Origin of the sequence: Acinetobacter sp. Ac_3412 (assembly GCF_013072675.1) — a bacterium.
In the GTDB taxonomy this organism is placed as follows: Bacteria; Pseudomonadota; Gammaproteobacteria; order Pseudomonadales; family Moraxellaceae; genus Acinetobacter; species Acinetobacter higginsii.
The window spans coordinates 1-57,671 of the sequence record NZ_LXUJ01000001.1; the positions used below are offsets into that span (position 1 = coordinate 1).

55 protein-coding genes and 2 pseudogenes (1 of these 57 running past the window's edge) are annotated in these 57,671 nt (G+C 38.5%); 26 read left to right on the top strand and 31 right to left on the bottom strand.

Translation table 11 applies throughout. From position 1 onward, the window contains the following. From A7P54_RS00005 to dnaX, 8 genes and pseudogenes are all read right to left on the bottom strand, one after another. Positions 1-337 (bottom strand): annotated as a pseudogene (locus A7P54_RS00005) (carbamoylphosphate synthase large subunit); the annotation flags it as partial. Beyond that, a complete protein-coding gene (locus tag A7P54_RS00010; protein ID WP_171548267.1) occupies positions 334-1,863 on the bottom strand; it encodes a lipopolysaccharide kinase InaA family protein in 1,530 nt (509 codons plus the stop codon). The gene A7P54_RS00010 and the pseudogene A7P54_RS00005, both read right to left, overlap by 4 nt. Next, entirely contained in the window at positions 1,856-3,661 is a 1,806-nt protein-coding gene (locus A7P54_RS00015; protein ID WP_171548268.1) for a PP2C family serine/threonine-protein phosphatase, read from the bottom strand. Before A7P54_RS00015 ends, A7P54_RS00010 begins: the two co-directional genes overlap by 8 nt. A 21-nt stretch (positions 3,662-3,682) precedes the next feature. Beyond that, positions 3,683-4,741 (bottom strand): TerY-C metal binding domain-containing protein, encoded by a 1,059-nt coding sequence (locus A7P54_RS00020; RefSeq protein WP_171548269.1) that lies wholly within the window; start codon positions 4,739-4,741, stop codon positions 3,683-3,685. 34 nt (positions 4,742-4,775) lie between these two features. Next, positions 4,776-5,411 (bottom strand): VWA domain-containing protein, encoded by a 636-nt coding sequence (locus A7P54_RS00025; protein ID WP_005203233.1) that lies wholly within the window; start codon positions 5,409-5,411, stop codon positions 4,776-4,778. 37 nt (positions 5,412-5,448) lie between these two features. Further along, positions 5,449-6,090 carry a TerD family protein gene (locus tag A7P54_RS00030; RefSeq protein WP_171548270.1) on the bottom strand — a complete coding sequence of 214 codons (642 nt, stop codon included), beginning with the start codon at positions 6,088-6,090 and terminating at the stop codon, positions 5,449-5,451. A gap of 34 nt (positions 6,091-6,124) precedes the next feature. Continuing rightward, positions 6,125-6,763, bottom strand: coding sequence for a VWA domain-containing protein (locus A7P54_RS00035; RefSeq protein ID WP_016540376.1), 639 nt, complete (start codon positions 6,761-6,763; stop codon positions 6,125-6,127). Between the two features lie 113 nt (positions 6,764-6,876). Then, positions 6,877-8,823 (bottom strand): DNA polymerase III subunit gamma/tau, encoded by a 1,947-nt coding sequence (gene dnaX, locus A7P54_RS00040; protein WP_171548271.1) that lies wholly within the window; start codon positions 8,821-8,823, stop codon positions 6,877-6,879. 202 nt (positions 8,824-9,025) lie between these two features. Here dnaX and A7P54_RS00045 point away from each other — a divergent pair, with 202 nt between their 5' ends. From A7P54_RS00045 to A7P54_RS00090, 10 genes are all read left to right on the top strand, one after another. Continuing rightward, on the top strand, positions 9,026-10,192 hold the full coding sequence (locus A7P54_RS00045; RefSeq protein ID WP_171548272.1) for a cupin domain-containing protein: 1,167 nt from the start codon (positions 9,026-9,028) through the stop codon (positions 10,190-10,192). A 197-nt stretch (positions 10,193-10,389) separates the two neighbouring features. Further along, positions 10,390-11,445, top strand: coding sequence for a linear amide C-N hydrolase (locus tag A7P54_RS00050; RefSeq protein WP_004807638.1), 1,056 nt, complete (start codon positions 10,390-10,392; stop codon positions 11,443-11,445). 37 nt (positions 11,446-11,482) lie between these two features. Continuing rightward, positions 11,483-11,995, top strand: coding sequence for a hypothetical protein (locus A7P54_RS00055; RefSeq protein ID WP_171548273.1), 513 nt, complete (start codon positions 11,483-11,485; stop codon positions 11,993-11,995). A 476-nt stretch (positions 11,996-12,471) separates the two neighbouring features. Further along, positions 12,472-13,038 (top strand): TetR/AcrR family transcriptional regulator, encoded by a 567-nt coding sequence (locus A7P54_RS00060; protein ID WP_004807643.1) that lies wholly within the window; start codon positions 12,472-12,474, stop codon positions 13,036-13,038. A gap of 566 nt (positions 13,039-13,604) precedes the next feature. Continuing rightward, positions 13,605-13,916 carry a metalloregulator ArsR/SmtB family transcription factor gene (locus A7P54_RS00065; protein WP_004807645.1) on the top strand — a complete coding sequence of 104 codons (312 nt, stop codon included), beginning with the start codon at positions 13,605-13,607 and terminating at the stop codon, positions 13,914-13,916. A gap of 82 nt (positions 13,917-13,998) precedes the next feature. After that, positions 13,999-15,699, top strand: coding sequence for a sulfate permease (gene sulP, locus A7P54_RS00070; RefSeq protein ID WP_171548274.1), 1,701 nt, complete (start codon positions 13,999-14,001; stop codon positions 15,697-15,699). A gap of 197 nt (positions 15,700-15,896) precedes the next feature. Beyond that, positions 15,897-17,099: a serine/threonine transporter SstT gene (gene sstT / locus A7P54_RS00075; RefSeq protein WP_171548275.1), complete on the top strand. Its 1,203-nt coding sequence runs from the start codon at positions 15,897-15,899 to the stop codon at positions 17,097-17,099. Positions 17,100-17,105: 6 nt separating this feature from the next. Next, complete coding sequence (locus A7P54_RS00080) at positions 17,106-17,786, top strand: YoaK family protein (RefSeq protein ID WP_005203216.1); 681 nt, start codon at positions 17,106-17,108, stop codon at positions 17,784-17,786. Positions 17,787-17,789: 3 nt separating this feature from the next. Continuing rightward, positions 17,790-18,329: a DUF2058 domain-containing protein gene (locus A7P54_RS00085; RefSeq protein WP_171548276.1), complete on the top strand. Its 540-nt coding sequence runs from the start codon at positions 17,790-17,792 to the stop codon at positions 18,327-18,329. 120 nt (positions 18,330-18,449) lie between these two features. Further along, a complete protein-coding gene (locus A7P54_RS00090; protein WP_171548277.1) occupies positions 18,450-19,691 on the top strand; it encodes a mechanosensitive ion channel domain-containing protein in 1,242 nt (413 codons plus the stop codon). A 34-nt stretch (positions 19,692-19,725) separates the two neighbouring features. On the opposite strand, the gene A7P54_RS00095 is transcribed toward A7P54_RS00090, so the two are convergent. From A7P54_RS00095 to A7P54_RS00120, 6 genes are all read right to left on the bottom strand, one after another. After that, a complete protein-coding gene (locus A7P54_RS00095) occupies positions 19,726-19,980 on the bottom strand; it encodes a hypothetical protein (protein ID WP_171548278.1) in 255 nt (84 codons plus the stop codon). A 140-nt stretch (positions 19,981-20,120) separates the two neighbouring features. Next, positions 20,121-20,402, bottom strand: coding sequence for a hypothetical protein (locus tag A7P54_RS00100; protein ID WP_004653154.1), 282 nt, complete (start codon positions 20,400-20,402; stop codon positions 20,121-20,123). A gap of 160 nt (positions 20,403-20,562) precedes the next feature. Further along, a complete protein-coding gene (gene lptA / locus A7P54_RS00105; RefSeq protein WP_171548279.1) occupies positions 20,563-21,075 on the bottom strand; it encodes a lipopolysaccharide transport periplasmic protein LptA in 513 nt (170 codons plus the stop codon). A gap of 160 nt (positions 21,076-21,235) precedes the next feature. Beyond that, positions 21,236-21,568, bottom strand: a complete 333-nt coding sequence (locus A7P54_RS00110) for a hypothetical protein (protein WP_171548280.1) — start codon at positions 21,566-21,568, stop codon at positions 21,236-21,238. 259 nt (positions 21,569-21,827) lie between these two features. Next, entirely contained in the window at positions 21,828-23,699 is a 1,872-nt protein-coding gene (locus A7P54_RS00115; RefSeq protein WP_216077002.1) for a phage capsid protein, read from the bottom strand. Between the two features lie 184 nt (positions 23,700-23,883). Beyond that, complete coding sequence (locus tag A7P54_RS00120; protein WP_171548281.1) at positions 23,884-24,537, bottom strand: hypothetical protein; 654 nt, start codon at positions 24,535-24,537, stop codon at positions 23,884-23,886. An 860-nt stretch (positions 24,538-25,397) separates the two neighbouring features. Between A7P54_RS00120 and A7P54_RS00125 the strand changes: the two genes are divergently transcribed. Beyond that, positions 25,398-25,640: a hypothetical protein gene (locus A7P54_RS00125; protein ID WP_005203192.1), complete on the top strand. Its 243-nt coding sequence runs from the start codon at positions 25,398-25,400 to the stop codon at positions 25,638-25,640. A gap of 153 nt (positions 25,641-25,793) precedes the next feature. Here A7P54_RS00125 and A7P54_RS00130 read toward each other — a convergent pair whose 3' ends face one another. The 3 genes and pseudogenes from A7P54_RS00130 to A7P54_RS18865 form a co-directional block, all read right to left on the bottom strand. Further along, positions 25,794-26,096 carry a hypothetical protein gene (locus A7P54_RS00130; RefSeq protein ID WP_171548454.1) on the bottom strand — a complete coding sequence of 101 codons (303 nt, stop codon included), beginning with the start codon at positions 26,094-26,096 and terminating at the stop codon, positions 25,794-25,796. Between the two features lie 92 nt (positions 26,097-26,188). Next, entirely contained in the window at positions 26,189-26,383 is a 195-nt protein-coding gene (locus A7P54_RS00135) for a hypothetical protein (protein ID WP_171548282.1), read from the bottom strand. A 153-nt stretch (positions 26,384-26,536) separates the two neighbouring features. Continuing rightward, a pseudogene (locus A7P54_RS18865) lies at positions 26,537-26,759 on the bottom strand (hypothetical protein); the annotation flags it as partial. A gap of 229 nt (positions 26,760-26,988) precedes the next feature. On the opposite strand from A7P54_RS18865, the gene A7P54_RS00140 reads away from it, so the two are divergent. Next, positions 26,989-27,936 carry a metal-dependent hydrolase gene (locus tag A7P54_RS00140; RefSeq protein ID WP_171548283.1) on the top strand — a complete coding sequence of 316 codons (948 nt, stop codon included), beginning with the start codon at positions 26,989-26,991 and terminating at the stop codon, positions 27,934-27,936. Between the two features lie 125 nt (positions 27,937-28,061). Here A7P54_RS00140 and A7P54_RS00145 read toward each other — a convergent pair whose 3' ends face one another. After that, positions 28,062-28,424, bottom strand: a complete 363-nt coding sequence (locus A7P54_RS00145; protein WP_004807675.1) for a hypothetical protein — start codon at positions 28,422-28,424, stop codon at positions 28,062-28,064. A gap of 690 nt (positions 28,425-29,114) precedes the next feature. On the opposite strand from A7P54_RS00145, the gene A7P54_RS00150 reads away from it, so the two are divergent. The 4 genes from A7P54_RS00150 (at position 29,115) to gcvH (ending at position 33,011) form a co-directional block, all read left to right on the top strand. Continuing rightward, positions 29,115-30,962 (top strand): ABC transporter ATP-binding protein, encoded by a 1,848-nt coding sequence (locus tag A7P54_RS00150; protein ID WP_005316061.1) that lies wholly within the window; start codon positions 29,115-29,117, stop codon positions 30,960-30,962. After that, positions 30,962-31,402, top strand: a complete 441-nt coding sequence (locus A7P54_RS00155) for a MaoC family dehydratase (RefSeq protein ID WP_004807678.1) — start codon at positions 30,962-30,964, stop codon at positions 31,400-31,402. Before A7P54_RS00150 ends, A7P54_RS00155 begins: the two co-directional genes overlap by 1 nt. Positions 31,403-31,530: 128 nt before the next feature. Then, complete coding sequence (locus tag A7P54_RS00160) at positions 31,531-32,556, top strand: AraC family transcriptional regulator (protein WP_004807680.1); 1,026 nt, start codon at positions 31,531-31,533, stop codon at positions 32,554-32,556. A gap of 80 nt (positions 32,557-32,636) precedes the next feature. Next, a complete protein-coding gene (gcvH, locus tag A7P54_RS00165) occupies positions 32,637-33,011 on the top strand; it encodes a glycine cleavage system protein GcvH (protein WP_005189228.1) in 375 nt (124 codons plus the stop codon). Positions 33,012-33,099: 88 nt separating this feature from the next. Here the strand turns inward: gcvH and A7P54_RS00170 are convergent, their stop codons facing one another. Both A7P54_RS00170 and aspA read right to left on the bottom strand, forming a co-directional pair. Next, the gene (locus A7P54_RS00170) at positions 33,100-34,257 is read right to left on the bottom strand and encodes a lytic polysaccharide monooxygenase (RefSeq protein WP_171548284.1); all 1,158 of its coding nucleotides are present in this window, start codon (positions 34,255-34,257) and stop codon (positions 33,100-33,102) included. Between the two features lie 263 nt (positions 34,258-34,520). Beyond that, the gene (gene aspA, locus A7P54_RS00175) at positions 34,521-35,969 is read right to left on the bottom strand and encodes an aspartate ammonia-lyase (RefSeq protein WP_005203184.1); all 1,449 of its coding nucleotides are present in this window, start codon (positions 35,967-35,969) and stop codon (positions 34,521-34,523) included. Between the two features lie 473 nt (positions 35,970-36,442). Here aspA and putP point away from each other — a divergent pair, with 473 nt between their 5' ends. Further along, positions 36,443-37,939 (top strand): sodium/proline symporter PutP, encoded by a 1,497-nt coding sequence (gene putP, locus A7P54_RS00180; protein WP_004807691.1) that lies wholly within the window; start codon positions 36,443-36,445, stop codon positions 37,937-37,939. A gap of 44 nt (positions 37,940-37,983) precedes the next feature. Here putP and A7P54_RS00185 read toward each other — a convergent pair whose 3' ends face one another. Next, positions 37,984-38,475 carry an Lrp/AsnC ligand binding domain-containing protein gene (locus A7P54_RS00185; RefSeq protein WP_004807694.1) on the bottom strand — a complete coding sequence of 164 codons (492 nt, stop codon included), beginning with the start codon at positions 38,473-38,475 and terminating at the stop codon, positions 37,984-37,986. A 120-nt stretch (positions 38,476-38,595) separates the two neighbouring features. Between A7P54_RS00185 and putA the strand changes: the two genes are divergently transcribed. From putA to A7P54_RS00205, 4 genes are all read left to right on the top strand, one after another. After that, positions 38,596-42,357 (top strand): trifunctional transcriptional regulator/proline dehydrogenase/L-glutamate gamma-semialdehyde dehydrogenase, encoded by a 3,762-nt coding sequence (putA, locus tag A7P54_RS00190; RefSeq protein ID WP_171548285.1) that lies wholly within the window; start codon positions 38,596-38,598, stop codon positions 42,355-42,357. A gap of 105 nt (positions 42,358-42,462) precedes the next feature. Then, positions 42,463-42,933, top strand: coding sequence for a GrpB family protein (locus tag A7P54_RS00195; protein WP_171548286.1), 471 nt, complete (start codon positions 42,463-42,465; stop codon positions 42,931-42,933). Between the two features lie 93 nt (positions 42,934-43,026). After that, positions 43,027-44,112: a tRNA (uridine(54)-C5)-methyltransferase TrmA gene (gene trmA, locus A7P54_RS00200; RefSeq protein WP_171548287.1), complete on the top strand. Its 1,086-nt coding sequence runs from the start codon at positions 43,027-43,029 to the stop codon at positions 44,110-44,112. A gap of 249 nt (positions 44,113-44,361) precedes the next feature. Continuing rightward, positions 44,362-44,589: a hypothetical protein gene (locus tag A7P54_RS00205; protein WP_004653128.1), complete on the top strand. Its 228-nt coding sequence runs from the start codon at positions 44,362-44,364 to the stop codon at positions 44,587-44,589. Between the two features lie 50 nt (positions 44,590-44,639). On the opposite strand, the gene A7P54_RS00210 is transcribed toward A7P54_RS00205, so the two are convergent. Further along, entirely contained in the window at positions 44,640-45,377 is a 738-nt protein-coding gene (locus A7P54_RS00210; protein WP_171548288.1) for a phosphodiester glycosidase family protein, read from the bottom strand. Between the two features lie 164 nt (positions 45,378-45,541). Between A7P54_RS00210 and A7P54_RS00215 the strand changes: the two genes are divergently transcribed. From A7P54_RS00215 to A7P54_RS00225, 3 genes are all read left to right on the top strand, one after another. Beyond that, positions 45,542-46,075, top strand: a complete 534-nt coding sequence (locus A7P54_RS00215) for a lecithin retinol acyltransferase family protein (protein ID WP_004807701.1) — start codon at positions 45,542-45,544, stop codon at positions 46,073-46,075. A 233-nt stretch (positions 46,076-46,308) separates the two neighbouring features. Further along, positions 46,309-46,566, top strand: coding sequence for a YjhX family toxin (locus A7P54_RS00220; protein ID WP_005189278.1), 258 nt, complete (start codon positions 46,309-46,311; stop codon positions 46,564-46,566). Positions 46,567-46,678: 112 nt separating this feature from the next. Then, the gene (locus tag A7P54_RS00225; protein ID WP_171548289.1) at positions 46,679-47,746 is read left to right on the top strand and encodes a bifunctional HD family hydrolase/N-acetyltransferase; all 1,068 of its coding nucleotides are present in this window, start codon (positions 46,679-46,681) and stop codon (positions 47,744-47,746) included. Between the two features lie 63 nt (positions 47,747-47,809). On the opposite strand, the gene A7P54_RS00230 is transcribed toward A7P54_RS00225, so the two are convergent. The 6 genes from A7P54_RS00230 to A7P54_RS00255 all read right to left on the bottom strand — a co-directional run bounded on the left by A7P54_RS00230 (position 47,810) and on the right by A7P54_RS00255 (position 53,131). Further along, a complete protein-coding gene (locus tag A7P54_RS00230) occupies positions 47,810-48,361 on the bottom strand; it encodes a hypothetical protein (RefSeq protein WP_171548290.1) in 552 nt (183 codons plus the stop codon). Positions 48,362-48,419: 58 nt separating this feature from the next. After that, positions 48,420-48,815, bottom strand: a complete 396-nt coding sequence (locus tag A7P54_RS00235) for a hypothetical protein (protein WP_004807705.1) — start codon at positions 48,813-48,815, stop codon at positions 48,420-48,422. A 72-nt stretch (positions 48,816-48,887) separates the two neighbouring features. Continuing rightward, positions 48,888-50,561, bottom strand: a complete 1,674-nt coding sequence (locus A7P54_RS00240; RefSeq protein ID WP_171548291.1) for a hypothetical protein — start codon at positions 50,559-50,561, stop codon at positions 48,888-48,890. Between the two features lie 73 nt (positions 50,562-50,634). Beyond that, entirely contained in the window at positions 50,635-51,381 is a 747-nt protein-coding gene (locus A7P54_RS00245) for a hypothetical protein (RefSeq protein ID WP_171548292.1), read from the bottom strand. A gap of 730 nt (positions 51,382-52,111) precedes the next feature. Further along, positions 52,112-52,663: a hypothetical protein gene (locus tag A7P54_RS00250; RefSeq protein ID WP_171548293.1), complete on the bottom strand. Its 552-nt coding sequence runs from the start codon at positions 52,661-52,663 to the stop codon at positions 52,112-52,114. Positions 52,664-52,723: 60 nt separating this feature from the next. Beyond that, the gene (locus tag A7P54_RS00255; RefSeq protein WP_171548294.1) at positions 52,724-53,131 is read right to left on the bottom strand and encodes a hypothetical protein; all 408 of its coding nucleotides are present in this window, start codon (positions 53,129-53,131) and stop codon (positions 52,724-52,726) included. 134 nt (positions 53,132-53,265) lie between these two features. Here A7P54_RS00255 and A7P54_RS00260 point away from each other — a divergent pair, with 134 nt between their 5' ends. Then, positions 53,266-53,943 (top strand): XRE family transcriptional regulator, encoded by a 678-nt coding sequence (locus A7P54_RS00260; RefSeq protein ID WP_005189291.1) that lies wholly within the window; start codon positions 53,266-53,268, stop codon positions 53,941-53,943. 124 nt (positions 53,944-54,067) lie between these two features. Here the strand turns inward: A7P54_RS00260 and A7P54_RS00265 are convergent, their stop codons facing one another. Further along, positions 54,068-54,646 (bottom strand): YceI family protein, encoded by a 579-nt coding sequence (locus tag A7P54_RS00265; RefSeq protein ID WP_171548295.1) that lies wholly within the window; start codon positions 54,644-54,646, stop codon positions 54,068-54,070. A gap of 227 nt (positions 54,647-54,873) precedes the next feature. On the opposite strand from A7P54_RS00265, the gene A7P54_RS00270 reads away from it, so the two are divergent. Next, on the top strand, positions 54,874-55,284 hold the full coding sequence (locus tag A7P54_RS00270; RefSeq protein ID WP_171548296.1) for an OsmC family protein: 411 nt from the start codon (positions 54,874-54,876) through the stop codon (positions 55,282-55,284). A gap of 38 nt (positions 55,285-55,322) precedes the next feature. On the opposite strand, the gene A7P54_RS00275 is transcribed toward A7P54_RS00270, so the two are convergent. Together A7P54_RS00275 and tkt are read right to left on the bottom strand one after the other, a co-directional pair. Continuing rightward, the gene (locus A7P54_RS00275; RefSeq protein ID WP_171548297.1) at positions 55,323-55,955 is read right to left on the bottom strand and encodes a hypothetical protein; all 633 of its coding nucleotides are present in this window, start codon (positions 55,953-55,955) and stop codon (positions 55,323-55,325) included. A 140-nt stretch (positions 55,956-56,095) separates the two neighbouring features. Next, positions 56,096-57,671, bottom strand: partial view of a transketolase gene (tkt, locus tag A7P54_RS00280; RefSeq protein ID WP_171548298.1) — the 3' portion only. 413 nt of this gene lie beyond the right edge of the window; the window shows 1,576 of its 1,989 coding nt (coding positions 414-1,989); the start codon falls outside the window, past its right edge — the gene reads right to left on this strand; its stop codon occupies positions 56,096-56,098.

Below are 57,671 nucleotides of genomic sequence, written 5' to 3' on the forward strand. Positions count from 1 at the left end.
GACGGATGCCCAATTGTTCGAAGCGCTGTTTTTGCGCCAGATAAAGTTCAGCATGATGCCCAGCAATAATTAATTTGACGTTTAAGCATTGTGCCTGCTGTAAAACCCACTCGACTCGCTCTGACAAAGGCGGTTCTTGTAAAGCGATATCTGCAACAGATGTAATTTCAGGACGATCGTCTGCATGTGATGCCACCACATGAATTCGGGTATCAAACGGCGCCGTTTTTGCGGCCAAAATTAAATCACGTTGACAAGAATGCGCTTGGGTAAACCAAATCCCGATCGAATTTTCTGCAATGCCAATCTGAGCAAGATCATTCACTATTTGTGTCATACACATTCCACCATTTGCACCACCACTAAGCGACCTCCATCCTGACGTGAAAGTAAAATTTGTTTTCCATCCAGCAATTCAATTTTTTCGCCAATTGGAATGGTTGTTTTGCTTGCCACATCCATGAGATCAGGCAGATTTTCATTGACCAACCACCACTGATTTTGATGAAAAATAAAATAGCCAACACGTTTGGTTTGTTCTGCTGTTAGACGCTCATTCGGTGCAATCAAATTATTGGCATGCCACGGGTAAAGTGACTGCCCTGTCCAGACCATTAAACGGTGATTATCAGGTCTAAAACTGCCTTCTCGGCGTGCCGAATAGAGGTTCAGTACAGGTAACTTGCCTTTAAAGGCTGTACCACAAAATGGACATACTGGTTTTGTTGTATTATCAAATACATACCATTTTTGACTGCAATCGCTATTTAAGCAAGGCTGGATCAAATCTACCGTTTTAACCAAAGCGGTTTCCCAATCATTGGCAGAAGGTCGCTGCTGCGGCTGCTGTAGACCCGTCACAAAGCTTTGTAAAAACAGTTCTTTTAAATAAGGGCCTGTCACGGTGAATGGAATTTTTTCAGGATCGGCCCACGGTAAAGCACTTGGACGGACTTGACTAACTTTTACCCGATTGCTTGGGTCGGTTGGATGTTCAATAAATAAGGCATTGTCACCCATTGCCAGATTTTCATCGCGCTGCGGATCATTCACATCATGGACTTTTCCACCACGCAATGGATGCCGATACAGTAAATACATGTAGATCAAGACCGCCAAGGCATGCCGATCGGTCATGATATTTGGGAGATTTCGCTGTGGGTCATCTTTTTTTAAATGATTGGTTTTCACCACTTCAGGTGCAATAAAATCAGGCGTTCCGACCACATCAGGTGGATATTTGCCAGGCACAACCAAACCATCAACATCAATTACACAGGCACGGCCAGTTACAGGATCAATCAAAATATTCTTATAGGATAAATCTGAATGTGCCAAACCTGCTGCATGCATACGGCGCACAGCACGGGCAATTAAAATACAAATTCTTAGATAATTCGACCAATTGCCTTTTTCTTTTTCATCTAAAAAGCGATTTTGGTTATTGGCACTGGCAAACCATTTCCCTTCTTTCTCCTTACCTTTAATGCCTAAAAAATCATTATTTTTAGACCCATGTTCGAAGAAAAACTGTTTTTGGTAAGTGGGAGCTGTAATCCCCAACAAACCATTATATTCAATCAAACCATCGGGCCAGCAAAACACATTTTTCCAGTAATCCCCGCCGGCACTGTTGAAAATACCTTGCCATTTATTGCCAACAATTTCCTTTAAGCGGTCCTTCTGTCTTTCCAGCTCAGCATGTGACTGATAGAAATGGTTTTTTTCTTTGCTAAAAAAACACACCACATAAGATTTATCAGGAGAAAAATAGACATCTTTCATTGCTCCTGAGCCAATCACTTCATCAACGAATGCAACTGGCCGACCATCTAAAGTTTGACACTGGATAATCTTAGTCATGGGCAAGCCCCTCCACACTCACAGGCTTATTCCATAAAATCGCCAAAGTACGATCATCATGATGCCCTGCACTAAAGAACTTTGACCATTCCAATAAAGCCTGATCCGGGTGTGGCTGCTGTAACTGTGGTTCAATTTCTTGCCATAAGGCCTGCCATTTTTCGTGGTTCGCAAGTCCAGCATCTGTTTCAAAGCGCGGATCGGAAATACCATCTGTCATTAAAATCACAGCTTCACAATCATCGTAATAGCCAATATTGACGCGACTAGCAAACTGCTGTGCAAAACTGCGATCTAAGAAACGGGTTTGCCCAGCAAACTCGCCACCATCTGGTTTGCCCATTAAACGTACTTTATCTTTGGCATATACAGCAATCGCGCCATCGCCCATCCAAAAGGTACTAATAAAGGTTTTTTGCTCACACTGTTTAACCACAGCCACCAATAAAGTCGTGGCATAGGCCTTGGCTGCAACCTGCTTTAACTCGGCTTCCTGCTCAATGGCTTCAATGGCCACTTGGGCTGTTTTATAGAAAGTATCATGAAAATCTTTATAGATTTGCTGTGCAACAAACTTGGTCATTTCATCATCACTGCCAACTTGCCATTGCTGCAATAAGCGATCCAGATGCGGATGATGCTGTTCGAGGTAATCCGTCAGCGTTTTGGCTGCGCTTTGCACCGCAAGTAAAGAACCTTGTCGAGAGTAACTGGCACTACCAGCACCGTCTGCAACAATCAATACTGACCAATCGGTCTCTGCAACACGTGCAATCAGAAAGTCATCATCACGGAAAGTACCTGCGTGTTCATGTGAGCGCCCGCGCTGACTACAGGCAGCAAGGTTAAAATGCTCAGTCTGAATCAATTGGTGGTCACTATGTGCTTTTTGATAAGGTTCATTGCTATCAGGCTCATTGACCTGCCATAAACTACGCGGATCAGCAGTAATAATGAAGGTCACCTCACCCGAAGACCATGCTTGTGTGGCTTCGTTATTTTTATACTGAAATGCCAGTTTAAATTCACCTGCTTGTAACGGTATGCCCTGTAATTGTTGCGCTTCATCATCAAATACGATGCCTAAGTCGTCTGGAATTTTGATCGATTCAGAGCAAATCAGCACGTCCTCTTTGACTGGATATTGCATTTGGATACGGGCTTGATAGTCTTGCCCAACACGCGCATTGGGTATCTGAAAATGAGGCATTTTGTTCACCATTTTCACCTCATGATTTGGTCTTCCTGAGGCATTATTCTGATTGTGGTCTGTATTATTTGAGTCAATATCTGCAGTCGAATTAACTAAAATTAACGAGGTTGTCGGAAGTGACGTAGCGACAGAGCTATCATTGATGAAAGATGGTTCAGCTTCTGCTTCAACGGGAGATGACAAATAAAGCTCATCTAGAAAGTCAAGCTGATCAACTGACTCTAACGCATCAGTCTCATGAATTGGATTCTGCATCATTTGGGTATGATCGAATAGCGGTTGGCTTGAATCAGCGCTATTGATATTTTCAGCTTTAGAGATGTAAACCGGCAAGCGCCCCTGCTCCAAGATGCGCTGTAATAAAGAATGCTGAAACACTGCTGACTGTTCTAATTGAAAGCCTATTTGCTCATAAATCTGTTCAACCAAATCATGATAGGCATTATAAATTTTTTTACTGTTCAGCAATTGATCAAGAGAATCATCATCCAGTAACAGAGGGTTCTGTTGAGTTTGATCTTGTAACAGCTGCTTTAATGTATTTAAAAAAGCGGTCTGAACGTCAGTAGTCAAAGTTTGCGACATGGCTTTTCCTAGATCCAATTGTTAACCACGCCCTCGTTGCACATCGAAGCCGTCCATTCCACCATAACCAAAACTGACTTGGCGACGACACCATGGACAAGTCACATCCTCACTAAAACCGTCATAACACATCAATTGGCCACAACCACACATGGCAAAAGCCGTTTCAGCCAAACAATGTGGACATTCTGGAGTACCTTGTAATAGCGTGGTATTGACCTGCTGCTGATGTTGGGTTTGATCAGACCACGTAAAATAATCCTCATCAATTTTGCAGCATTCGGTCAATTGAAAATGATATAAATTCAGGTTGATATTTAAATCTTGAGGCGCTTGATACTGAATTTCACGTTCAAATTTCATTAAATAGGGTCGATTCAGCTTGCCACAACGCCCCACAAAAGTGACACAGTTTTCATCCACCAAGGTTTTCTTGGCAGGCAAATCCTTGACCAGACGCATATAACGCTCATCAATTGGCGGTAAATGATCTTGCTGCTGCCCATCCCCAATACTTTTACTTTGTGCAACCACAGAAGCACTAATCCACTGGAAAAACTTTTTAAAGTCTTGTTCATTCAACTCATCAAAAGCAATACAGTGTTCTGTTAATTGCTTGAGCGTTGCATAATCAACGTTCTTACCCATTCCTAAGGCAATCAGCGTACAGCGTCGTGCATATTTCTTTTGCCAGCGATATATCGCATCTTTACATTCATCGGTCGGACGACCATCCGTAAACAAATATACGATTGGCTTCCAATCCCCTTTGGTTTCTTCTGTTGTTTTAATCAAATGACGATCAAATTCATTCATCAAATGTTCTAAGGCTTTGCCTAAATGTGTCCCGCCGCCCAAAGGTAATTTCGCAGGATAATAAGCAAACACTTCCACTAACGGAACTAAGGTTCGGACAATCCCTGCAAAGGCAATAACAGAAACATACACGGTTTCCAAGGCATATGGATCTTGACGTAATTGTTGCATAATCAACTGGATGCCTTGTTGCATCTGTTGAATATTTTGCCCCGCCATCGACTCAGAACAATCCAATACGAAAAAAACAGGTAAACGGCGCATCTTCTAATTATCCTTAATGTATTCTTTATTTTATTCACAACACCAATTGCACTTCGGGTGGTGGTGGTGGTAATGAAACAGAGCCTGAAATCCCCGCACTACTACTTCCCACCACGACACTGGCAGACACCCACTTAAAGAATCCTGCAAAAGATGCCGCATCCATGGTATCCAATACCACGACTTTATCGGTCAGTTGTAGGAGATGTTCCTGTTTGGCTTTTGGCCCAGCGGCACAGGCAACGATACTGGCAAAGTTTAACTGTTTTATGACAGGAATCGCTTGCTGGTAAGCATAGACATCTGAAGGTGAGCCGTCAGTCATCACAAATAACAGCGGACGCCAATCCCCTTTGACCTCATCGGTACTTTTCTGTAATTGCTGAGTGACTTGCTCAGCAAGCAACTCAAGTGCAGCGCCCATAAAAGTTGCGCCTGCACTTGGCACATCGATATCGGCAAGCTGTACTTGATCCAAGGGCGTTAAAGGCAAATAAACCTTCGCCTCTAGATCAAAGGTAATAATACTTAAATGCACACTCTCCAATGCATAAGGGTCTTGCCGTAATGCACTCAACATGGACTGCAAGCCGACATTCACCGAATGAATTGGCTCACCTCGCATCGATCCTGAGGTATCTAATAAAATATAAACGGGTAAACGGCGCATGTTGTTCTAAACCTTTCTTTAGCCGAAAATCAAATTTTTAAGCGTATTGTTTTAACCATTCTACAAATGAATCGGATTGGGAGGCCTGTCCGACTGCATTAAATTTCCATCCAGCTGATTCACGGACAAGTTCAGCAAACAGTAATGAACGCTGTTGATCATATTGTCCCGTGCCCGACAAATCGAAACGGACCATTTCCTTACCTGTAGTATCCACTGCACGAATAAATGCATTTTTGACTTGACCAAAATGTTGTTTATTTTCAGCAGCTTTATAGATTTGCACCACAAAAACCACTTTTTGGTATTGTTGATTCAGATCATTGAGCTTCACGATAATTTGTTCATCATCGCCATCCCCCGCACCTGTACGGTTATCACCGGTTAACCAGATATGTCCAGAGGAATGCTTTTGATTATTAAAAAAGATAACATCACTATTTTCTAAGGTGACATTACCCTGCGCATCTCGCCCCAGATTATTGACCTTGCCATTGCTCCCCACCAGGAAGGCAATCACATCCAGATCATATTCAGCGCGATTGCCACCAAATAATCCACCGAGAAAGCCTTTTTTCTGTTCCTGAATATCCCAACCTAAACCAATGGTTACTTGAGACAAATTATTTTCAGTTTTACTTAAACTTATGCCTTGACCTTTATTTAAACTCACAGCCATGGTTTTACCCTCTTATTTAATCTTTATTTTGCTTTTATAGTACGATGTTGACTTCAGGCGGTGGGGGTGGCAAATCGCCTAGACCAGTGACTTCTTTTTGTCCTGCATCCACTTTCTGGCTACCTGTTGAAATACTGGCAGAAACCCATTTAAAGAACGCTTTGATCGTATTTGAATCTGCCGTTGCCAATTCAACAACAACTTCTGTGATTTGTTTTAAAATTGAAGTATCGGCACCATGTCCCGCTGCGCAGGCCACGATTACCCCTGTTTTGACTTGTTGTAAACGTTGCAACCCTTTACGCCAATCATCTGTTGGCACACCATCAGTCATAATGAAAATCAAAGGTTTCCAGTCACCTTTGACCTCTGCAGTGGTTTTTGCCACTTCCTGTTCAATTTTATCGGCTAATAGCGCTAAAGCATCGCCCAAGGCTGTGGTTCCTGTGACCTGCAAATCTGGCGCTTGGAAAACAGCCAATTCAGTTAAAGGCACTAACTGTTTGGCTTGGCTGTCGAAACTGATTAAAGATAAATAGGCCGTTTCCAGCGCATAAGGATCTTGACGTAAAGTCGAAAGTAAAATTTGTACCCCATTTTTTACGGCTTCTATAGGCTCACCATGCATAGAACCTGAGGTATCAAGTAATAAATAAACTGGTAAACGACGCATTATTTTTTACCCTTATTTCGTTATGATTTAAATTTTAAGCCTAGATTACACTTTTAGCTTACCTAAATCATTACAAAGTAAAAAATAAATACTCTTCTGTCTACCTATTCCAGCTAAGGATTGAGCTTAATATTGACCAATTCGGCTTCAAAAGTATCGACCAAACTCTTAATTGTCGGCTCTTGGTGTAATAACTCGACTGCACGATGATATGCTCTTTCTTTACGCTCATTCTGCATCATTAAAGGCGTATTGGAATCCACTGCAGCATATTGCACACTGAACAACGTTTGTGGCCATTGTGCTTTTAATGCATCCTCCAAGCCATGCTGCAATTGCGATAACATACCTTCATATTCTTGAGGAATCTGAAAAACACAAGCAGCATTGATCTGTCCTTGCATCACACCATGCTGAGCTAACTCTTGAACCGCAGGTGAAAGCTGGCTAGTTCTAAACCAATACTCCCACTTCTCTAAATTCCACTCGCCTTCTAAAACCTGCTCACGCAGTTTTAAAATATCTTGAGGCATCAGATCAGTTTGTCCGTGATCTTGCTGTTGTATTACAGGTGCAGCTGGTTTATCTGCGACAACACTCTGTTCCGAAACAACCGCTTCAAGCACTGACTCTGCGATGAGATCAAGCGCCTGTTCAGCTTGAGGCTGCTCCAGCTGTACTTGAGGGTTTTGCTCAACAGGAAAAACCAGTACATCATCCGCCTCAACGATATTCGACTGAATCGTATGTTGTTGTACTGATACATCCAATCCAATTAACTGACCGTCCTCGACATCAAACACCATGAGATGAGGATCTTGATTGCGCTGTTCAGGTTCAGGTTCAGGTTCAACGCTAACCGTTTCTTGCTGAACTGCAAACTGATTTTCTATCCTTAAATCCGGTACTGGCTGATGCACTTCAGGTGCTGTAATTTGCGTAACAGGCATTGCCGTAACCGTGACTTCATTCAACGTTAACGGTCTAAATGCCAGTAAACGCAACACCGTCATTTCAAATCCTTGCTCTTGTGTCACCGCAAGTTGCAACTCAGCTCGACCTTTACAGGCAATTTGATAATACAACTGCAAATCTTGAGCAGAAATGAGTTTCGACAGCTGCAGAATTTTCTGGTTAATTTCTTCACTATATTTCAGTGCAAGATCAGGCAAGTATTGCAACAATGCCAGTTCATGCAAGGTAGAAACCAATTGATCCAAAACCAAAGACACGTCTAAAGCTTGCTGTCTAAATTGTAGAAGTAGCTGACTTACTCGTGCTTGCTGATTTTGATGAATTGCCAAGATCAAATCATAAATAATAGTTCGGTCAATCAAACCGAGCATATCTTTAACATCTTGATGATGGACTGCACCTTGACCATAGGCGATTGCTTGGTCTGTCAGAGACAATGCATCACGTAATGAACCTTGTGCAGATTCTGCAATTTGCCAAATCGCATCTTGATCGGCTTCGATATGCTCTTTATTTAAAATTGCTGCCAAATGTTCCGTGATTTCATCGACGGCCAAAGGACGTAAGGTAAATTGCAAACAGCGCGAGATGACGGTAATCGGCAGTTTTTGTGGATCTGTCGTTGCAAAGAGGAACTTCACATGCTCAGGTGGTTCTTCCAGTGTCTTGAGCAAGGCATTGAATGAATGCGTTGAAAGCATATGCACTTCATCGATCAGATAAACTTTGAAGCGACCCTGTGTTGGTGCATAAGGCACATTGTCGAGTAACTCGCGAGTATCCTCAACCTTGGTCCGAGATGCCGCATCGATTTCAATTAAATCAATAAAACGACCTTCATTTACGGCCTTACATGTTGCACAAACTTCACACGGTGTTGAAGTCACGCCTGTCTCGCAGTTCAAACACTTGGCTAAAATACGGGCAATCGTGGTTTTACCAACACCGCGCGTTCCAGTAAATAAGTAGGCATGATGCAAACGCCCACGTTCTAATGCGCTGGTTAAAGCACGAGAAACATGGTTTTGCCCCACTAACTCATTGAAATTACGTGGACGGTATTTTCTTGCCAGTACTTGATACATGAATGCTCCTTTTTGCGTCTTAAGCATACTGTTTTTTTGAAAGTCTGTGAATGAATCCGCTTCTAATTGATCAAGATTAAATACATTACTGCACTTTTGATGACTATTTCCGAGCTTTTCATCACATTCAGACAAGACTTGCACCAATATTCAACTCAAGGGAGAATACGCACTAATTTATGTGTTGTTGGTTTTATTTCCCATGTCTCAATCTTTAACGGTACTCGGCGGCATTAGCGCAGAACAATTTCTTAATGAATATTGGCAGAAAAAGCCGTTGTTGGTCCGCAATGCAATGCCTGAAATTATCGGCTTATTAGAACCAGCAGATGTTCAAGAATTGGCATTGGAAGAGGATGTCACTGCCCGTTTGATCCGTCAAAAGAATAAAAATCCAAATGAGTGGCATGTGAAGTCCTCCCCTTTAACCAAAGGTGATTTCCAAAAGCTACCCAATCTTTGGACACTCTTGGTTCAAGCAGTTGACCATTATTCATTTGATATTTCAGAACTTTGGAAGAAGTTCCCATTTATTCCTCAATGGCGCCGCGACGATATCATGGTGTCTTATGCACCTAAAGGTGGCTCTGTTGGTAAGCACTTCGATTTTTATGATGTGTTCCTGGTACAAGGCCATGGCCATCGCCGTTGGCAATTAGGTCAAATGTGTGATGAATCAACTGAGTTTTTGCCACATCAACCGCTGAAACTTCTAGCAGACTTAGACATTCATTTTGATGAAATTCTTGCCCCAGGCGACCTTCTTTATGTCCCACCAGGTCTCGCGCATTATGGTGTGGCTGAAGATGATTGCTTAACCTACTCTTTTGGCTTCCGTATGCCAAACCTCTCAGAAATGATTGATCAAGTGAGTGATAAATTTGCAGAGAATACCTTACTCAAAAATCCATTGATCGATATTGCACGCCAGCAAACAGCACATTTAGGGGAAATTAACAGTACTGAGTTTTCATATTTAAAGACTCAATTACTTGATTATCTCACTCAGGCACCTGAATTTGATGCAGCGATCATGGCCTATATGAGTGAAGCAAGCTATCCAAACAACATTCCAGAACCTGAAGAGGTTGATGCTCATGATGTTGCCGAGATTATTGGTGCGGATTATCAAATTATTCTAGAACCCGCCTCTCGTTTGCTTTACAGAAAACAAGGTGAATCTTTAGAGTTTTGGGCAAATGGCGATACCGTTTGCGTATCAGAAACGTTCATTCCTTATCTAAAGCAGATTGCAGATGGTGAAAGCTTATTGCTAGATGAACAATTGAATCAAGTTGAGATTCTAGAAGATATCACAACGCTGCTGAATACCGCCGTTGTGATGTTATTACCGCCAAACGAAGATTAGAACACGCATTTCCTTGTGGATAGAGATTAATCTCTATCCACATTTATCTAAATTCCAGATCAAAAATAAAACCCTACTTTTTATAATGATTACATTTTAATGCTTGAATAAGAATTTTTTTTTAATAGACTAAAGCCAAGTCATTATAAAAATATTTGATATAAATCACTTTGATACAACAGCAAGGAGTACGACTTGTGTTTAAAAAAATATTATGTTTTTCCTTTCTCGCATCCTCATTCATTCTACAAACCAGCCATGCCTGCACCCGAGCAGTTTATTTAGGCAACAATGACCATATCATCACCGCCCGCTCCATGGACTGGAAGGTTGATGTAGGCACTAATCTTTGGATTTTACCCAGTGGTGTACTTAGAGACAGCAATGCAGGGCCAAAATCTCTAAAATGGAAAGCTAAATACGGCAGTGTGATTGCCACAGGTTATGATATTTCAACGACTGACGGCATGAATGAAGCTGGATTGGTTGCCAATGTATTATGGTTGGTTGAATCTCAATATCCAGACACCAAACAATCTAAAAAACCGCAACTCAGCATTTCGGCTTGGGCGCAATATGTACTTGATAACTATGCAAGCGTTGCAGAAGCTGTCAGTGCTTTAGAAAAAGAACCCTTCGATCTGATTACTGACAGCGTGCCAGGCGAACAACGCCTCGCGACATTGCATTTATCTATTTCAGACAAAACCGGTGATAGTGCCATTATCGAATATATTGGGGGCAAGCAAGTTATTCACCACAATAAAAAATATCAAGTTATGACCAACTCACCAATATTTGATCAACAACTGGCACTCAACACTTACTGGCAACAAATTGGTGGTACAGTCATGTTACCAGGGACCAATCGTGCTGCTGACCGCTTTGCACGTGCCTCTTTTTATATCAATGCGATTCCAAAAAATGACAATCCTAAAGATGCCTTAGCTTCTGTTTTTAGTGTGATTCGTAATGCATCTGTTCCTTATGGCCTCAATACAGCAGAAGAACCGAATATTTCATCGACACGCTGGCGAACTGTTGCAGACCACAAACAACAACTTTATTTCTTTGAATCTGCAGTCTCCCCCAATGTATTTTGGGTGGATTTAAAGAAAATTAACTTTAAAGATGGTTTAACGCGTAAACTTGATCTTGGCAAAGATCAACAGAATACTTTTGCTGGTGATGCAACCAATCAATTTAAAATATCAAAACCATTTGAATTTCTTGGTCCACAACTACATCATTAACACTGAAATATTGAGTACATCCTAGAGAGTTAAAAAGATGAAAAAAACTTTAAGTTTACTGAGCCTTTGTATTGTGATGAGTGGCTGCGCGACCTTACCTGACTCTTCTGCAAACTCAACAGACAATCTCGCAACCGCAGGCTCTTTGAACTGCAAAGCCAACGAACTTTGCCCGAATGTTTTTGTTGAATGGGATAAACAACACAAAGAGCAATTAAGAGTCGAGACCGTACTCAACAGTAGCTATGATTATTATGATATCAAAAGCCTTACTTTCTTAATTGATGATAAGACTTTTACTTATCAGCCCGTTGGCCCAACGCAGCAAAAAGACATCAATCGACTTATTCCAAGACGCTCATCGAATAGCTTCATTCTGCCGAGTACATTCCTGTACGAGCTGAAAAAAGCAAAAAATGTCGAACTTTCGATCGAAACAGATAAAGGCAACATCAAACGTTCAGTCTATACCCCAAGCCAACAATCGATGCTTTACCATAATTTTATAAAGCTCATTGCAACACTACCATTGCAACAAAACAAATCTTAAAATAGAAAATTATACGATGAAAGTCAGTTATTTATTTTAACTATAACTAACTGGCTTTTATATTATGTATTTATTCAAAATAGATTCCAGAGTAAGCATTAAAACTAGAAGCGTTGCTTAAATATACACAAACCTACAAACAAGAATAAATCTCAACACAACCATCATAATTAAATCTAAACACCCCATCAAACCAGTTATCCTTTGAAAACAATTAGATGAATAATCACGAATCAAATAAATTTAAGTTATTCTAATCTTTTATCGTATTTTAAGATTTTATTAATAGTTATTTTCTATAGATATAAACATTATTTTCAAACCCTGTACTTGAAAATACGGACAAAAGAATCATTTAAATGAATAATGTTATTTTTTCCTATGATATTTCCAAAATACCATGTAAAATCCCTGCCAAAATTGCATGATGAAATGCAACATGATGCTCTTGGCGATGGGCGAACTAGAGGCGTTGTATGTCAAAAAAAGAAGATATTATTACCACTGCATTAAGACTTTTTAATTCGCATAGCTATAACTCGATCGGTGTAGATCGAATCATTAGTGAATCGGGCGTTGCAAAAATGACTTTCTACAAATACTTCCCTTCAAAGGAAAAGTTAATTGAAGAATGCTTAGTGCAACGTAACATTAATCTCCAAACTTCTTTAAATGCAACTTTGGCAGAATGTGATCCAGAGGATCATCTTGACCAACTTAAAGCAATTTTTGGATGGTATGCAGCCTGGTTTAACAGCGAAGATTTTAATGGCTGTATGTTTCAGAAAGCTTTAGAAGAAGTGATTAAAATCTATCCTTCTACGTTGCAACCTGCTACCCAATATAAAATTTGGTTAACAGCTTTAATTGAAAACTTATTGAAAAGCTTGGATATTCGTAACCCGACTCATCTTGCAACATTGATTGTCAGCATTTTAGATGGTATGACGATTCAAGCCCATGTCAATAAGCACTCAGTTGAAATGGATGAATACTGGAAACGCGTAGAGCACTTGATCAGTTTTGAAAAAGCTTTGGCATAAATACAAAATATCCCTTTATAAATAAAGGGATATTTTTTTATTAAAAGTGTTTGAAAAATCAGGTATCATTGCATAAAAAAAATAAAGCGTGATTTATAGTTATTATTGTGGCTCACGCTTGCGTCTGAGTGTAAAAAGAATAATAAATATTATTACCCTCTGGCGGTTGCACTTTCGCACTTCCGATCCTTCTTATGCAGACAGATCGTTCTGTCTTGTTTCTCATTATATATGTTTTTTTGTAAAGCACAATCTTTTTTTTAGTTTTTTATATTCGTTAATCATATTAACTACTTAATTTTATTATTTAGTATTTTTAAAGAATAAATCAAAGGATATCGAATCTTAATGGCTTTAAACCGGATATAAATCTCTCAAAACCACAATAATGTTAATTTAATCACATATTTTACTCAAATAACCGATTAATCAACAGTATAACACCCTCTTATTACTTTTACTGATATACATTTTCATTAAAAACCATTGCAATTATTCAGTTTTACTACAATTTTTTCATTGCGTGACTTTATACTAGCCTCGGCTGTAACCTAGAGAGTATATGCATGCAAAAGGATTTCGAGATCGACGCCATGAGAGAGTCTGCTGGTACAATTGTGACTGTACTGAAATCTCTGGCAAATACTGATCGTTTAATTATTTTGTGTCATTTGGCTAAACAAGAACTTAATGTTTCACAAATCGAAGAATTAACCCAAATCTTCCAACCTACACTTTCACAGCAATTGATGATGTTAAGAAAAAGTAATGTTGTTTCTACCCGTCGCGATGGCAAACAAATTTTTTACTCAATTTTAGATCCGAAGTTGCAAGTGGTTTTGAATACGCTTTATGAGCATTACTGCCCTCAGGCATAATTCTCAAAAAATAATTCAACCGTACCCTCTTTAGCATTTTTTCTGCATAATATATATGAATTTATGATTTAGACTATTGCGCATGAAATTGCTAAACCTAGACCTATCTAAACTTTTTCCTGCGCGAAAATGGTTAAGTCGTTATCAGCTTTCCAGCCTAAAGTCTGATCTGATTGCAGCCTGCATTGTATTGGCTATGTTGGTACCACAAGGTATGGCTTATGCAATGTTAGCAGGGCTTCCGCCAATTATGGGGATATACGCCAGTATATTACCCATGATTATCTATGCCTTTACAGGAAGTAGTACCACCCTTTCCATTGGTCCTGTCGCCATTATTTCGATGATGGTATTCACAGCGCTCGACCCGCTATTTGCTGCTGGATCAACAGCCTATATCGAAGCTGCTTACTTATTAGCGCTACTTGTCGGGATCATTTCTCTGCTTTTAGGTTTATTGCGTTTCGGTTTTCTTATTCAGCTCATTAGTCATCCCGTTATTCAAAGCTTTATCATTGCATCCGCGTTACTGATCGCCTTAGGACAATTTAAGTTTTTACTGGATATTCCGTTACAAGCAGGCAATATTCCTGAGTTTTTACTGAGCTTATCTCAAAACTTACACCAAGTTACTTTGACAGGCATAAGCTTTGGGCTAATCTCTGTTTTACTCCTGTTTATGCTTCCGAAACTGATTCGGTCCAATTTTCTGAACAAAATATTACCTTTATTACTGGTTTTGCTCTCTATTGTGATCATCACCTTTATTGGAAACGATGATCAGGCAATCAAAACAGTTGGCGTCATCCCAACAGGCCTTCCCAATTTTCATTTCCCAACATGGAACACTGAGTTGATTCTTCAACTGCTACCAAGCGCATTTATGATTGCAATGATTAGCTTTGTAGAATCACTGGCCATTGCGCAAGCCACAGCACTACAAAAGCGCGATGACTTAGACAGTAACCAAGAACTGATTGCTTTAGGCTTAGCCAATATTGCTGCGGGATTTAATTCCGGTTTTGCAGTCTCTGGCAGCCTATCTCGTACTGTTGTCAATGCAGATGCGGGAGCAAAAACTCCAATGTCTGGTGTTATTTCATCTTTATTGATGATTGCAGTCAGCCTTTACTTTACAGGCTTCTTTCAAAACCTACCACTCGCTGTATTAGCTGCCACAATTTTTGTTTCTATCTGGAAGTTGATAACACTGACTCCATTTATTGAAACATGGAAATATTCAAAAGCTGACGGACTGGCAATGTGGGTGACCTTCTTTGGTGTGACCTGTATAGATATTTCAACCGGATTGATCATTGGTATTGTACTGACCTTTATTCTACTGCTTTGGCGTATTAGCCGCCCTCATATTGCTGTTATTGGTTTAATTGAAGGAACTCAACACTTTAGAAATATTTCAAATTACAATGTCATTACAACCCCAACTGTGGCTTCTTTCCGTGTTGATGAAAACCTCAACTTTTTAAATGCCCATGTTCTGAAAGGTCATGTGATTACAGAAGTCAGTCAGAATTCGCTGCTGCAACATGTTGTGATCAACTGCTCAAGCATTAGCAATATTGATCTCAGTGCATTAGAAATGTTAGAAGACCTAAATCGAGAATTAGCTCAGTTGACTATCCAATTACATTTATCCGAAGTGAAGAGCCCTGTTATGGAGCGGTTATGTAAATCCCAGCTCAAAAATGAGCTTACAGGTCAAATATTTTTATCACATTATCAAGCAATACAAACACTTTCACCTGAAATGCTTGTAGAATGAGCGGCTTTTATTGGATTTTTTTTATACAAAAGGATGTATCATGTTTTCATAATTATTTTTAAAAAACATTGTGTTAATTTTTTCGGTATTTTTAAAGTAATTGAATTGCAAAAAAAAATTTATTATTCACGGTTCTTAGGTATAGAATACCGCGCTTGTTTAACCTTAAACCGTGCATAGGTTTATAAGGCCTTTATATGTTTAATGTACTGTCTCGCTTGAGCTTAGTTAGCAAAATTATTATCGCTATTTTTTTAGGGATTGGCGTCGCTTTGCTCTTTCCTAACTTTACACCCTACTTAAGTTTATTGGGTGAATTATTCATTAAAGCATTAAAGTCTGTTGCACCGATTTTAGTTTTTGTTTTAGTTCTATCTTCAATTGCAAATTTCCAAATTGGTCAGAACTCAAATATCAAACCTGTGCTGGTTTTGTATGTAGTCGGAATGCTACTTGCTGCACTCAGTGCGGTAACTGCAAGTGTTTTGTTTCCAAGCCAACTGTTTTTACATTTACCGGCAGAAACTGGCCTTCAAGCACCAGGTAGTCTTGCAGAGATTCTAAAGAATTTACTTTTAAGTTTTATTGCAAACCCTGTTCAAGCAATTAGTGAAGCCAACTTTATTGGTATCTTGGCTTGGGCAATTGGTTTAGGTCTGGCTTTACGCCATAGCTCTGACACGACCAAACAAGTTTTGACTGATGTGGCTGGAGCGGTCAATAAAATCATCCATACAGTGATTGGTTTTGCTCCAATCGGTATTTTTGGTTTAGTTGCAGTGACATTTGCAAGTGAAGGTCTAGCAACACTAACCAGTTATGCCCACCTATTAGCGGTCCTAATCGGCACAATGTTATTTGTTGCACTGGTGATTAATCCAATTTTGGTTGCGATTACCATGAAAACTAACCCATATCCATTAGTGTTCACTTGCTTAAAAGAAAGTGGCATCACCGCCTTCTTTACCCGTAGTTCAGCGGCCAATATTCCAGTAAACCTAGATTTGGCTCAGCGTTTAGGGGTCAATGAAGCAACTGCAAGCGTATCAATTCCATTGGGCGCGACTATCAATATGGCAGGTGCAGCAGTCACGATTACGGTGCTTACCCTTGCTACTGTGCATACACTCGGTATTCCTGTTGACTTGAGCACTATGATTATTTTATCGGTGGTTGCAACGGTTTCTGCATGTGGCGCTTCAGGCGTTGCAGGTGGATCTTTATTGTTAATCCCTGTTGCTTGTAGTTTGTTTGGTATATCATCTGAAATTGCAATGCAAATCGTTGCGATTGGTATGATTATCAGTGTATTGCAAGATTCAACGGAAACAGCATTGAATTCATCGACAGATGTATTATTTACCGCTGCTGTTGATTTTAGAGACCATCCAAGATCATAGGTTGCTATGCCACTTCAACGTTTACCTAACTGGATTCAACTCGGTGCTTTCTTCCTCGCACTGAATGCAGGAATGGTAAACGTTTTGGGCTTATTTACAGTCCTACATCAGTCCGTTTCACACATGACAGGCAATGTCAGTATGTTAGCAATGAGTTTGCTTGACTGGCAGCCTGAGCATTTTATCTACCTCAGTCTGGTGATTCTTTGCTTTGTGATTGGCTCTTTTTATAGTGGTTTAATCCTTGGCAATGGTAGTGTTGCATTTGGTCGACGTTATGGCCTACCGCTTAGTTTAGTTGCGATCTTTCTGGTTCTCACTTGGCTCTTACTGCCTTATTTCCCGCGCTACGGCTTGTTATGGGCCTGTGTTGCCATGGGTGTACAGAATGCAATGGTGAGCCACTATAAAGGGGCAATTATCCGCACAACGCACTTATCTGGCGTCCTAACCGATATCGGTTTAGCATTAGGCTATAAAGCACGTGGCTTAAAAGTAGAAAAACGCCGTATTTTTCTGCATCTTCTCATCTTTATCGGTTTTTTATGTGGTGGACTCATTGCGAGTCTGCTTTATCCTTATTTAAACTTACAGACCTTCCTCATTCCAGCAGCATTAAGCTTAGCAATGAGTGTTGCCTACTGGATTTTCTATTTTCGTTCTTCATCAAACTCAAATTTGGATTGAATTATGGTTAAAAATGCATTGCAAGCTCAATTGTTAAAAGCGGGCTTGGTTGATAATAAGAAAGCAAAAAAATTAACTAAGCAAGCACAACATGGACAACGTACTGGACAAAATGATGATGCAGCATTGAAAGCTGAAATTGACCGTGCCAAACAAGAAAAACTAGCCAAAGACCAAGCATTGAATCAAGAAAAGCAAGCTGTACTGGAAGAGAAAGCCCTAAAAGCTTCGATCATCCAGATGATTAAACATCATAAAGTCAAAGAAATTGAAGGTGACGTAACTTATCAATTTATTGATGAGGGCAAGATCAAAAAAGTCTATCTTTCACAGCAAGTATATAATGCCCTTGTTTCAGGTTCACTTGTGATTGCCAAAGATCAAGACAGTTACGCTTATTTACCTAAAGCGCTTGCGGAAAAAATTGATCAAAAAATGCAAGGCTTTATCTTGATAAATAACAATACCGAGAAAAATGATCAAACTACCGATGAGAAAGATCCATATGCAGCATATGTGATTCCTGATGATCTGATGTGGTAAATCATCCAACAGTTATGTAAAAACGCCTTTACAAATCGTATATAAACTGTGATCAAGTTAATATAAAACACCATTACACCTTACAATTCCCGCTCAAAGAATTTATAAGGTGTTTTGGGTTTGGATTATTTAAAGTATTTGCGTAGTGAGTTAAGCCATTACCCATGGCTAGAAACAGCGATTGCATTCATCATTTTGATTTTGTTTGCAGCACTTGCCAACTTTATTGCGAAAAGAATTATCGTCCGTGGTATTCGCCATTTAATTACAAAATTTAAATCTCCAAATCAATCAATTTTCGCACAACATAGTGTGACCCAACGTTTTGCCAATATCGTTCCCGCGATTGTCATCATGAATGGCATCACCACGATTCCACATCTACCAGAGAAATTCATCAGCTTTGTACAAATGGGTGCGCAGGCTTTTATCTTCCTGACCCTAGCACTCACTGTCAGTGAAGCGCTGAATATTTTTAACTTAATTTATCAACGTAATCCCAAGTCTAGAAATAAGCCAATTAAGGGCTATCTGCAACTTGTTAAACTGATCTTATTCGTTGTTTGTGGCCTGATGATTTTGGGCACCTTCTTGAAAAAAGATGTGTTTACCCTACTTGCAGGCTTCGGTGCGATGGCAGCTGTATTGATGCTGGTGTTCCAAAATACCATTCTTTCTTTGGTTGCCAGTGTTCAAATCGCTTCTTATGACATGGTTCGTATTGGTGACTGGATTGAAATGCCATCTTTAAATGCAGACGGCGATGTCATTGATATGTCATTACATACGGTGACCGTACAGAACTTTGATAAGACATTTACAACCATTCCAACAAATAAACTGGTGACTGACACCTTTAGAAACTGGCGTGGGATGAGTGAGTCAGGCTGCCGTCGCATTAAACGTTCACTGTTCCTAGATCAAAGCAGTGTTCACTTCATGTCTGATGCCGAACAACAAAAGCTCAAAGACTTCTTGTTACTTGATCAGTACCTCGATGCTAAGAAATCTGAAATTGAAGAGTTCAACAATCACTTGAGCAATCAGTCTCGGTATAACCAACGTCGTTTAACCAATCTTGGGACATTCCGTGCCTATGTTGAGTTTTACTTACGCCAGCATCAAGGGATTGCCCAAAATCAAACTATTTTAGTGCGTCAAATGCAGCCAACCAGTGAAGGTTTACCTTTAGAAATCTATGCCTTTACCAATACCATTGCATGGGCTTCGTATGAAGCCATTCAGTCTGATATTTTCGATCACTTGATTGCTATTATTCCTGAATTTGGCTTGAGAATTTATCAAGCGCCATCTGGTCATGATTTCCAGATGTTTACTACAGAGCAAGAAACAAAAGCTTAAATCAAAAGTTAAAAAAGCACCTTAGGGTGCTTTTTTAATGATTAATCTTGAAGTACTTCTTACACCCTTGCATCCACACCTCTGATACTGGTGGCTCTTCTGGGTTTTCTGTATTTGCTAATTCACAATCTGCTGGATTGTTTAATCCATTGTCTCTCGGAAAAGAATAACCATAATAACCATCACTATTCTTCTGATAGCCACCCGTTTTTTTATAATTCCAGTAGAAGTAACTGGCAAAAGCCAATGCCATCCCCAACATGACAAAGAGCAATCCTTTTAAACTCATCCATCGCTCTAAATTGATTTTTCAACATTATAAACAAATTTATTAAACATTTAGGGATAAGTTTCTGCTTCTAGTAAAAGAAAATGGCGCATAAAAAAAGCCCCAATGACATTTGAGGCTTTTTTTATGATCCTTAGGAATCAGTCCCACTCTAGCTGAAACTGAATATTGGTATTGGTAAAATTAGGATTTAAGAAAACTCTATAACCTGCTTCCTTTAATTCAGTTACAACAATATCCGCATCTTCGCTACTGACTTCATGTTTTGAAAATTGTTGTAAGGCATCTCGATCACCATCACTGGCTCTTAATTTAATCGTACTGGAAATTTTTGAGAGAATTTTATCTACTGTTAACTTTTTAACATTTGCATTAGAAATTGCAGTCGCTCGCGATGCAGGTAACAAAACTTCTTCGTTCACCGTATTCCGCCTGTAATATCAGAATAAGAAAAAAATTATAATATGTTCTATTTCCAGTTTTTCAAGTCCATAAAGTCAACTAAACGACAGATTTTGGCGCGCAAATACAAGAATAACAATTTTATGAGCTAAATAAGCAAATGGAAGTACTTTGACTCGCCTACTGACTTCTGATCAGCGGCTTCATTTGCACATTTTTCTGTGGTGGAATAACCATCTGAACGCGTTTATTCGAGCTACCACGAGCTTCAACATCACCTATGGTTAAATTATATCTTAGCGTTTCACCTGAAATACTGGAGCCATCCATGATAATGGATGCATTACCTTTTAATACAATTTCAGTTGCTGAAGTGTTGTACTCAACGCGGTTGGCCTTACCATAAACCATTCCCTTTTCTTCACTCACTTTTTGCTGAAATCTGACAGGGCTTCCCATCAGTGTAAGTTGATAAGGCTGGCCATTTTTCAGAGTTCCTATGGCTTTAGCCGCTTGGATATTAATCGTACCTTGTTTAATTTGGATATTAGAAGCCGAAAAGGAACTTTGATTTGGGCTATAAAGCGTATCTGTAGCTTCAATATAAATTGACTGCTGGAAATCAGACTCAAGGGCATAAATATGTGTACTACACATCAAAATTGATGTAATCGAAACGATTTTCTTCATCATGATATTATTTTAGATCAATGCATTTATAGACGGCTGATCTTAGCATAAGATGAGATTAATTCTTATTTAAAATAATTAAATGAGCGTAAATACTGACTCTAAATATTCGAAAATTCCTGATAGGTAAAAATAAGAGAGGAAACCTCCTCTCTATAGATGCTTATTTACAGGTGATATCCAACTTTTCAGCATAGTAATCAGTCGAGGTTTTGAGATCAGCCATCAACTTTTCTTGTGTATAGTCTTTAGGTGCCAGTTTTAATAATGCAGGAATATATTTAGATTCATATAATTTTGGATAGTCCTTACAAAGAACACGTGTCTGCTCTTCTTTAGGAGTATCCGGATTATCCAAGATGTCCATGTATTCGGAGATTTTATTGTCCACGACTTCAAAAATTTCTTGCGCTTTCTCACTTTTAACTTCAGGCTGCTTGTTACAACCAACAAATAAGATTGAGATTAAGCCTAGAGATAGAATTCTGATTTTCATAACAATACTGCATACGATAAATTCATAGAAATCCGCCATTGCGGGTCATTTGTTCTAATTTATCATTAAAGTGCGACACCGCAGATATCTTTTGTACCAGTTGGGTAAGAAAATTTAACGGTGTATGATCAAACAAAAATTCTATGGATATTCCGCCAGCACTCACTTCGTGATTCAAATCATTCTATTAAAAAATTAGGTAAAAGATGAAAATAGAAGTGGCTTTTCATTTAAAAACCACTTCCAGTCTAAGTATTAATTATAAATAAATCTCAGGTGGATACGGCGTATCATCGCTAATTGGCGTATACAGTGTATTTTCGACAAAGAATCCATTCGGTGCCTGTACAGTATCAATCGTCACAGAATCCTGCATCACTTGCGGATAGGCCCAGATAAACTGCTTCATCAGTCCTAAAGGATTATTATTCTTCATGTCTCCAAATACACGCTGCCAGATTGCTGTTCGGTAAGGCTTAGTCTTATCGAATCCATAAAGGTGAGCAATTGAGGAATCAGGAACAAATCCTGCCAAATAAGCCACTTTATCAGCTGGGTAGTTCAAATCTTGTGTAGGAATCTCTGAAACCGCCTGATGAGCCAAGCCTAAACGCGCTTCCAAAATCCAGTCATAGGCTTCCGTCATGATGTAATCGAAATTCGGATAACTATAGTGCTCACTTGGATAATTGATATCTGTCGCCAAGGTTTCAATCGGTGTGCGAATCGTTGGAAAGAAAATCAGTGGACACACTTTTGCTGTTGGATACTTGGTTTTAATCACTGTACGAATATCTCGACATGTCTGTCCTAGTTTATTGCGTAACCAAGCCTTAAACTCATCATATGGTGTGCCTGTTTTATTTACTGCATCATAAATCGTGCCCAAGTCTGGTGCATACAATCCCGTGTCTGCGTTAAATGCCAGTTTAGTTGGATAATCATAGACACATGGTAAATCTGTACCCTGATTATACCACCACCACGGTTCACCAATTTGCATATTTACAGGGCAGCCGCCTACAGCCATCGTATCAGCAAACTCAATAAACGCTTTATGTAGATAAGCAAGTGCATTTTGATCACACGGGCTAAAGAAATAACTTGGCGGTTCATACCCCGTACGGCCTAAATTACTATTCCAATCCCGCTGTGCCCAGAATTCATTTGCGCCCAATGAGTACATTTCAAAACTGACACCAAATACAGGTTGCATCCCTGCATTCTGCAATGCTTGAGCGAAACGCTCATGCCATTTGCGCGTACATGAATTTACAACAGATTGATTGGTCACCAACGTATCTGGAATTTGCCATTTATTAATACTACTGTTCCAAGACATTTCAGGATACTTTGACATACCACAATAATGATTGATCAAACCGTGATAGCCCAAAGCCTGCATATTATCGACCAAGCGCTGTGGATTCAGATCATAATGGTCATCGTAGCTGGTACAGATGCCGTAGTCATGTTGCGGAACAGAAACGCGCTTGAGCGTAAGTTTGGCATTTGGCCCTGTGGTTACCGAATTCGTTAAACGAATATAGCCATCTTCGACTTGGGCTAAAGGCTGGGTAGAATGCCCATTATAACTGCTCGTAAAACCTGAAAACGAAATTCGCTGGATGTTGGTGACAGGAAAAGACTCTGTTGCTGAAAACCCCGCTTTGACTGTATTCCAATTGATATGAATATGTGCCGAGCGAGATGCTGGCTGATTTGCATAATTAAACAAGACAATGTAAGCAACCTTGTCCTCACCATTGGCTTTGTATTGCACAGTAAGTGTTGGTGTTAATGTTGGATTATTTAACATTGGCATAGATGCCGAGAGTTCAATATCAAAATCCCAAATCACACCGCTGTAATCATATTTAGTTTCATAAGCCAAAAACTTATGATCTTTCGCATCATATGAATCCCAAATGATCCCTGCAAGATCGGTTGTGGTACGTGAGCGAAATGATGCTTCAAAGCCATTCCCATAATTGGTAATCGCAAAAGACATTGTTTGTGGACCATCAATGCGCCAGTACTTTGGACTAAAACGATTAATCATTGAGGTTTGGATGCTAATTGCGGGAGTTGTTTTTAAATTTTTTTGTTTATATTCAAAAGTATTTGTCATTTTTTAAATGCTCTCATTAATCACTGAATCTTTATCTTAAGCGATCGTGATTTTTTGACTGTTTGCATGAGTAAGGATTGATCAAAAAGTACGCATTTATTTCGACTTTATGTAAAGCTAAACTGAATCAGATCAATAAAAAAGCTCATCTTGTGACGAGCTCTTTTATTGCAAAAACGGATTCTTAGAAATTGTAACGAATGCCCACTTTATAAGTGATTCCATCTAGATCTAACACATCAGACGCGGTGCTCTCACAAAAATAAGCTGTACATGCATCGTCAAAGTTTTCGATGTACAGCCATTTATATCCAAGTCCCACATAGCCTGCAATATCCTTTTGAATATAGTGACCTAATTCAAAATCAATCGGCAAAGTTACATAACGCAGTTTAGTATCATAGTCATCTGCATCAAGCCATGCATAACCAATACCAATACTTGCATTCGCATAAGTATTGTTTTGATTATAAAATTTATAGCCACCTTTAACATTGATTTCAGTGCTGTGCCAATCTGAACTTTTTTGGTAATTCAATCCAAATGTTGTACTTAAGGTATCCAAGGCTGTAAATGTAACGCCTGTACCAAAGCCATTTAATTTCTCATGACCATCAATCGCATCCGACTGCAATCTAGAACCATAATATTCTGCAAATACAGAAGTCTGAATTCCGCTGCTCGTCTCACTACGATAGTCCTGATCTATGGGTTGGACTGTACGCTGTCCAAGCGCTTGAGGTGTCCCATAATTGACTTGTAAAGGTGTATCTGCCCACCCATTTACGCCGATGAGATATACTGCTACTCCCATCACCCCGACAAATATTTTTTTCATCCTAATGCCTATTTTTATTTGAATTTAAGAGCTTAGAGAATAATTTATTTTTAATTTTTTAAAAATCATTTTTTTTAAAGACTATCAATAAAAACAAGAAACCGATATCTGGTCGCCCTTATATCATTGTAAAACTTTCACACAAAACCATGTTCAGCCCTAAACTCACCGTATTGTTGTCTCATAGACACTCTGAATCATATATCCAAGAGATTTATTATCTTCGATAACTTTACAGTTCAAATTTTTTTATGTTGTATTAAGCTACATGCTAATTCATTAATAAAAACATAGTTTTTTTCATATAACCTATGTAGGTAAAAAATGACAAATATTCTTCCATTGCGATCATTTTTGCTACCCCACCATTTTATTACTGCAAAAAAACGTCACAATAGTCAATTTAGGGTCGGCTTTTACAATTTTAAAGCATACAAGAAATAATAGATTATTAAAAATTAATCATTGATTAAATTAAACAAAAATTAGAAAACAGAATTAAATAAATAATTATTAATACTTGTCACAAAACACACAAAAAAGGCCAATCGAAATGTAACCGTCAGTTGACTAAAGCTTACAAATTGCATTATAAAATTAGAGTATTTTTCATTTATTTGTGAAATTTAAACCTGAAAGTTGACAAAACAATGATGCAAGATTCAGTATTGCCAATTTCAGAGTTATTCTCAGCTCAAACTTATAAATAAAAAGTGACACGCTGCAAGCAGTGAAAAATACATTAATGAATACCTATAGCATTTTATTTATTTAATATTCAATTAATTTTAATTTAATAAATCATTAAGCTATTTCCGTATTCTATTAATTATTGAGATACCTTTTATAGGAGAAAAAAAATGTATCAAAAACGGCAAAAAGATGCAGCAATCGACTATATCAAAACTGAAATTGATATGTTAATTGATCTTGACAATTCTGATGAAATCATTAAGAGCAAAAATCATCTTGAAATGACGCTGCTATTATTGGTCAAATTAGAGATATTTGGTTGGGATCAAGCCCAAACTTTAGCTAGAGAACTCAGTGTAACAAGTAGGACCGCAATTGACTGCTTGGAACATATGAAAAAAATAGCATAAGCGCAAGCAACTAAGCATCAAGAACACATTTCTAAGCAACTAGAATGAATAAACGCTCAAAATCAATGATGAAAATGAGCGTTTTAATTTTCAAGTGCCACTACTCGAACCTAAATCAAAGTACTTCTAAACATTTAGTACATCTGTTTTTTGTTATGGGCAGATCTCTTTATCTAAGCGTCTAGAAACCCAGTCAATAAAAGCTGTTTTATTACGAAATTGGGGTGTATTAAACAAGTTAATATCCAATTCAAAATGATCAAAATTCAGTAGCTTATACATTCCACCACCTAAAGGAATTAAACCAGTATGCGGGTATTTAATTGCTTTTAGCGCATTTCTCAAAAATAATGCTTTGATTTGTATGTCACTGTTTTTATAGGATTGATAGCTTTGAGAATTTATGAATAATTCATATTCTCGATCTAAGTTTTGAACAATTTGAGAAAAAACCACTTTATGCTCCTTTATTATTGGAATTATTTTTATAACACATAAAAATAAAAAGCCCATCATTTGATAAGCTTTTATACAATTAAGCATAAATTCTATTGGATACTTAATTCATCATCTTTAGCAACAATGACGGAAGTGAGCATTGGAACACCAAGAATAATCGGAACCATGATAATCCATAAATCCGTAGTCAACTTACTAGAAAAGAAGAAATGAATCACAAGAGCGACGAGAGTCAATACTGTGAATAGAACACCCATGAATCGGACTGCAAATTTAACAAGCATTTGTTGGTTCCTTATGATTCTAATATGTATAAACAGTATACGCCTACTCTGTGAGTTAGGACATTTTCTTTTTCTATTGCACTATAAAACCAACTTATATATTTCTAAAGTCAAAAAAGCCCAACATAAGTTAGCTTTCCTTTAAAGCTAAAATTATTTAGCTTCGTTTACCCCAACGATAAACTGGCTGGAATTTAAACCTGCAGCATTTGCCAATTTTTTCAAAAAAATGAAATTTTGAAGCATCGAACTGATCGTCTTTCTTAAGACTTTGCCCACTCAACGTGCCTAACAATTTAACTTGTTCTGGTGTTCACAATTCATTTTCAACCGCTTGATTCATCATGATACACGTCATTGTCATTGGTTAATGTCGCAAAAACATAAAAGATTGCTTAATTCAGTTTATTCAAGCCATATCTTCAAATGATATGGTTTTTTTTATGTATGACATTTCAAGCTTCAAAGTGAGAAGTTCTTGCTATTTTATCTTTAGAATCCCTAGATCAGGTATTTTTGTCCTATAAGCACATGGTGAACAATTTTACTCAATGCTAAAAATCACTTATTCAAATTGATTCGTAATTTTATATTGGGTGACAGGTATGATCACAGAAAATCATCAACTAAAAGCAAGAAAAGTTTATTTCGACTTTTCGGAATCTTCTGTTTGTTGGATGCCAAATGACCCGCTATGTTCTCACATTGCCAATGGTATCAATATGTTGTTACCTGCAGGTGAATTTTGGTTTTGCCGAGTTTTTAATAAAGCACTCCCTTATGTAACTGATGAAAACCTAAAACAAGAAGTCATTGGATTTGTCCGCCAAGAAGCTGCTCATGCCCGCGCCCACGAAAAAGCACAAGATTTCTTAAGAGAAAATGGTTATGACATCCAAGATCCATTAAATCGTGCTCACTTTATTTTTAATATTCTTCTCGGTGACAAACCTTTAGGGATACCGTTCCTCAAGGGTGAAAAGTTGGAGGAATACTGGTTGTTGTTCCGAGTTGGTGTTATTGCTGCAATCGAGCACTTTACTGGAACCATTGGACAATGGACACTCGATAGCAAGTCTTGGGATACAGCTGATCCAGCTATGACTGACTTATTTCGCTGGCATCTTGCCGAAGAAGTTGAGCATCGTTGCGTCGCCTATGACCTTTTTGAGCATTTACTCACCAACAAATTTGGTTTCTATGTCTCTCGACAAGTAATCATGATGGGTGTATTCCCTCTGTTTATTTTCTTCCTTGCAGATTTTGCACGTAGCCTTGGAAAACAAGATCTAGAACATCAAGATATCCAAAAATTAATGCGTCACGGATTCTTTAGATTTATCCGCGAATTTGAAAGAACTGCAACACAAACAGATAATCTGCCAACCATTAAATATTTATGGAAAGCAACCTTACGTTGGACATCTCCAAAATTTAACCCAGTCCATGAAGGCGATACTGAACAGGCATTGGCATATATGGCCCGCTCACCAGCAGTACAATATTTCGAACAAATGACTCAAAACTCAGGCAAGACGCCTGTAGCAAGTTAATTTTTTTGCAATATCCTTCATCAGTATCATACTTTTCAATTTCACACCCTTAATTCGTTAAGGGTGTTTTTCTTCAAGACTTGAGCTTAAACACACAGCAGGTAGAAACAATAACTAACAGTTACTTAGCAAGGAAATTTGGTTTGTTTTAACTCATTTTTAAGTACTGCATAATTTTTTTGTGCTTCATTTTGAGTAAAATTAAATTCATCTTTGGCCATCACACTTTCAGCAGCATCCTGCATATAGCCCTGATACTCTAAATAATGTTCCATAATAAGCTTATGTAGATTTACTTTACTCTTCTCAACCAAGCATTCTTTTTGCTTTGCCTCTAACTGCTCATTTTTCGACTTTACTTTTCCTCTTAAGCCGTATTCAAATTGAATTTGATCATCTATAGATTTGAAATAAACATCAGATAAATTAACGTAATCATCTTTAAAGTTTTTAGCATCTGCTGTACGACATATACCGAATAAAAACATAAGTATAACTATAGATATTATTTTCATCACCGTTTCTATATATATTAATTTTCACTTATTATAACATCATATCGGACAAAAAACCGCCTTAAAATCAAACACCAATACGTTTAAAAACACAAAACAAAGCATGAAGAATAACTAAATAAAACCTTATTTAATATCTCCCTATTTTAAATAACTACACTTAGTTATAAGGCAAACTTTCTAATCAAAAAGTCACATCAATATTCTCTATCTATGGATGAGGGTATATCTAATACATCTCTTCCAATCTCAACAACAATTTCAACTAAATCTACTGAGTTAACATTAATTGAATTCACCACCGAACTCTGTGGCTGCTGATCTTCATTTTCTAATTCATTTATTTTATTATCTTGGCTATTCGTTTCTACCACTACCTATTAGTGAAGCCATTTAATTCATAAAAAAGTAGTATATTATCAAGGGTATAATTCTTGAGCTTGATGATTAAAACAGCCTCACTATTTTTATAAATTATATCCTTACTATTTCCATCATCTATTCTTCTATTCATCTAATAGTTCTTCTTCACTTAAAATAGGAATTTGATCTGTTGCCTGTTTCCTTTCTCATCATTTATGTTCTTTTACCGACTCCAAGTCGCTTTTCTGTTATCCTACCAAGGTGAGCTGAATCGTACTGTATAACTAGAGGAAAAGCGGCATGCTGCAATGGTTTGAAAAATTAGTTGATCCCTACCCAACGAAAGACTTAAACAAACCATTACCAACCACTTTTTTTGCTTTCGTTTGGCAATCGACCAAAGGCATACGCCCTTATCTCTTTATTTTAATTGCATGTACTGCAGCTGCGGCCAGTTTTGAAGCATTATTTTTTTCCTATATCGGAAAATTGGTCGATTGGCTAACACAAAGTCACCCGAGTACGTTTTTAGCAAATAACCAACAAAACCTCACCATCCTGATTAGCATCCTTTTTGCCAATATCTTCTTTGTCAGCCTGCAATCTGTAGTGAAACATCAAGTTTTGTTTAGTAATTTCCCAATGCGCATGCGTTGGCGCTTCCATAATTTGTTATTACAACAGAGTCTAGACTTCTTCCATACTGACTTCGCAGGGCGTCTTTCTGCCAAAGTGATGCAAACTGCTTTGGCTGTGCGCGAATTCTGGATGATTTTGGGCGATATGCTGGTATATGTACTGATCTACTTCATTACGATTAGTGTGGTATTAGGCTCTATTTCTCCTGTACTTATTATTCCTTTAATGTTGTGGCTGGTTTTTTTCATTGTGATCGCCAGCTATTTTATCCCCCGTTTAGGTAAAATTTCCAAAAAACAAGCAGATTCACGTGCTGTTATGACAGGTCGCATAACGGATGCTTATACCAATATTCAAACTGTAAAACTTTTTGCGCATGCAGGCCGTGAAAGCCAATATGCTAAAGAATCCATGCAAGAGTTTATGGTGACGGTTTATAAGCAAATGCGTTTAGGGGTCAAATACGAAATCAGCATTCGTTTACTCAGTGCATTCCTATACATTGGTGTTATTGGCACTTCAGTTTGGTTATGGACGCAAGGTCAAGCTGCTATCGGGGTGATTGCAGCAACCACGGCGATGGTACTGAAGCTAGACAGTATGGCTGAGTTTTTAATGTGGCATGTCACCATGCTATTTGAGAATGTCGGTACCATTCAGGATGGCATGACAACTTTAGGTAAACAGATCCAGATTCAAGACAAGAAAGATGCGACTGAATTAAAAGTTCAGCATGGTGAAATTCGATTTGAGGACGTTAGCTTTGCTTATAACCAAAAAAATGTCATCGAGCATTTTAATTTAACCATTAAACCTGGTGAAAAAATTGGGGTTGTCGGGCGTTCAGGGGCAGGTAAATCGACACTGATTCAATTACTGCTTCATTTCTACGATATCAACCAAGGTCGTATTTTGATTGATGGTCAAAATATTCATGATGTAACCCAAGACAGCTTACGCGCCAATATTGCATTAGTCACGCAAGATACCTCTTTATTACACCGCACTGTTGCTGAAAATATTAAATATGGTCGCCCAAATGCGACTGAAGCGGAAGTGCAACTTGCGGTTAAAAAAGCCAGAGCAGAAGAATTCATTCCCCAACTGACAGATCAGAAAGGTCGTGTTGGATTTGATGCCTACGTTGGTGAACGTGGTGTGAAGCTCTCTGGTGGACAGCGTCAACGTATTGCAATATCGCGTGTTTTCCTCAAAGATGCACCGATTCTCATCCTTGATGAAGCAACCAGTGCGCTTGATTCGGAAGTTGAAGCCGCCATTCAAAGTAGTTTAAATGACTTGATGGTTGGCAAAACAGTCATTGCAATTGCGCACCGTTTATCTACTATTGCTCAAATGGATCGCCTTATTGTCCTTGATCAAGGTCGAATTGCTGAACAAGGAACACATGAGGAACTGATTGCTAATGATGGCTTGTATGCACAATTATGGAAACGCCAAACAGGTGGTTTTTTAGTTGAACAGCGAGTGACTCAGGACACAGAATAATGTTGTATTTAGAAGACTTAAATATTGGTGATCGTTTTAGCAGCCGCGAATATGAAATGACACTTGAAGAAGTGAAACAATTTGCAGGTCAATACGATCCCCAACCTTTTCATTTGGATGAGCAAGCAGCAGCAGAACATCCTATATTTCAAGGATTAGCCGCAAGTGGTTGGCATACTTCTGCGGTGACCATGCGCTTATGGACGGAATGTTTTCCCGTTGCAGGTGGTCTGTTAGGCACTGAATCAAGCTTACGTTGGCCTCGACCAACCCGTGTTGGCGATAAAATTCATGTAGAGATTGAAATTACTGCAATTGTGCCATCTAAAACCAAAAATGATCGTGGTATCGTCAGCTACGTAACACAAGCTTTGAACCAATATGGTGATGTGCTATTAATATCAACAACCAAAATTATGGTCTTTAGAAAACCAACTTGATTCTTGAATATTCGGTGACTCTTTTGTCCAACAATTTTTATGATTGATTATTTTTTTTCATGTAAAGATGTTTAAGACTTAAATGTTTAAAAGATATTGGCAAAATTGATGAGCGCCACGGAAAGCACATGAAAACAACCTCAACTCGTCAAGATCAAGGAATACCAGGCGTCTATGGCTTATTACTGTTAGATGTCGTTTCTCGCTGGGGATATAGCGATGAAACATTGTTTGCGCCGTTTCACTTAACCAGCGAACAACTGGCTGATCCGAACTATCGAATTCCAACACCGATTGCAAATGAATTGGTGAAACACTCTTTGCGCCTTACGGGTGAAAGTACACTGGGCTTTCATCTAGGTACGCAGATGCGTATTTCCATTCATGGTTTTATTGGCTATGCCATTATGACGGCGCATGACATTACCGATGCAATTGCACTGGCAAGCCGTTTCATTCAGTTACGCCTTCCCTTTTTACAGCTCTATTTCTCGACTTTTGGCCCTAAAGCAACCTTACAACTACAATGTGATATTGAAGTTGAGCCATTGCGTACTGAAATCATTTTAGGCTTAACCATTGGTATTATGACCATGGCCAAAGCCTTAACCGGAATTGATGACCTCAGCGGTGAAGTTGATCTGGACTTTCCTGAACCTGCTGGCTTTGAAAAATATAAAGATCGATTAACCAGTACAGTTCGCTTTAATCAGCCCCATCTGATTTCAAGCTTCGATAAAAAATATCTTGGCTTAAAAATGGTCAATGCAGATCCAATTGCCAGTCAGATTGCTATTAACCAATGCGAAACTGAACTTTCTGCGCTAGGCGAACGTCGTCGTTTAGCAATGCGCGTACGTGATATTTTAACCAATTCAGAACAGCATTATCTGAGTATTGAAAGTGTGGCTGAACGCTTGCATATGTCAGATCGTACCTTGAAACGCCAATTGGCTGCGGAAGGTACCTCCTTCTCTACACTCGTGGATGAAGTTCGTTATCGTCACGCAACCTCTTTGCTGTCTCGAACCGATTATAGTTTGGAACAAATTGCGGACGAGCTCGGTTATTCCGATGTCGCGAATTTCAGCCGAGCATTTAAACGTTGGAGTGGTCGTAGCCCAAGTAACTGGCGTAAAGACCCTTACTTATAAGTTCACGAAAGCTTTTGTTTTTATTGAAAAGCATGTATAAACCAAATAAAAATGATACGACAGATTGTTAAGGAGTTGTCATGAATCATCCAGCAGAATTGAAATATGCACGTACGCATGAGTGGGTAAGAATTGAGGGTGACCTCGTTGTAACAGGGATTACTGACCATGCACAAGATGAGTTGGGTGATTTAGTGTATGTGGAAACCCCAGAAGTGGGTAGCCATGTCACCGCAACCGAACAAGCAGGTATCGTTGAATCTGTAAAAACTGCCTCTGATATTCACGCACCAGTTTCTGGAACCGTGGTTGAAGTGAATACTGATCTTGAAGATGATCCTGACTTTGTCAATGATGAACCGTATGGTAAGGGTTGGATCTATAAGATTAAGCCAGACAATATGGCTGATGTTGAAACATTACTTTCAAATAGCGAATACGAATCAGGTTTATAATTTTTATAAATCAGACCGATCTATTTGGACTAATCTATTAAAAAAACCGAGTTATATTAACTCGGTTTTTTTATTGCTTGAACATTGATTATTTCACTAAAAGCCAGGCATCCTGCCAGTTCGAGCCTGTGCCAGGTACATATTGATGCGCTTGAATGGTACACCAACCACTATAAGGAAAAGGCTTGCACTGATATATCCGTCCATCACCGCCCAAGACCTTGGTCCCTGCTTTATATGTAGCAATACTCTTCGGATAAACAAAATCATAAGAGCCACCACCACTGATCGGGGCACGCTCAATTTTGATTTCGACACGTTGGATGCCACTATTTAAACTACTATAAACATCATTTTTCCCGCTTACAGGCACAATCTCACCGTTTGCATTTTTAACGCCTGCGCGTAAGGAACTGTGTTCTCGATTAATCGCCTCAGCTAATAAGCGAGGCCAAACATTTCGACTACCATTGGCAGTACTTGTAATCCGTAATTCTGTTTTTAAATTTGGATTTTCGCCATTCGCATCAAAGACTCGTGTGGATACACGATCATTTACCAATAGGTCATCAAGCGGATTAATATCACCAATATCATTCCAGCTTTGAACTGGTTTCGGTGGTTGCGGATCAACTGGTGTTGTTGGACTACCTGAACCGACATTTACATCAATAACATTATAAAAGGCATTACTGGTATCACCGATATCCCAAACCGCTAAAATGACATGGTAGCCACTTCGGTCAGCAGGTACATAACAGCGATGTGTTTCTACACTGGCAGGTTTTTGGTACTTACCATCTACAGTACAAAAAGGATTTAGATCAAAAGAACTACGTGCTAAAGGTGTTGAAGAGTTCCACCCCTGTTTAGTGATGAAATAACGCCAGCCTTGAGTCACATGTTGTGCGGTAAACTGCCAAGTAAAGTCATTTACCCCTGTAGGCAAATTTGTTTTGACCCATCGTGTCGGTGATTGGGCATTCAATTCTGAAAATTGACTCAAATTGGCATTAGCAATCTGTCCATCTGGTGGTCCAGACTGCGGAAAACCTTTCGGAGCTTCTAAACTTTGTGGTTCCCACACAATACTGCCGCATTGGGTATTCTTATTTAACTTACATGCATAAGCTCGAGATTCTGGTTTAAGTACATAACCATGTGCAAAAACCAATGAAGGTACAATAGGCAGTACCAATATTCCAATCGAGATTAAACTGCGTCTAATAAAGTGATGCATCATCATTATTCTACCTTTGTCATTTAACTTATTTATTGTTGTTAAGCATTGGTGTTCTTAAGACACCTCTTAGACCATAGGTGAGCCGCCTAGACAAGACAACCACCTACTCTGTAATGATCTGTAATATGCAAGTTGACTTGATCACAGGAATAAAAGCTTATGATGACCCGATCAAATTATTGTACAAATCCATTATTTCTCAGCGCAATCAAAAAAGCCCAATTCAATTTGAATTAGGCTTTGATCACAACTTAATTTTTCAGGATTTAAGCGACATAATCCACTTGAATGCCATCTACTTCTGAAACCAAGTTTTCAAAAGAGAAAATCTCATCCAGTTGCGCTTGAGTCAGCAGGCCGCGCTCTAAAACTACCTCTTGAATGGTCTTATTTTCAGCAATACATTGTTTACCGATTTCATCACACAATGCATGGCCCAAGAGTGGATCAAGCAGCGTAATAATCCCAACACTACGCATCACTGCATCATGGCAAGCCTGTTCATTTGCTTTGATGCCACGTACACATTTTTCATCTAGGCTTTGAATTGCATGTGTAAGCAATTCAATTGATTCATTCAATGAAATTGCAATCACAGGTTCCATCACATTGAGTTGTAATTGCCCCGCTTCTGCCGCGAAGGTAATGGTTAAATCATTACCAATCACTTTAAATGCAATCTGATTGACCACTTCAGGAATCACAGGATTTACTTTTGCAGGCATGATTGAAGAGCCAGCCTGTAATTCAGGTAACTGGATTTCGCCTAAACCTGTCCGTGGTCCTGAACTGAGCAACCGTAAGTCATTGCTAATTTTGGAGAGTTTGCATGCAAGGCGTTTTAATGTACTGGATAAAATGATGAATACACCGCAGTCACTGGTTGCTTCAACATAATCTTCTGCACCGACCAGATTCAAACCTGTAATCTCTTTTAAACAGGATACAGCTTTGATGGCATAACCTTTTGGTGTATTAACACCTGTGCCAATCGCAGTCGCACCTAAATTCACTTCAAGTAACATTTCTCGGGTACGCTTAATCAAACGCACATCTTCTTTTAATAAGGTCGCAAAAGCATGAAATTCTTGCCCGAGCGTCATCGGCACCGCATCTTGCAACTGAGTACGGCCCATCTTTAACACATAGCGGAATTCAATCGCTTTATTTTCAAATGAAGTAATCAACTTATCCATTTGCGTGAATAAAGCATCCAAAGAACAGTAAGTTGATAGGCGAATCGCTGTTGGATAGACATCATTGGTTGATTGTGACTTGTTAACATGATCATTTGGATGAATCACATCGTATTGACCTTTTTGATGGCCTAATGATTCAAGTGCAATATTAGCAATCACTTCATTGGTATTCATATTAATTGAAGTGCCTGCACCCCCCTGATAAATATCAATCGGGAATGAGTCTTGCCATTTTTCAGTTTCAGTAATTAAAGCATCACAAGCATGTTGAATCGTCAGACTTTGAGTTTCAGTGAGTTTACCAAAACTTAAATTCGCTTGAGCTGAAGCCTTCTTTACTTGCGCCAATGCACGAATAAAATAGCTATTTTGTCCAACTTTTTGCGAAGAAATTTTAAAATTTTCAATGGCGCGCAATGTATGAATTCCATAATAACAATCAGCTGGAACTTCTTTCGCACCGAGCAAATCATGCTCTATTCTTATCGTTGCCGTTTGAACCGTTTCCACTTCCATTTCTCTCAGACAATGCACCTTAATGGTGCAATGAATTAATATGAGAGATTCCAATCAATTTTTCATTAGCAAAAGCGCTTAACATTATATTTTTTTATAATCAAATTTCACTGAATTGTTGCCAATGTAACATTATGTGTCATAAATTCTGCTTAGTTTTTAGCTCAAAAAAATTAATCTACAGATGTACATTTTGTGAATTGTAACTTTTAAATACATTTTGAGTTTTTTTTGCACGCCGACCATTCATATTTTGATGAAAAAAAAACCTATTTTTTGGATTAAAAAATTAAGATTCATGCACTTATTTTAAATTACACAAAACATACAATAATAATACACAAACATAACAGTGTTTTAAAAATCATTTGTGCTTGAATCTGTGACCTTATCAATCCCAAGAATAGTAAATCATTTTTTTGGCTATTCAGGTGTGATTGCAAATTATGGATATGTAAGGACAGGCATCCATTATGAATTTTTCTAATCCCACAGTTGTTGTATTCGTGGTATATATCCTGGCCATGCTTGGCATCGGTTTATACGCCTATTTTTCTACCAAAAACCTTGACGATTATATTCTTGGAGGCCGAAGTCTAGGCAGTTTTGTAACCGCTTTATCTGCGGGTGCATCAGACATGAGTGGTTGGTTACTCATGGGTTTACCTGGCGCAATTTACTTAACAGGCTTATCTGAATCGTGGATTGCCATCGGTTTAATTATTGGTGCATGGCTAAACTGGTATTTGGTCGCAGGACGTTTACGTGTACACACAGAAGTACAAAACAATGCCCTCACCTTACCGGATTATTTTACTGGTCGTTTTGACGATCAGAAGAAAATCTTACGCGTCACATCTGCATTGATTATTCTTGTCTTTTTCGCGATTTATTGTGCTTCTGGCATGGTTGCTGGTGCACGTTTATTCGAAACATTGTTCCACTTACCGTATAGCACAGCTTTATGGCTAGGTGCATTTGCGACGATTGGTTATGTGTGTATCGGTGGCTTCCTTGCAATTAGCTGGACTGATACTTTCCAAGCGGGCTTGATGATTTTCGCGTTATTGCTCCTTCCTATCGTAACCTACATGTCTCTAGGCATTGGGATGGAAGAGTTTAGCGCAGTGGTAGAATCAGTTCGCCCACACGCTTTTGATTTTGCGACAAACTTAAGTGTTGTTGCGATTCTTTCAGCAGCAGCTTGGGGTCTAGGCTATTTTGGTCAACCACATATCCTTGTCCGCTTCATGGCAGCTGACTCAGTAAAATCAATTCCAGCAGCTCGCCGTATCGGTATGACATGGATGATTTTATGTTTGGCAGGTGCAGTCGGTTCAGGCTTTATCGGTATTGCTTATTTCCAAATGCATCCTGAGTTTGCAGCGGCAGTAACGGCTAACCCTGAAACTGTATTCATGGAACTCACCAAAATTTTATTCAACCCTTGGGTTGTTGGTGTAATCCTTGCTGCGATTCTATCTGCAGTCATGAGTACACTGAGTTGCCAGCTTCTGGTTTGCTCTAGTGCTTTGACAGAAGATTTGTACAAAGGCTTTATCCGCAAAAATGCATCGCAAAAAGAACTGGTTTGGATTGGACGTGCAATGGTACTTGCTGTTGCAATGCTTGCCCTCTCTCTTGCTCAAAACCCAGAGAGTAAAGTTCTTGGCTTAGTTGCTTATGCTTGGGCTGGTTTTGGTGCAGCATTTGGTCCATTGATTATTCTTTCATTGTTCTGGAAACGTATGACGTTAAACGGCGCATTGGTGGGTATGGTTGTTGGTGCTTTGACGGTAATCCTATGGAAAAACTTCTTCGGTTACACCGGCATCTATGAAATTATTCCAGGCTTCGTTTTTGCCTTGATCAGCATCGTTGTGGTGAGCTTACTTGGTAAAGCACCAAATGCAGCTGTAACAAGTCGCTTCGAACAAGCTGATGAAATCTATGCGCGTGAAATGAAATAATCCTGATAAAAATTTAAGGGGCTTTCAAGCCCCTTTTCTTTTGCTTAAAATTTTGTTTTTGATTTAATTTTTATTTTAGAGCTGTCTTTCACCACCTGCATGACTGGGTAGCTTCGTGTTTCTTTCACCCCCGGGAGCTGCCATAAAATTTGCCCCGCAATCCTACGAAACTCCTCCATGCCTGCACTCCGCAGTTTGATCAAGAAATCAAAGCCACCACTGACCATATGGCATTCCACAATTTCAGGATATTGGGTCACTGCATCAATAAAATCATCTAGCACGTGCGGTGTGGTCTTATCCAACAACACTTCCACAAAGACCAAAAAACTGGCATTAAGCTTATTTGGATTGAGTTTTGCCTCATATCCCAAGATAAATTCATCCTTGGTCAGCTTCTGGACGCGGGCCATCACCGCAGTCGGTGAAAGGTTCACTAATTCTGCCAATTTACTATTAGAAATTCTCCCATCTGCTTGAAGAATATCCAGAATTTTCAGATCAGTTCGATCTAATGTATAAATAGGGCCATTCAACTGAATTTTCCTCTAAAAAATAAGTAAATTATAGTGAGTTACTCGGGATTCATTCTGTAATCATAAATTATCTAAACCTCTCTACTCAATATGTTCTAGAGATTGTTATTGGAATTTAGTATGAATACATTGGATACTCCCGCACAAATGGAAACAGCTCACATCGACGGTTATATTACCGAATTTAAAGAAAAAAGTGAGTTTGAGCAACGCATTAATACAGCTTGGCGACGTGCTGAGCCTGAAGCAGTCGCTGTACTTGCTGAAGCAGCAGATATTTCCCCTGATCTTGACCACAAAATTTATGAACTTGCATTTAGCCTAGCGCATAATTTACGTGAACGTAAAAGCTCGGCTGGTAAAGCAGGTATTGTTCAAGGTCTTCTACAAGAATTCTCACTTTCTTCACAGGAAGGTGTAGCGTTGATGTGTTTGGCAGAAGCTTTGCTTCGTATTCCAGATACAGCAACTCGTGATTTATTGATTCGCGACAAAATCAACCAAGGTAACTGGAAAGATCACGTCGGTCAAAGCAACCTGATGTTCGTAAATGCTGCTGCATGGGGCTTAATGTTAACTGGCAAGTTAATGGAAACTCCAAAGCAAACCAGCTTATCGAGTGTTTTGACGGGTCTTTTAGCGCGTAGTGGTCGCGGTATTATCCGTAAAGCCGTTGACGTTGCAATGCGTATGATGGGTGAGCAATTCGTTACGGGTGAAACCATCGAAGAAGCACTTGAACATGCTAAACCATTCGAACACAAAGGTTTCCGCTACTCATACGACATGTTAGGTGAAGCTGCGTTAACTGAACATGATGCTGAGCGTTACTATAACGACTACACTCAAGCGATCCATGCCATTGGTAAAGCGTCAAATGGTCGTGGCGTTTATGATGGCCCTGGTATCTCAATCAAGCTATCTGCGTTACACCCACGCTACCAACGTGCACAAATTGCGCGTGTTCATCACGAACTTTATAACAAAGTCTTCGAACTTGCGTGCTTGGCAAAACAATACAACATCGGTTTAAACATTGATGCTGAAGAATCTGAACGTTTAGAAATTTCCCTCGAATTGCTTGAGCGTTTATGTTTTGAACCTAAGCTTGCTGATTGGAAAGGCATTGGCTTCGTTATTCAGGCTTATCAAAAGCGTTGTTTCTACGTTGTTGATTACATCGTTGACCTTGCAAAACGCAGTAACAAACGCTTGATGATCCGTTTGGTGAAAGGTGCATACTGGGACAGCGAAATCAAGAAAGCGCAAATTGATGGTATGACTGACTACCCTGTGTTTACCCGCAAAGTACACACTGATTTGTCATATATCGCTTGTGCGAAAAAATTACTTGCTGCACCAGATCAAGTCTATCCGCAATTTGCGACACACAATGCGCAATCACTTGCAACGATCTATACCTTGGCTGACCCAAGCAAATACTACCCTGGTCAATACGAATTCCAATGCTTACACGGTATGGGCGAACCATTGTACGAACAAGTGGTTGGGTCTAAAGAAGATGGTAAGTTAGGTGTTCCATGTCGTGTTTACGCACCTGTTGGTAACCATGAAACTTTACTCGCTTACTTGGTACGTCGTTTACTTGAAAATGGTGCAAATACATCATTCGTGAACCGTATTGCTGATAAGACTTTAAAAGTTGAAGACTTGATTCAGTCTCCAATCAAAGATATTCAAACTTCTGCGAAAGATGAAGGTCAGCTTGGCTTAAAACACCCTGCAATTCCACTTCCGCATGATCTTTACCCATTACGTCCAAACTCAAATGGCTTTGATCTAAATAACGATCAACCATTAACAGACTTAGATGCAACTGCACAAAAACTTCGTACTCACGTATGGAAAAGTGCACCGCTACTTGGATTTGAATCAACAGTTCACGATCAAAGCAATGCGATTGCAATTACAAACCCAGCACAAAACAGCGAAGTTGTTGGTCATGTCAATGAAGCAACCAGCGCAGATGTACAACTGGCGCTAGAAGCAGCGGTACAAGCACAACAAAGCTGGGCTGTTACTGATAAAGCAGAACGTGCAGCTTGCTTAAAACGCGCTGCAGATTTGATGGAAACTCGCATTCAAGAGTTGATGGTATTACTTTGCCGTGAAAGTGGTAAATCCTATGCCAATGCCATTGCAGAAGTTCGTGAAGCAGTCGATTTCTTGCGTTACTACGCGACACAAATCGAAAACTTGCCTGCAAATGCACAAGTAAAACCACTGGGTACCGTATTGTGTATTAGCCCATGGAACTTCCCTCTTGCGATTTTCTCTGGTCAGATTGCAGCGGCATTGGTGAGTGGTAACTGTGTTATTGCTAAACCTGCTGAACAAACACCATTGATTGCAGCACAAGCCGTTCAAATGCTTTGGGAAGCTGGTGTGCCACACGGCGTTGTTCAACTTCTTCCAGGTCGCGGTGAAACCGTTGGTGCTCAATTGAGCCAAGATGATCGTGTTCAAGGCATCATGTTCACTGGTTCGACTGAAGTTGCAAAAATTTTGCAAAAGACTGTCGCAAAACGCTTGTCTCCAAATGGTCAACCAATTCCGTTAATCGCGGAAACGGGTGGTCAAAATGCAATGATCGTAGACTCATCTGCGCTTACTGAACAAGTCGTTCTCGATGTCGTCAGTTCTGCATTTGACAGTGCGGGTCAACGTTGTTCTGCACTTCGTATCTTATGTGTGCAAGAAGACAGCGCTGCAACAGTCATCAAAATGTTGAAAGGCGCAATGCAACAGTTGATCGTAGGCAACCCTGCAATCTTAAAAACTGACATTGGTCCTGTAATTGATACTGAAGCAAAACAAACCATCGATACACACATTCAAAAGATGAAATCTAAGGGCTACCCTGTTCATCAATTGATGTTTAACGATGCAGTAAGCCAACAAGCGCTTGCACAAGGTACATTTGTTCCACCAACAGCGATTGAATTGCCAAACCTTGACGATCTAGAACGTGAAGTCTTTGGTCCTGTATTGCACATCATCACTTATAAATATGGTGAGCTTGAGCAATTGATCGACCGTATCAATGCCAAAGGCTATGGCTTAACCATGGGTCTACACACACGTATTGATGAAACCATTAATACAGTGATCCAACGTGCTGAGGTAGGTAACTTATATATCAACCGCAACATCGTTGGTGCAGTTGTAGGCGTGCAACCATTTGGTGGTGAAGGCTTATCGGGTACTGGTCCTAAAGCTGGTGGTCCGCTTTATATGTACCGTTTGATGGAGCATTGTTCAGAGAAAGTATTGGCAACCCCATTTGCGGTGAAAGCTGAAATCTCTAACTTTGATGCGGTCTCAAATATTGCTTATCAAAGCTTATTGGCTTGGGCAAACCAAAACATGCCGCAAGCAATCACAGCGATTCCAGCATTTGGTGTAGGTAAGTTCTACGAGTTGCAAGGCCCTACAGGCGAAAGCAACCAATATATTATCTTACCTCGTCATCGTGTGCTTTCAATTGCGAATGATGAAGCAAGCCAGCTTCAACAATTACTTGCGATTTTCTCTGTCAGCAGTACTGTGGCTGTGTTGAAAGACAATGCATTCTTAGTAAAACACAAAGCGTCTTTACCAAAAGATGTCTTAGATGCAATCACTGTGATTTCAAGTGTTGAAAAAGATGCGTTTGATGCCGTGCTTCATCATGGTTCTGTTGAACAGTTGCAAGACTTGCAAACTAAAGTTGCGAATCGTTCAGGTGCGATTGTCGGGATTACCCAGTTACAAGCAAATGAACAAATTCCTTTAGAACGCCTAGTCATTGAACGAGCAATTAGCGTAAACACTGCAGCAGCAGGTGGTAATGCGAGTTTAATGACTTTATCTGAAGACTAATTTTCAGTCTTCTATCTCCTAGCCCGAATCATGTTTACATGGTTCGGGTTTTTTTATTATTTTAACGTTATCTTTAAATAGTAATAATAAAATGAGATCACTTATATGCAGTTTTTCTCAGCTCCTGAATATCAACCTAACTGCGCTCAGCTTTTTGAAGATTATAAAAATAAAATCCAGCAGCTTATTCCTTTTGCAATTGTTGAACATATTGGTTCATCTGCTATTGCTAACACAATTTCAAAAGGTGATCTCGATATGTATATTGAAGTACCCGCCCATCAATTTTTAGATTCAATTGAAAAATTACAACAGCTTAATTTTAAAGAAAAACTTGATACACTACGTACTCATGAGCTTTGTATGCTGGAATCACAACAACATGATGTGGCATTGCAAATCGTGGTGTCAGGTTCAGAATTTTGCAATTTCATTACCTTTCGGGATCTATTAAGAAACTCACCCAGCCTGACCCAACAATATAATCAGCTCAAACAAAGATGTGTTGGCTTATCTCAAAACCAATATCGGCAAATTAAAGCAGATTTTATCCAATCTGTACTCGCCCAAAGCTAAGCATATAAATAAGTGAATATCATAATTTCCTGCACCTTAGCGTGCTTTTTTGATACCATTCCCGTTTAGATTTCACCTGTAGTTTTCTTTTTTATGAGCGCATCTTACCAACAGCAACTTCAAGAGAAAGTTGAACGTATTACCACACAGTTTGCATCGTTCAATCCACCAGCTTTAGAAGTGTTTCAATCGCCTGAACAACATTTCCGTATGCGTGCAGAATTTCGTGTTTGGCATACCGAAGATGATTTGTTCTATGCCATGTTTGAACGTGCTGAAGATGGAAAACAAAAAGAAGTTATCCGCGTGGATGCGTTTCCGATTGCAGATCAAAGCATCAATGATTTGATGCCACGTTTATTAGATGAATTAAAAGCAGTTCCTATTTTATCGCAACGTGTTTTTGAAGCAGACTTTCTTTCAACCTTAAGTGGCGAGATGTTGGTCACCCTGATTTACCACCGTAAATTAGATGCTGAATGGGAAACAGCGGCTAAAGCCTTAGCTGAAAAACTGAATATTAAAATCATGGGCCGTAGCCGTGGCCAGAAAGTGATTATTGGCGATGACTATGTGGTTGAACAACTTAATGTTCACGGTCGTACTTTTAAATATAAACAAATTGAAAGTAGTTTTACCCAGCCTAATGCGCAAGTGTGTCAGCATATGTTGGAGTGGGCTTGTGATGCTGCACAGAAGTCCGAAAAAGACCTTTTAGAATTGTATTGTGGTAACGGTAACTTTACTTTGCCACTGTCTTTGAAATTTAAGCGTGTTCTCGCAACTGAACTTGCTAAATCTTCAGTCTATGCAGCGCAATGGAACATTGAGCAAAACCAGATTGAGAATATTCAAGTGGCGCGTTTATCTGCCGAAGAGTTTACTCAGGCATATCAAGGTGAACGTGAATTTAGACGCTTGCAAGAAGCTGAAATCGACATGCAAAGCTACGACTTTGACACAGTTTTTGTTGACCCACCACGTGCAGGCATCGATGATGAAACGCTCAAACTATTACAAGGTTTTGAACGGATTCTCTATATTTCATGTAACCCAGATACCTTGCATGACAATTTAAAAACACTTAGCCAAACCCATCGAATTGTGAAGTTCGCCATGTTCGATCAATTCCCTTTTACCCATCATGTGGAATCAGGTGTTTTGCTTGAAAAGATTTAAACAAATTATTTCAACGTAACAGTAATTTATAAAGGGTTCGAGTAACCCTTTATTTTTATTCGAAGTATATTTATAAAAAAATGATATTTTTCAAAGGTCAAGTCATTCAAATGTCATAATTTCGTTGAACTTTAAAAGACTCATCGAAAAAATTGAAGTTTAACTGCTGCTTTTATCACTTAAGCTGACTTGTATTTTATTTTAAAGCGGCTATATTTCGACCTATGTTAGGTTGTATATGAAGGCTCTATGAGTTTTTGGCAAAAACTGTTCAATGCAGATGAACAATATAACGAACACAAGAACCAAACTTCTTGCGTTGAAAATGATTGTTCATGCAAAACCAATGAACAACTGTTGGATGCTTTAGTTAAAGCAACAGATGAAGATGTCATTAAAGGCATCAAGAAAGTACTGATTTCTCGAGGTTACAGCCGCAAAGAATTACTTGCGATGATCAAGCCACCGATCCAATAAAAATAAGTCCTCCCTAATCTCTTTCTATTAAGAGATTAGGGTCTTCAGTGTTACATGCATTTCTCTCTATTCACTTCTGCAACAATTGGCCCTAAATTAAAAGTTTTATCATGGCGTTTGGTTTGTGCTGAATACACACTGGAAATCGAGCCATCTAAATACAATGCATTGTCTATTTTCAACTGCTGCTTAAAAAACTGGGCAAATTGATAAAAACTGATACGTTGCTGTGAAATCACAAAATACAACTGATTACCTTTAACACCCACCCCATTTCTAATTTTTAATGAATTCGAGTCAGCAATAAACTGGCTGTTGATTTTCCCGTGATAGACCAACATTGGCCCTGACTGTGTTGCAAATTTTGCTTTAAATTGATCATGCTTATAATCAGCAGTGCTTTTAATCACAGCCTGATGATCATTCCAAGCAACCACACCATTAGGCTGCATAAAGAAATTACCAAAGCCCTTCGCGACATTAAGCTTAGCCAACTCCTTGCCATTTTCGATATACAATCCTACGGGTTGAAAATCTGCATGATACATTCCTGCATTCATTGCAAAATTGAGCTCCTCACAAGCAGGTAGCGCTTTTTGGATAGCTGCAAACTTTTGATAATAACGATTGCTCTGGGGTTGCTTTAAAAATAGTTGCAACTGATTTAGATGCTCGACTTTAATCACATCATATTTTTGCTGATTCAATTGCAAGATTTCATGCTGCATCGCATGTACAGGTGAACTCGCTAAAAATGCAAACGATAGGAAAAACCATTTTTTCATCATAAATACGAAGTTAAGCCTAGATTTACCTCATTGTCCCATAGCAAGGCATACTGCAAAATAGCAGATACAAACGCCACACATAATCATGAACTTGATGCTGCAAATAGGCTCGATTGATTCACATTTTTTCACTAAAATACCAGTGTAAACATCATAGTATCGACATGCAGCAAAAACACCCACGCTATTCGATTGGCGCTCACCTCATCGTAAAACACTTTGGCTATAGCCATCATGGTATCTATGCAGGTCGTGGACGGGTTATTCATTATTCTGGATTTGCTCATATTTTTAAAAAGCATCCGATTGAAATGACATCTATCCAGCGTTTTGCCCGTGGTAAGCCAATTTATACGAGACATTATCAATCCCCACGCTACAAAGCCAAAGCTGTTGTACGGCGTATGCGCTCACGCATGCATGAAAACCATTATCACCTCATTATTAATAACTGTGAGCATTTATGCACATGGGCAATCACAGGAATTGAATCCAGTACTCAAGTTGAGCGTATGCAGCGTCGTTTAGCAACCATAGGTTACGTTAGTTCTGTTATGAGCTATATGAATAGCCTAATGCTCACTGTTGCCACCGCATGTTTTGCCATCGTTTTATATATTAAAGTTATGCTACGTCGGCAAGCAAAGAAATCTGTACCAGCCTATTTACGCCTCAAAGAAAAACGACCGAAAAAATAAGATTTGCCTCTAGTTCAAAATGTTATTTTTCACGCAATTATTGCTTTTTAATTTATCTTGCTTTAGTATTTCTAGCGATACACATCGTATCGCATCCATATCGAGGGTTTTATGTTGGAGATAGCAGTAATCTGGTAACTACATTTCAATCACATATTGAAATTGGTTATCTTCGCGAATTTTTTGGCTTCAAGCCTAACTTTGCTTCTGATTACTTATATCTGGATAACAACATGAACTTATCTAAGTCCGAACAACGGACACTTCACGTCTTGGCTAAAGGCGGAAAAATCGTAAAACTTCGCAATGACGCTGGTCAAACCATCGCTGTAGAATGCTATAGCCGAGAAGGTTTCTTGCTGTCTGATTGCAACCTAGAAGTTTTTAATAAGCTAAGAAAGAAAAGACTGATCAAATCCTGTAATGGGCAGCCCTACCAAATTAATTTACATGGGCTTAGATCTGTACGTCCTCAGTTAGACAATCGTTAACCAACAATCATAGGGTTTGGATAAACCCATGATTGCTCTTAGATATGTCTATCCTACTGTTAGGTCAATCGGGTCTATCCAAATTACATATGGTTTATTTTTGAGAAAGAAAATGGAACTAAACCTAATTCAAAATCGCTTAACATTTTTATGTGAAGCGGAAAAATTAAAAAACGTGACTCGCTTTTCGCATACATCGAACGGCCGTCAGGAAAGTACCGCTGAACACAGCTGGCGTTTATGCTTAATGGCGGTGGTTTTTGCAGATCAATTTAAAGACATTGATTTGGAGAAATTACTAAAAATGTGTTTAATTCATGACCTTGGTGAAGCCATTCATGGTGATATTCCAGCCATTCTGAAAGATCAATTTCCAACTAAGAATCAGCAGGAAAAACAGGATCTTTATCAATTAACCGAATGTTTAGATGATCAACCCCAAATGTTGATTCGATCACTCTGGCAAGAATATGAAGATGCAGCAACACCAGAAGCAAAAATCGTTAAGGCACTAGATAAGTTAGAAACGATCCTTCAACACAATCAAGGAATCAACTCACCTGATTTTGATTATGAATTTAACTTAAGTTATGGAGAGAAATATACGAATGATTCTCCACTACTCAAACAAATTCGAGCAATTTTAGATCAGGAAACACAAGAGAAAATAAAGATGAATATACACATTCGCGATGAAAACCTATCTGACATTCAAAGCATTTTTGATTTAACCGAAGCTGCTTTTGCAACAGAACAACATTCAAGCCATACCGAGCAATTTATTGTGAATGCGCTACGTAATTCCAATCAGCTCACGCTTTCCCTAGTCGCGGATTGTAACAATAAGATTATTGGTCATATTGCCTTTTCACCCGTGCAGATTTCTGATGGCACAACTGGTTGGTATGGACTTGGTCCGATCTCGGTACTTCCAGAATATCAAGGTCAAGGAGTAGGTTCTAAACTAATGCATGCTGGCTTGGAAGCACTCAAAGATTTAGATGCTGTCGGTTGCGTTCTACTTGGTGAACCACAGTATTACGGCCGATTCGGTTTCAAAGCAGATTCAAGACTGGTATTAGCTGGTGTCCCTGCCGAATATTTCCAGATCTTGCCATTTACAGAAGATGTCCCGACAGGTGAAGTGGTTTACGCGGATGCATTTAATGCCACAGCATAAGTCCACAGACTAAATCACATTAAAATAGAAGTTCGTATCGAATCGATGTGAACTTCTATTCTTTCAACAAGACAAAATCGTGACTTCTGAAGCCTGCAAGACTGCCTCAAATGTCTCTGCATACCCTGCAATCAACTCAGCTTTATCCGTTCCATTGATGATTCGCCGAGCACCTATATAATCTTTCTTATTTTGACAGATGTAATCAGACAATTTCTTGCCCGTAAACATGCCCTTTTTCATTCCAACAATCATGACACGGGCTGCAATATCCGCTTGTAGAGCCAGTTTAGGATTTTTCACTAAATCAATTTTTAAGTAATCCCCCATTCGCTTATAGTTTGCCAACCAGGTCAATTGCACATAGCCATAGCCTATATAGGGATAATATTGCTTAGACTTTAGATACTTTTCTGAACCATACTCAATCACGGGTTGCATCGTTTTAGCTGTTTCGTGCCAAGCTGTTGCCAAAATATAAGCGGCTTGGGCAGATGTGATCGCCCCATCTTCATCAAGCACTGAAACCAGAAAATTGATTCCATCGACCTGCAACTGACTTAATTTTCCAAATGTGTGGCGCAAATTATCGAAACCGTCTTGTGTTATTTTCATGTCATTTTCCTCTTTATAATAAAAAACCGCCCGAAGGCGGCATTGGATTGTTTTTTCTTTAGAATTTGTCTTTAAAGTCTTTCACCTCTTTTGCTACATCCAAAATGGTTGAATCTTCTCGTGCATTAATATAATTAAAGGTCCAACGAATAATCGCCCATACTGGCAAACCACAAAGAAAGTACAGACCTCCCAAGGCAAATGCGCCATATGGGTTTTGACTCCACTCTTGCAAGCCAAAATGCTGAATCACAAAAGCACCTCCGGCAATGCTGCCAACTGCTGTTGAAATGAGTGAAACCACCCATTCACGTCGAGACTTGGGTAACCGTGTCATAATCACAACCATCCAAGCCAAAAACATAAAAGTGAGTGCCATCATGACAATAAAAAAAACTCCATAAGATTTAATTACGGCTGCAATCCCTGCACCCGTTGAAACAAACTCTGTCATTATTTTTCCTCCATAAATAGAAAGGCCTCAACTGAGTAAGAAGAGACCTGGATTAGTTTAAAACCTATCAATTTATTCTAATTTTTCAATAGAAAAATTTGTTAGAAGTACATCTATATTAAAATTCAAGTTAAATTTATTCGATTGAATTTGTAAAACAATCTCATCTTCCGCATCTATATTAAAGTTAATTTCACCAACTTTAAGAGTTGAAATAAGTGTAATTTTTTCTTGAATAAGCCTACCTATTTCTATATTTTTATTAACATCAAATAATCTTAATTTAAAATCAGTATCTTCTGTTGAGTTCAGTGTAATCACCCACTTAATTTTATACACACCTTTTCTTTTAAATTTTATCTTAGCTGTGTTATCCACAGCTAATTCCTTATTTAAATCCCTCCCTACTTTTATGTTATTTAGGGTTAACCATGTATCTACCACACTAATATTTGGTGAACCATTTAAATAGAATCCAATATAAGCACTAGGGTTTCTACTCCACTTTCCAAAAATCGGATTAACTGTTCTAGATTCATCCACATAACCTCCTTCTGAACTATATAGAACACTTCCAACACCAAAATCATTATTATTTGCTAAATATATTAGCTTTTCTCCTCTTACTATAGATGCTTGATATAAACCAGCACTTGAAACAACTTTATTATTATAAAATTCAATTAAACTTCCATAATTTCCACCTTGTATCGTAATTGCCCTACTCGGCAAATCTGTATTTAGTTTAAGAGCATATTCGGGGTCTATAATATTGCTTTTAAAAATAGCAGAATAAGTCTCAACCACATCATAAGAACCGTATTTGACAATCTGAATTCGTGCACAATAATTATTATCAAATATAACCTTTTTTACATCAAAACCCTGTGGATTACCTACAGAAACCCTTAAGGTATGGCATCTATTATTTGATACCTGTATACCAGATGAACCACTAATCCATATATCATGGCTAAAGATATTATTAGAAATAATGGAATTTGCATTCTCACAATCTTCAAGCTGTGCAGAAGCTTCAACATTTGCGGACGTCATTCTTGCTACCCCACTTTCGATATTTCCCAAAATCATAATATTTGAGCTGAAGTTGGCACCAAATGAAGATGTATTCAAACCACCTATACTTATATTATTTATATATTTTATGTTGTATCCATTACTAGTCAAAAAATGCCCGCAATTTTTACCAAGAACTCTACCTACTGAGCTACAGCTCTCAATTGTGAGATTTTTTATTAGTGGTGAACTTCCGTTATTTGGGGAAGGTAAAAAACCTGCACGCACAGCATAAAAACCATTTAAAAATCTAACATTAAAGAAAGAAAAATCACTTATATCTTTTTCTATACTTCTAATTCTGACTAGAATTCTAGCCGTCTCATTATCGTTATATTTTAAAGTAACCCCATTAATACTAAAGTTACTCTGTAACACCTCTATGCAAACATCCTCTAGTACATTATTGCCTTTTACATACTTATTCCATATAAGCTTTGCATTTTCACTCCCATATAAAAATACTCCTTCTTTTGAAGTAGTAATTTTTTTTAAAAATTGATATTCACCATCTGGTACAAAAATTGCTCCTCCACAATCAAATGCCCGCTGCAGAGCTTCATCATAATAGATTTCATTTTTATAAAAGTCTAAAAGTGATTTAGCATCCTTATTCTTACTTTCCTGTGTTCTAGCAGACCAAGTCATAACATCAATATCATTAATCATTTTTCACCTCTTAAATTGTGCAACAAGAAAATTTTTCAATAAAAAAACCTCCTGTTTAGGAGGTTGTATTACATTAGATTGATTGTGGATAATGCGTCATCCAACTTTGCTGAGCATGAAACTGTACAAAATCACCTGCATTCACTTGTAAGCCCAAGATTTCGCCTTTACTGGTTAAGTGATAATAGATATTGTCTTCAAGTGCTGATGGCATTTTATAATCCAAGCTGACATAGGCCTCTCGCAGATCAAAATCCAGTTGCATTAAATCTTCTTGTGCAACAATGTGATAATACTTCGGCAACTTTAGGGAATTGGTTGAATGCCACTCTCCAACAAGTTCATAGTCGACATAGACCTTCATCGATTGAGAGCCAGTAATCTCAAAGGTCACAATTGGGTTTTCTGAGGGGTTAGCTTCAATAAAAGTGACGTTATTCAGACTATTATATTCGCCCAAAGTCACCACAAATTTATCATCCAAAAAATAGCTATGAATGACAAATCCACGCTCAACTTGGTTTAACTTCACCTGATGTTCAGGTTGCTGATCCACACCTAAAATGACAATTGACCGATGCGTTGTATTTGCGCTGCTAAAAGAAAATTGACCTCTCTGTGCTTGGAAATAAGCAGATAAAGATACTTGGCACGCATCCTTCATTTTGACAGAACCTAATTGAGCATTCCCTTCAATATATGCAGTCGCTGTGAGATCGGCTGTTGTTTGCATAATCGCAGGCACAATCTCGGCATAAGAAAGAATATCTAAGTGTTTAATGGAGAAAGTGCCCAGCATCATTTTATTTGTACAATTCATTTTAATCACCTTCAGTTATTTTCGGCTTTAAGCCACCATCAATAGACAGCAACCAACAATCCGTAGATATAAAAAAACTCGGCCTCTATAAGAAACCGAGTTTTAGGCAATAAAAAAGCCCATCTATTAAATGAGCTTTTTAATTATGATCGAAAATTTTATATTACGACCAGTATAATAAAACTATAGCTTAGTTTCCTCAAAAATGGAATCATTAAATCACTGGCTCTTTGTAAACATTTCTTTCTTTAATTTTTAAAACCAATACATGAATACTAAAATTAATCACCCCAATCAAATTTCAATCATCAATATACACTTTTGATATCATTTCTATTTAGAATTAAAAAGGTTTACACAATATTTGTAATTTTCCTCTTTGCTTACATGTCCACCGACATGGACACATGAGCAAAAATTTTCCATCTGATTGTATTTTATTGATCTAGGGACATCGACACCATAGCATCTAGAATCTAATCGAACAGGCTTCCTCGGAAACAATGAATTCGAGCTATACATTGAATAGAAAATTCCGCCACAAACAATAACAATTAAAGTCAAAATGGGTGAATGTTTTTTTAACATTAATAGTCTCCTTCTTTTTAGATATATTTATATTATCCACATATTAAAAGCCCACATAAAAATGAGCTTTTAATCAAGAATATTTTAACAGAAAAATTAGAATAAATATAATTATAAAGTTGACAATTACAACTATAAAATATCATGCCTTCATTATTTTATAAGTATCTTTCCTATATTTTTCTATTGCAATTTCTGCTTCTTGAATTGCATTTTCAAGCACATTTATGAGTTTAATCTCATAACATTTCCATGTCTTTCTATAACAATCAAGACTCATTTGATGGCGGCTGATCCCAGCATAAGCCAGACGTCCTTTTGCAGTATAGTTTTCCTCTAAATCAGGATCTAATACAAAATCCAATACCATCCGTGCTATCAATTCTGCCAAATGGTACATCGCAATACGTTCAGGCTCTCGTTTTTTATCTTGTACGGCTTGCTCAATAAATACTTTAGCCAAATGCTGACGGACATCGTCATAGTCTTGCTTGCTTTTATGTTCGAACACAATCAATGCCGTGACCGACTTTGCCAATTGACTTTGCATTGAGGCAATCACACCCAAACGATCTTCATAACTCAATCTTCTCTCACCTGTACCACGCACAAAAAGCTCTAAATTTGGCGAACGCAAACTTAGTCCCTGCATTAACCATTCAAATTTTTCAAACTTTGCTATATTTGCATTCATAACGTTACCTCTTACTGATTTATATATTTTGTGATTTAGCGATCATTGTATTTGTTGCGGTTAGTGATACTTTTCTCTCGCTTCAACAATATTCATTGCCTGATGAATTTCCTCAAATCGTGTTTTAGTACAAGGTCTGGTTGCACTTTTAATTTGAGAAATATAACTATGAGCGCAACCTAAAACGCTTACTAAAGCTTTAGCTCGTCCCTTTTTCTCATCCAACCAAGCACTGAACATCTGAATTTGCGCATCTGTTGCCTGATTAGCGATTCTTATACTTTTCTTTAATTCTTTTTGGATTTTTTCTGGTGATACAAATTTTGCTATATGATTCGGTCTTGCTTTCAAGCGCTGCTCATATGTATTTTGGATCTTTGTGATTACATTGCCTTGAGCTAACCATGCTTCGATTTCCGCATCAAGATTTTGCTTAATATGCATGTTTGGATTGATTGCCTTGTTCATGCCGCACCTCCAGCATTTAACCTAATGAATAAGACCATTATATTAGTAAACTAATATTAATTCAATAAGAATACTAATTTGACTTCACATTAGCTTGCTAATATTCTTAATTTATTGATTTAAGGTGCATTAAAATGCTTAAAGATCGGCTCAAAGAAGCAAGAAAAAAAGCCAAGAAGTCTCAAAAAGATGTGGTTGCTGCTGTTGGCATTACCCAATCTGCACTCAGCCAGCTTGAAACAGGACTGGTTAGCTCATCATCACATTTGCCTTCGATTGCTAATTTTCTAGGTGTAGATGCTTATTGGTTACAAACGGGTCAAGGGCATGCCACACCGAAAGAATCTGGCCATGAAGATAGTTCAAATATCTCCCCTGTAAAAGCCAATATGGCGCCAGTACTCTCCTGGGTCCAAGCGGGGGTTTTTACCAATGTGGAATCGGTTGATATCACACAAGTTGAAGAATGGCTACCATTGCCTGATGATTGTGATCACTGCTTCTATTTAAAAGTTCAGGGTCTCAGTAATTACCCTGTCTTTCATGAGGGCGATTACATCTTGGTTGACCCAACCGTGCAATATAGTGATATGCAGTCGGGTGACATGATTGTGGTGAGAAAGCATGAAGATGCAACATTTAAGCGTCTAGTGATCGAAACTGATAATTCACGCTATCTACAAGCATTGAATCCAGAATTCAAACCCAACATCATTCCACTGGATGAAGAATGTATTTTTGTCGGTGAAGTGGTCGATTCCATTCGCTATATATACCAATCCAAACGTCGATCGAAGATCAAGCATAGCTAATGGACAAAGATCTATTTATTAGTATTCTTATTTCAAACTAATATTAGTATTTTAATTATTTAGAACAGCAAACGCATATAAAAAAGCCTAGATGATGATCTAGGCTTTTTTGTTCAATGTGATATTACTTCGCAGCAGTTGCTTCAGTTGTAATATTGACAGTGATCTTGTCACCGACATTAGGCACATAGTTGCCGATACCAAATGCAGAACGGTTAAAGCTTGTTGTTGCATTAAAACCAATTGCAGGTACTTTCGCCATCGGATGCTCGCCTTGTTTATTCAGCACAGCATCTAATACCACAGGTTTAGTCACACCTTTAACCGTTAAATCACCTGTGATTTTGAAGTGTTTCTTGTCTTTGGTTTCTACTTTAGTACTTTTGAAGGTAATGTTTGGATATTTTGCAGCATTAAACCAAGCTTCTTCTTGGAATTCTTTGTCTAAAGCAGCAACATTAGTATTTACACTGCTTAAAGGAATAGTCACTTCCACAGATGAATTTGCAGGTTTTGCAGTATCAACTTTTATCGTACCTTGGATGTCAGTGAAATTTGCACTCGGTGTAGAGAAACCAAAGTGATTCCAGCTGAATACGGTCGCAGTATGCGTTGGGTCAATTTTATAGTCGACTGGCGCTGCCAATGCTACCGAACTAGCTAAAGCAACTGCTAAACCGAGGCTTAATGTTTTAAATTGCATTTTTGGTATCCTTGTTTGATATAGTGATTAGTGTATAGATCAAGTATTTTTATTCACTAGTCTTTATAAAACGATATGTTTCACCAGTGCAACAATAAAAGCGTTACAGCACTTATCAAAAATCAATATCATAAGACCATTCGATACTGGACAATTGATCGGCAAGTTCACATGATCAATGGATATATTTTGATTTAGATACTTCACGACAAACAACAAGGTAAAATATGACACATACAGCACAAGCACTCAGTACAACAACACCTTATCGCGTTACGTTGACAGATCCTTCTGGTCATACATGGTATGCAGATGAGCCTTCAGAGAAAGGTGGTCAAGATACTGCACCCAACCCAGTTCAGCTTTTACTTTCGGCTTTAGGTGCCTGTACGACCATTACTTTAGAAATGTATGCCAATCACAAAGGGATTAAGCTTGATCATGTTCAGGTTGATTTAGCCTTAAATCCCAATGGTGAACCTGAATCAGGTCAAAATAATATTGAACGTAAAATCATCTTAAAAGGTGAATTTACCGAAGATCAGCATAAACGTTTATTAAAAGTTGCTGAAAGCTGCCCGATTCATAAATTGTTAACGTCAAATATTTCGATTCAGAGTGAATTAAGTATTGGGTAAGATATATAAAATATGGTCTTTACTCTAAAGACCATATTTTATAAAAAATTAATCTTGAACTGATAATTCAGGTCCTGACAATCAAATTCTTCCAACATATTCTGAGAAATGATCTGTTTTGCTTCTGGGCTTATAATCATATAAATTAAGTCATACCAATTTACTTCACTTTTGTCATCTGGACAGTAGAAAAGCCCCTCTTTTTGGTCCAATTTAATATATTTTTCATCGACACTTCTTAACTCATAACCACATTTATTGGTTATAAGCATGTTAACCAGTTCCATAATTTTAGTCTTATACTGCGGAAAAAACTCTGGTTTTTCAAAATTATGAACCATATCTAAGCTTGCCATCTTCAAAAAATGTGTTTCATACGTATCAATACAATTGACTCCAAAGACCCGCCAAGTAGATAAATTTTCGATTTCGTTTAAACTCTGAATTAAACAATCTGTATATTTAAATAGATGATATTTAGATAGGTTTTGTTTTGGGTCTTCTGTGAAAAGAATTTCTGTATCAAAACCCATATCAAGTTCGGCCATGGTACTTTGTTTGAATAAAGCTTCTCTAAGTTTTAAACGCCAGTCATCACACTCAAAATAATAAGTCCGGTTAGCAGCGATTCGACAAATTATTGAAAATAAATATGGGTGTATGTAATTCATAATAATTTTTTATTCACCTATAAACCAAAGTGTATTTCATAATTTCTTTAACTTTCTATCACTATTATTTTAAGAAACTCAATGTACATGTGTAAAAAAGCGCCCTTGATCAGGACGCTTTTTTATACCACTTAATTTAATTAAGCAGTCAATTCTTTAACCGCAGCAACAACCGCTTCAGTGGTGATACCGAAGAATTGGAACAAGTCTTTTGCTGGCGCAGATTCGCCGTAAGTGGTCATACCGATCACTTTGCCGTCTAAACCAACAAACTTCCACCAGTAATCTACATGAGCCGCTTCAACCGCTACACGTGCACGGATATGCGCAGGCAATACTGCTTCACGATATGCAGCATCTTGCTTCATAAACTCTTCAGCACATGGCATAGACACTACACGTACACCTTCAAGTTGTGCATATGCTTCCATTGCCAATGAAACTTCTGAACCTGTTGCAATGATGATTGCCTTCAATTCACCTTTCTCTTCAGCAAGTACATAACCACCTTTTGCAGCGTTTTGAATTTGAGCTTCATTACGTGCTTGGAATGGCAAGTTTTGACGAGAGAAAATTAATGCTGATGGACCATCTTTACGTTGAAGAGCAGATTTCCAAGAAATTGCAGCTTCAACTGTGTCACATGGACGCCATGTATTTAAGTTCGGTGTACCACGTAACGATGCAATTTGTTCGATTGGTTGATGCGTAGGACCATCTTCACCTAAACCGATCGAGTCATGCGTATAAACATGAATCACACGTTGCTTCATCAATGCAGACATACGTACCGCATTACGTGCATATTCCATAAACATCAAGAATGTTGCAACGTAAGGAACGAAACCACCGTGTAAAGCCACACCATTCGCAATTGCAGTCATACCGAATTCACGAACGCCGTAATACACGTAGTTACCCGCTGGGTTTTCTTGTACGCCTTGGCAACCTTTCCAAAGTGTTAAGTTAGAACCCGCCAAGTCAGCAGAACCGCCTAATAATTCAGGAAGTAATGGGCCGAATGCCTGTAAAGTATTTTGGCTTGCTTTACGTGTTGCAATGGTTTCTGCTTTTGCATTGGTTTCAGCAATGAAAGCATCTGCTTGCGCTGCAAATTCAGCAGGTAAATCGCCATTAATACGACGTAATAATTCAGCTGCTTCAGTTGGATATTTTGCTTGGTATTGAGCAAACAATTCATTCCAAGCTGCTTCAGAGGTTTGACCTTTTGCTTTTGCATCCCAAGCTGCATAAACATCTTCAGGGATAACAAATGAATCTTCTTTCCAGCCTAATGCTTCACGAGTTAAAACGATTTCGTCTTTACCCAATGGCGCACCGTGGCAATCTTCTTTACCTTGTTTATTTGGTGAACCTAAACCAATAATCGTTTTACAGATGATGATCGTTGGTTTATTAGTTTCAGCTTTTGCTTCTACAGTCGCTTGACGGATTGCATCAGCATCATGACCATCTACACGAAGAACTTGCCAGCCATAAGCTTTGAAACGTTGTTCAGTATCATCGCTGAACCAACCTTCTACTTCACCATCAATCGAAATACCATTATCGTCATAGTACACAACAAGTTTACCAAGACCTAAAGTACCTGCAAGTGAACATACTTCGTGAGAAATACCTTCCATCAAGCAGCCATCACCTAAGAAACAGTAAGTGAAGTGATCAACAACATTTAAACCGTCTTTGTTGAACTGA

What these genes read in the sequence shown, in the direction of transcription:
- A7P54_RS00080 (WP_005203216.1), top strand. Translation starts at nt 17,106, where the DNA reads ATGCCACTTCAACGTTTACCTAACTGGATTCAACTCGGTGCTTTCTTC.
- A7P54_RS00270 (WP_171548296.1), top strand. Translation starts at nt 54,874, where the DNA reads ATGACACATACAGCACAAGCACTCAGTACAACAACACCTTATCGCGTT.
- putA (WP_171548285.1), top strand. Translation starts at nt 38,596, where the DNA reads ATGAATACATTGGATACTCCCGCACAAATGGAAACAGCTCACATCGAC.
- A7P54_RS00170 (WP_171548284.1), bottom strand. Translation starts at nt 34,257, where the DNA reads ATGATGATGCATCACTTTATTAGACGCAGTTTAATCTCGATTGGAATA.
- A7P54_RS00025 (WP_005203233.1), bottom strand. Translation starts at nt 5,411, where the DNA reads ATGCGCCGTTTACCCGTTTATATTTTATTAGATACCTCAGGATCGATG.
- aspA (WP_005203184.1), bottom strand. Translation starts at nt 35,969, where the DNA reads ATGGAAGTGGAAACGGTTCAAACGGCAACGATAAGAATAGAGCATGAT.
- trmA (WP_171548287.1), top strand. Translation starts at nt 43,027, where the DNA reads ATGAGCGCATCTTACCAACAGCAACTTCAAGAGAAAGTTGAACGTATT.
- sstT (WP_171548275.1), top strand. Translation starts at nt 15,897, where the DNA reads ATGTTTAATGTACTGTCTCGCTTGAGCTTAGTTAGCAAAATTATTATC.
- A7P54_RS00225 (WP_171548289.1), top strand. Translation starts at nt 46,679, where the DNA reads ATGGAACTAAACCTAATTCAAAATCGCTTAACATTTTTATGTGAAGCG.
- A7P54_RS00110 (WP_171548280.1), bottom strand. Translation starts at nt 21,568, where the DNA reads ATGAAAATCAGAATTCTATCTCTAGGCTTAATCTCAATCTTATTTGTT.
- A7P54_RS00155 (WP_004807678.1), top strand. Translation starts at nt 30,962, where the DNA reads ATGTTGTATTTAGAAGACTTAAATATTGGTGATCGTTTTAGCAGCCGC.
- A7P54_RS00205 (WP_004653128.1), top strand. Translation starts at nt 44,362, where the DNA reads ATGAGTTTTTGGCAAAAACTGTTCAATGCAGATGAACAATATAACGAA.
- A7P54_RS00160 (WP_004807680.1), top strand. Translation starts at nt 31,531, where the DNA reads ATGAAAACAACCTCAACTCGTCAAGATCAAGGAATACCAGGCGTCTAT.
- A7P54_RS00215 (WP_004807701.1), top strand. Translation starts at nt 45,542, where the DNA reads ATGCAGCAAAAACACCCACGCTATTCGATTGGCGCTCACCTCATCGTA.
- A7P54_RS00010 (WP_171548267.1), bottom strand. Translation starts at nt 1,863, where the DNA reads ATGACTAAGATTATCCAGTGTCAAACTTTAGATGGTCGGCCAGTTGCA.
- dnaX (WP_171548271.1), bottom strand. Translation starts at nt 8,823, where the DNA reads ATGTATCAAGTACTGGCAAGAAAATACCGTCCACGTAATTTCAATGAG.
- A7P54_RS00250 (WP_171548293.1), bottom strand. Translation starts at nt 52,663, where the DNA reads ATGAATGCAAATATAGCAAAGTTTGAAAAATTTGAATGGTTAATGCAG.
- A7P54_RS00030 (WP_171548270.1), bottom strand. Translation starts at nt 6,090, where the DNA reads ATGGCTGTGAGTTTAAATAAAGGTCAAGGCATAAGTTTAAGTAAAACT.
- A7P54_RS00120 (WP_171548281.1), bottom strand. Translation starts at nt 24,537, where the DNA reads ATGAAAAAAATATTTGTCGGGGTGATGGGAGTAGCAGTATATCTCATC.
- A7P54_RS00045 (WP_171548272.1), top strand. Translation starts at nt 9,026, where the DNA reads ATGTCTCAATCTTTAACGGTACTCGGCGGCATTAGCGCAGAACAATTT.
- A7P54_RS00210 (WP_171548288.1), bottom strand. Translation starts at nt 45,377, where the DNA reads ATGATGAAAAAATGGTTTTTCCTATCGTTTGCATTTTTAGCGAGTTCA.
- A7P54_RS00240 (WP_171548291.1), bottom strand. Translation starts at nt 50,561, where the DNA reads ATGATTAATGATATTGATGTTATGACTTGGTCTGCTAGAACACAGGAA.
- gcvH (WP_005189228.1), top strand. Translation starts at nt 32,637, where the DNA reads ATGAATCATCCAGCAGAATTGAAATATGCACGTACGCATGAGTGGGTA.
- A7P54_RS00135 (WP_171548282.1), bottom strand. Translation starts at nt 26,383, where the DNA reads ATGCTTGTTAAATTTGCAGTCCGATTCATGGGTGTTCTATTCACAGTA.
- A7P54_RS00060 (WP_004807643.1), top strand. Translation starts at nt 12,472, where the DNA reads ATGTCAAAAAAAGAAGATATTATTACCACTGCATTAAGACTTTTTAAT.
- A7P54_RS00015 (WP_171548268.1), bottom strand. Translation starts at nt 3,661, where the DNA reads ATGTCGCAAACTTTGACTACTGACGTTCAGACCGCTTTTTTAAATACA.
- A7P54_RS00095 (WP_171548278.1), bottom strand. Translation starts at nt 19,980, where the DNA reads ATGAGTTTAAAAGGATTGCTCTTTGTCATGTTGGGGATGGCATTGGCT.
- A7P54_RS00020 (WP_171548269.1), bottom strand. Translation starts at nt 4,741, where the DNA reads ATGCGCCGTTTACCTGTTTTTTTCGTATTGGATTGTTCTGAGTCGATG.
- A7P54_RS00260 (WP_005189291.1), top strand. Translation starts at nt 53,266, where the DNA reads ATGCTTAAAGATCGGCTCAAAGAAGCAAGAAAAAAAGCCAAGAAGTCT.
- A7P54_RS00115 (WP_216077002.1), bottom strand. Translation starts at nt 23,699, where the DNA reads ATGACAAATACTTTTGAATATAAACAAAAAAATTTAAAAACAACTCCC.
- A7P54_RS00230 (WP_171548290.1), bottom strand. Translation starts at nt 48,361, where the DNA reads ATGAAAATAACACAAGACGGTTTCGATAATTTGCGCCACACATTTGGA.
- A7P54_RS00235 (WP_004807705.1), bottom strand. Translation starts at nt 48,815, where the DNA reads ATGACAGAGTTTGTTTCAACGGGTGCAGGGATTGCAGCCGTAATTAAA.
- A7P54_RS00065 (WP_004807645.1), top strand. Translation starts at nt 13,605, where the DNA reads ATGCAAAAGGATTTCGAGATCGACGCCATGAGAGAGTCTGCTGGTACA.
- sulP (WP_171548274.1), top strand. Translation starts at nt 13,999, where the DNA reads ATGAAATTGCTAAACCTAGACCTATCTAAACTTTTTCCTGCGCGAAAA.
- A7P54_RS00145 (WP_004807675.1), bottom strand. Translation starts at nt 28,424, where the DNA reads ATGTTTTTATTCGGTATATGTCGTACAGCAGATGCTAAAAACTTTAAA.
- A7P54_RS00265 (WP_171548295.1), bottom strand. Translation starts at nt 54,646, where the DNA reads ATGCAATTTAAAACATTAAGCCTCGGTTTAGCAGTTGCTTTAGCTAGT.
- A7P54_RS00150 (WP_005316061.1), top strand. Translation starts at nt 29,115, where the DNA reads ATGCTGCAATGGTTTGAAAAATTAGTTGATCCCTACCCAACGAAAGAC.
- A7P54_RS00195 (WP_171548286.1), top strand. Translation starts at nt 42,463, where the DNA reads ATGCAGTTTTTCTCAGCTCCTGAATATCAACCTAACTGCGCTCAGCTT.
- A7P54_RS00255 (WP_171548294.1), bottom strand. Translation starts at nt 53,131, where the DNA reads ATGAACAAGGCAATCAATCCAAACATGCATATTAAGCAAAATCTTGAT.
- A7P54_RS00275 (WP_171548297.1), bottom strand. Translation starts at nt 55,955, where the DNA reads ATGAATTACATACACCCATATTTATTTTCAATAATTTGTCGAATCGCT.
- A7P54_RS00035 (WP_016540376.1), bottom strand. Translation starts at nt 6,763, where the DNA reads ATGCGTCGTTTACCAGTTTATTTATTACTTGATACCTCAGGTTCTATG.
- putP (WP_004807691.1), top strand. Translation starts at nt 36,443, where the DNA reads ATGAATTTTTCTAATCCCACAGTTGTTGTATTCGTGGTATATATCCTG.
- A7P54_RS00055 (WP_171548273.1), top strand. Translation starts at nt 11,483, where the DNA reads ATGAAAAAAACTTTAAGTTTACTGAGCCTTTGTATTGTGATGAGTGGC.
- A7P54_RS00125 (WP_005203192.1), top strand. Translation starts at nt 25,398, where the DNA reads ATGTATCAAAAACGGCAAAAAGATGCAGCAATCGACTATATCAAAACT.
- A7P54_RS00245 (WP_171548292.1), bottom strand. Translation starts at nt 51,381, where the DNA reads ATGAATTGTACAAATAAAATGATGCTGGGCACTTTCTCCATTAAACAC.
- lptA (WP_171548279.1), bottom strand. Translation starts at nt 21,075, where the DNA reads ATGATGAAGAAAATCGTTTCGATTACATCAATTTTGATGTGTAGTACA.
- A7P54_RS00220 (WP_005189278.1), top strand. Translation starts at nt 46,309, where the DNA reads ATGAACTTATCTAAGTCCGAACAACGGACACTTCACGTCTTGGCTAAA.
- A7P54_RS00085 (WP_171548276.1), top strand. Translation starts at nt 17,790, where the DNA reads ATGGTTAAAAATGCATTGCAAGCTCAATTGTTAAAAGCGGGCTTGGTT.
- A7P54_RS00140 (WP_171548283.1), top strand. Translation starts at nt 26,989, where the DNA reads ATGATCACAGAAAATCATCAACTAAAAGCAAGAAAAGTTTATTTCGAC.